At 70.2% G+C, this 57671-nt stretch carries 49 protein-coding genes and 1 pseudogene (1 of these 50 running past the window's edge); 24 read left to right on the top strand and 26 right to left on the bottom strand.

Annotated features, from left to right (window positions below; all coding sequences use genetic code 11):
- On the bottom strand, positions 1 to 366 hold the start of the coding sequence (locus tag JKJ07_RS33635; protein WP_202995929.1) for an acyltransferase family protein. It extends 876 nt beyond the left edge of the window; only the first 366 of its 1242 coding nucleotides appear in the window; the start codon lies at positions 364 to 366; the stop codon falls past the left edge of the window.
- Between the two features lie 292 nt (positions 367 to 658).
- On the opposite strand from JKJ07_RS33635, the gene JKJ07_RS33630 reads away from it, so the two are divergent.
- Together JKJ07_RS33630 and JKJ07_RS33625 are read left to right on the top strand one after the other, a co-directional pair.
- A complete protein-coding gene (locus JKJ07_RS33630) occupies positions 659 to 1627 on the top strand; it encodes a CAP domain-containing protein (RefSeq protein WP_202995928.1) in 969 nt (322 codons plus the stop codon).
- 173 nt (positions 1628 to 1800) lie between these two features.
- Positions 1801 to 2289, top strand: coding sequence for a hypothetical protein (locus JKJ07_RS33625; RefSeq protein WP_202995927.1), 489 nt, complete (start codon positions 1801 to 1803; stop codon positions 2287 to 2289).
- A 17-nt stretch (positions 2290 to 2306) separates the two neighbouring features.
- Here JKJ07_RS33625 and JKJ07_RS33620 read toward each other — a convergent pair whose 3' ends face one another.
- Both JKJ07_RS33620 and JKJ07_RS33615 read right to left on the bottom strand, forming a co-directional pair.
- Entirely contained in the window at positions 2307 to 2651 is a 345-nt protein-coding gene (locus tag JKJ07_RS33620) for a hypothetical protein (protein ID WP_202995926.1), read from the bottom strand.
- Positions 2648 to 2923, bottom strand: coding sequence for a hypothetical protein (locus JKJ07_RS33615; protein WP_202995925.1), 276 nt, complete (start codon positions 2921 to 2923; stop codon positions 2648 to 2650). Before JKJ07_RS33615 ends, JKJ07_RS33620 begins: the two co-directional genes overlap by 4 nt.
- 167 nt (positions 2924 to 3090) lie before the next feature.
- Between JKJ07_RS33615 and JKJ07_RS33610 the strand changes: the two genes are divergently transcribed.
- From JKJ07_RS33610 to JKJ07_RS33585, 6 genes and pseudogenes are all read left to right on the top strand, one after another.
- Positions 3091 to 3822: a L,D-transpeptidase family protein gene (locus tag JKJ07_RS33610; RefSeq protein WP_438871456.1), complete on the top strand. Its 732-nt coding sequence runs from the start codon at positions 3091 to 3093 to the stop codon at positions 3820 to 3822.
- 47 nt (positions 3823 to 3869) lie between these two features.
- Positions 3870 to 5258 (top strand): efflux RND transporter periplasmic adaptor subunit, encoded by a 1389-nt coding sequence (locus tag JKJ07_RS33605; protein ID WP_438871453.1) that lies wholly within the window; start codon positions 3870 to 3872, stop codon positions 5256 to 5258.
- A pseudogene (locus JKJ07_RS33600) lies at positions 5255 to 5923 on the top strand (ABC transporter ATP-binding protein); the annotation flags it as partial. The gene JKJ07_RS33605 and the pseudogene JKJ07_RS33600, both read left to right, overlap by 4 nt.
- A 2-nt stretch (positions 5924 to 5925) precedes the next feature.
- Complete coding sequence (locus JKJ07_RS33595; protein ID WP_202995922.1) at positions 5926 to 7110, top strand: ABC transporter permease; 1185 nt, start codon at positions 5926 to 5928, stop codon at positions 7108 to 7110.
- Complete coding sequence (locus tag JKJ07_RS33590) at positions 7107 to 7958, top strand: EamA family transporter (RefSeq protein ID WP_307834538.1); 852 nt, start codon at positions 7107 to 7109, stop codon at positions 7956 to 7958. Before JKJ07_RS33595 ends, JKJ07_RS33590 begins: the two co-directional genes overlap by 4 nt.
- A gap of 143 nt (positions 7959 to 8101) precedes the next feature.
- The gene (locus tag JKJ07_RS33585; RefSeq protein WP_202995921.1) at positions 8102 to 9133 is read left to right on the top strand and encodes a GGDEF domain-containing protein; all 1032 of its coding nucleotides are present in this window, start codon (positions 8102 to 8104) and stop codon (positions 9131 to 9133) included.
- Here the strand turns inward: JKJ07_RS33585 and JKJ07_RS33580 are convergent.
- Positions 9117 to 15296 carry a hypothetical protein gene (locus JKJ07_RS33580; RefSeq protein ID WP_202996007.1) on the bottom strand — a complete coding sequence of 2060 codons (6180 nt, stop codon included), beginning with the start codon at positions 15294 to 15296 and terminating at the stop codon, positions 9117 to 9119. The two genes, JKJ07_RS33585 and JKJ07_RS33580, sit on opposite strands and share 17 nt — an antisense overlap.
- A 672-nt stretch (positions 15297 to 15968) precedes the next feature.
- On the opposite strand from JKJ07_RS33580, the gene JKJ07_RS33575 reads away from it, so the two are divergent.
- Both JKJ07_RS33575 and JKJ07_RS33570 read left to right on the top strand, forming a co-directional pair.
- Positions 15969 to 16922, top strand: a complete 954-nt coding sequence (locus tag JKJ07_RS33575; RefSeq protein ID WP_307834537.1) for a pirin family protein — start codon at positions 15969 to 15971, stop codon at positions 16920 to 16922.
- A gap of 129 nt (positions 16923 to 17051) precedes the next feature.
- Complete coding sequence (locus JKJ07_RS33570) at positions 17052 to 17489, top strand: hypothetical protein (RefSeq protein ID WP_202995920.1); 438 nt, start codon at positions 17052 to 17054, stop codon at positions 17487 to 17489.
- A gap of 1 nt (position 17490) precedes the next feature.
- Here the strand turns inward: JKJ07_RS33570 and JKJ07_RS33565 are convergent, their stop codons facing one another.
- From JKJ07_RS33565 to JKJ07_RS33555, 3 genes are all read right to left on the bottom strand, one after another.
- Positions 17491 to 17895, bottom strand: coding sequence for a pyridoxamine 5'-phosphate oxidase family protein (locus JKJ07_RS33565; RefSeq protein WP_202995919.1), 405 nt, complete (start codon positions 17893 to 17895; stop codon positions 17491 to 17493).
- A gap of 616 nt (positions 17896 to 18511) precedes the next feature.
- Positions 18512 to 19666, bottom strand: a complete 1155-nt coding sequence (locus JKJ07_RS33560; RefSeq protein ID WP_202995918.1) for an MFS transporter — start codon at positions 19664 to 19666, stop codon at positions 18512 to 18514.
- 37 nt (positions 19667 to 19703) lie between these two features.
- Entirely contained in the window at positions 19704 to 20747 is a 1044-nt protein-coding gene (locus JKJ07_RS33555; RefSeq protein WP_202995917.1) for an ROK family protein, read from the bottom strand.
- Between the two features lie 115 nt (positions 20748 to 20862).
- Here JKJ07_RS33555 and JKJ07_RS33550 point away from each other — a divergent pair, with 115 nt between their 5' ends.
- The 3 genes from JKJ07_RS33550 to JKJ07_RS33540 all read left to right on the top strand — a co-directional run bounded on the left by JKJ07_RS33550 (position 20863) and on the right by JKJ07_RS33540 (position 25108).
- A complete protein-coding gene (locus tag JKJ07_RS33550; RefSeq protein ID WP_202995916.1) occupies positions 20863 to 22377 on the top strand; it encodes a DUF1800 domain-containing protein in 1515 nt (504 codons plus the stop codon).
- Entirely contained in the window at positions 22374 to 23612 is a 1239-nt protein-coding gene (locus JKJ07_RS33545; protein WP_307834536.1) for a DUF1501 domain-containing protein, read from the top strand. Before JKJ07_RS33550 ends, JKJ07_RS33545 begins: the two co-directional genes overlap by 4 nt.
- Before the next feature lie 83 nt (positions 23613 to 23695).
- Entirely contained in the window at positions 23696 to 25108 is a 1413-nt protein-coding gene (locus tag JKJ07_RS33540; RefSeq protein WP_202995915.1) for a DUF2252 domain-containing protein, read from the top strand.
- Between the two features lie 272 nt (positions 25109 to 25380).
- Here the strand turns inward: JKJ07_RS33540 and JKJ07_RS33535 are convergent, their stop codons facing one another.
- The gene (locus JKJ07_RS33535; RefSeq protein WP_202995914.1) at positions 25381 to 25815 is read right to left on the bottom strand and encodes a hypothetical protein; all 435 of its coding nucleotides are present in this window, start codon (positions 25813 to 25815) and stop codon (positions 25381 to 25383) included.
- Between the two features lie 15 nt (positions 25816 to 25830).
- A complete protein-coding gene (locus JKJ07_RS33530; RefSeq protein ID WP_202995913.1) occupies positions 25831 to 26349 on the bottom strand; it encodes a hypothetical protein in 519 nt (172 codons plus the stop codon).
- A gap of 1448 nt (positions 26350 to 27797) precedes the next feature.
- Between JKJ07_RS33530 and JKJ07_RS33525 the strand changes: the two genes are divergently transcribed.
- On the top strand, positions 27798 to 29759 hold the full coding sequence (locus JKJ07_RS33525) for a PPC domain-containing protein (RefSeq protein WP_202995912.1): 1962 nt from the start codon (positions 27798 to 27800) through the stop codon (positions 29757 to 29759).
- A gap of 149 nt (positions 29760 to 29908) precedes the next feature.
- Here JKJ07_RS33525 and JKJ07_RS33520 read toward each other — a convergent pair whose 3' ends face one another.
- A complete protein-coding gene (locus JKJ07_RS33520; RefSeq protein WP_438871452.1) occupies positions 29909 to 30271 on the bottom strand; it encodes an STAS domain-containing protein in 363 nt (120 codons plus the stop codon).
- A 70-nt stretch (positions 30272 to 30341) separates the two neighbouring features.
- Between JKJ07_RS33520 and JKJ07_RS33515 the strand changes: the two genes are divergently transcribed.
- Entirely contained in the window at positions 30342 to 30812 is a 471-nt protein-coding gene (locus tag JKJ07_RS33515) for a peroxiredoxin (RefSeq protein ID WP_307834535.1), read from the top strand.
- On the opposite strand, the gene zwf is transcribed toward JKJ07_RS33515, so the two are convergent.
- The gene (gene zwf / locus JKJ07_RS33510; protein WP_202995911.1) at positions 30809 to 32302 is read right to left on the bottom strand and encodes a glucose-6-phosphate dehydrogenase; all 1494 of its coding nucleotides are present in this window, start codon (positions 32300 to 32302) and stop codon (positions 30809 to 30811) included. The genes JKJ07_RS33515 and zwf overlap by 4 nt on opposite strands.
- Positions 32303 to 32455: 153 nt before the next feature.
- Between zwf and JKJ07_RS33505 the strand changes: the two genes are divergently transcribed.
- On the top strand, positions 32456 to 33394 hold the full coding sequence (locus JKJ07_RS33505; RefSeq protein WP_202995910.1) for a DHH family phosphoesterase: 939 nt from the start codon (positions 32456 to 32458) through the stop codon (positions 33392 to 33394).
- A 149-nt stretch (positions 33395 to 33543) separates the two neighbouring features.
- Here the strand turns inward: JKJ07_RS33505 and JKJ07_RS33500 are convergent, their stop codons facing one another.
- Complete coding sequence (locus tag JKJ07_RS33500; protein WP_202995909.1) at positions 33544 to 34371, bottom strand: DUF1775 domain-containing protein; 828 nt, start codon at positions 34369 to 34371, stop codon at positions 33544 to 33546.
- A 70-nt stretch (positions 34372 to 34441) separates the two neighbouring features.
- Between JKJ07_RS33500 and JKJ07_RS33495 the strand changes: the two genes are divergently transcribed.
- From JKJ07_RS33495 to JKJ07_RS33480, 4 genes are all read left to right on the top strand, one after another.
- A complete protein-coding gene (locus JKJ07_RS33495; RefSeq protein WP_236030292.1) occupies positions 34442 to 34654 on the top strand; it encodes an RNA-binding S4 domain-containing protein in 213 nt (70 codons plus the stop codon).
- Positions 34655 to 34814: 160 nt separating this feature from the next.
- Positions 34815 to 36185, top strand: coding sequence for an ABC transporter substrate-binding protein (locus JKJ07_RS33490; RefSeq protein WP_202995908.1), 1371 nt, complete (start codon positions 34815 to 34817; stop codon positions 36183 to 36185).
- Positions 36182 to 37138: a carbohydrate ABC transporter permease gene (locus tag JKJ07_RS33485; RefSeq protein ID WP_202995907.1), complete on the top strand. Its 957-nt coding sequence runs from the start codon at positions 36182 to 36184 to the stop codon at positions 37136 to 37138. The genes JKJ07_RS33490 and JKJ07_RS33485 overlap by 4 nt, the downstream gene beginning before the upstream one ends.
- The gene (locus JKJ07_RS33480; RefSeq protein WP_202995906.1) at positions 37135 to 37986 is read left to right on the top strand and encodes a carbohydrate ABC transporter permease; all 852 of its coding nucleotides are present in this window, start codon (positions 37135 to 37137) and stop codon (positions 37984 to 37986) included. Before JKJ07_RS33485 ends, JKJ07_RS33480 begins: the two co-directional genes overlap by 4 nt.
- Before the next feature lie 67 nt (positions 37987 to 38053).
- Here the strand turns inward: JKJ07_RS33480 and JKJ07_RS33475 are convergent, their stop codons facing one another.
- From JKJ07_RS33475 to JKJ07_RS33450, 6 genes are all read right to left on the bottom strand, one after another.
- Positions 38054 to 39121 (bottom strand): trypsin-like peptidase domain-containing protein, encoded by a 1068-nt coding sequence (locus JKJ07_RS33475; protein WP_202995905.1) that lies wholly within the window; start codon positions 39119 to 39121, stop codon positions 38054 to 38056.
- A 13-nt stretch (positions 39122 to 39134) separates the two neighbouring features.
- Positions 39135 to 42542: a S1 family peptidase gene (locus JKJ07_RS33470; protein ID WP_202995904.1), complete on the bottom strand. Its 3408-nt coding sequence runs from the start codon at positions 42540 to 42542 to the stop codon at positions 39135 to 39137.
- Positions 42543 to 42592: 50 nt separating this feature from the next.
- Positions 42593 to 43666 carry a Cdc6/Cdc18 family protein gene (locus tag JKJ07_RS33465; protein WP_202995903.1) on the bottom strand — a complete coding sequence of 358 codons (1074 nt, stop codon included), beginning with the start codon at positions 43664 to 43666 and terminating at the stop codon, positions 42593 to 42595.
- Positions 43663 to 44250 carry a hypothetical protein gene (locus JKJ07_RS33460; protein WP_202995902.1) on the bottom strand — a complete coding sequence of 196 codons (588 nt, stop codon included), beginning with the start codon at positions 44248 to 44250 and terminating at the stop codon, positions 43663 to 43665. The genes JKJ07_RS33465 and JKJ07_RS33460 overlap by 4 nt, the downstream gene beginning before the upstream one ends.
- On the bottom strand, positions 44247 to 44582 hold the full coding sequence (locus JKJ07_RS33455; RefSeq protein ID WP_202995901.1) for a hypothetical protein: 336 nt from the start codon (positions 44580 to 44582) through the stop codon (positions 44247 to 44249). The genes JKJ07_RS33460 and JKJ07_RS33455 overlap by 4 nt, the downstream gene beginning before the upstream one ends.
- A gap of 87 nt (positions 44583 to 44669) precedes the next feature.
- Entirely contained in the window at positions 44670 to 45527 is an 858-nt protein-coding gene (locus JKJ07_RS33450; protein WP_202995900.1) for a UbiA prenyltransferase family protein, read from the bottom strand.
- 83 nt (positions 45528 to 45610) lie between these two features.
- On the opposite strand from JKJ07_RS33450, the gene JKJ07_RS33445 reads away from it, so the two are divergent.
- Positions 45611 to 46105 (top strand): GNAT family N-acetyltransferase, encoded by a 495-nt coding sequence (locus tag JKJ07_RS33445; protein ID WP_202995997.1) that lies wholly within the window; start codon positions 45611 to 45613, stop codon positions 46103 to 46105.
- A gap of 987 nt (positions 46106 to 47092) precedes the next feature.
- Here JKJ07_RS33445 and JKJ07_RS33440 read toward each other — a convergent pair.
- A complete protein-coding gene (locus tag JKJ07_RS33440) occupies positions 47093 to 48001 on the bottom strand; it encodes an AraC family transcriptional regulator (protein WP_202995899.1) in 909 nt (302 codons plus the stop codon).
- 59 nt (positions 48002 to 48060) lie between these two features.
- Here JKJ07_RS33440 and JKJ07_RS33435 point away from each other — a divergent pair, with 59 nt between their 5' ends.
- Positions 48061 to 48924, top strand: a complete 864-nt coding sequence (locus JKJ07_RS33435; protein WP_202995898.1) for an SDR family NAD(P)-dependent oxidoreductase — start codon at positions 48061 to 48063, stop codon at positions 48922 to 48924.
- Here JKJ07_RS33435 and JKJ07_RS33430 read toward each other — a convergent pair.
- On the bottom strand, positions 48911 to 50527 hold the full coding sequence (locus tag JKJ07_RS33430) for a glycoside hydrolase family 10-like protein (RefSeq protein WP_202995897.1): 1617 nt from the start codon (positions 50525 to 50527) through the stop codon (positions 48911 to 48913). The genes JKJ07_RS33435 and JKJ07_RS33430 overlap by 14 nt on opposite strands.
- Before the next feature lie 21 nt (positions 50528 to 50548).
- A complete protein-coding gene (gene glgA, locus JKJ07_RS33425) occupies positions 50549 to 51748 on the bottom strand; it encodes a glycogen synthase (protein ID WP_307834534.1) in 1200 nt (399 codons plus the stop codon).
- A 133-nt stretch (positions 51749 to 51881) separates the two neighbouring features.
- Here glgA and glgC point away from each other — a divergent pair, with 133 nt between their 5' ends.
- Positions 51882 to 53114 carry a glucose-1-phosphate adenylyltransferase gene (glgC, locus tag JKJ07_RS33420; RefSeq protein ID WP_202995896.1) on the top strand — a complete coding sequence of 411 codons (1233 nt, stop codon included), beginning with the start codon at positions 51882 to 51884 and terminating at the stop codon, positions 53112 to 53114.
- Position 53115: 1 nt separating this feature from the next.
- On the opposite strand, the gene JKJ07_RS33415 is transcribed toward glgC, so the two are convergent.
- The 5 genes from JKJ07_RS33415 to JKJ07_RS33395 form a co-directional block, all read right to left on the bottom strand.
- On the bottom strand, positions 53116 to 54114 hold the full coding sequence (locus JKJ07_RS33415; RefSeq protein WP_202995895.1) for an AraC family transcriptional regulator: 999 nt from the start codon (positions 54112 to 54114) through the stop codon (positions 53116 to 53118).
- A 37-nt stretch (positions 54115 to 54151) separates the two neighbouring features.
- Positions 54152 to 54502, bottom strand: a complete 351-nt coding sequence (locus tag JKJ07_RS33410) for a phospholipase (RefSeq protein ID WP_202995894.1) — start codon at positions 54500 to 54502, stop codon at positions 54152 to 54154.
- Entirely contained in the window at positions 54499 to 55893 is a 1395-nt protein-coding gene (locus JKJ07_RS33405) for a DUF4331 domain-containing protein (RefSeq protein ID WP_202995893.1), read from the bottom strand. The genes JKJ07_RS33410 and JKJ07_RS33405 overlap by 4 nt, the downstream gene beginning before the upstream one ends.
- Before the next feature lie 14 nt (positions 55894 to 55907).
- On the bottom strand, positions 55908 to 56147 hold the full coding sequence (locus tag JKJ07_RS33400) for a hypothetical protein (RefSeq protein WP_239092504.1): 240 nt from the start codon (positions 56145 to 56147) through the stop codon (positions 55908 to 55910).
- 121 nt (positions 56148 to 56268) lie between these two features.
- Positions 56269 to 57171, bottom strand: coding sequence for a lytic polysaccharide monooxygenase auxiliary activity family 9 protein (locus JKJ07_RS33395; protein ID WP_307834533.1), 903 nt, complete (start codon positions 57169 to 57171; stop codon positions 56269 to 56271).
- Positions 57172 to 57277: 106 nt separating this feature from the next.
- Between JKJ07_RS33395 and JKJ07_RS33390 the strand changes: the two genes are divergently transcribed.
- Positions 57278 to 57646: an FKBP-type peptidyl-prolyl cis-trans isomerase gene (locus JKJ07_RS33390; RefSeq protein WP_202995892.1), complete on the top strand. Its 369-nt coding sequence runs from the start codon at positions 57278 to 57280 to the stop codon at positions 57644 to 57646.
- The last annotated feature ends 25 nt before the right edge of the window (positions 57647 to 57671 follow it).

Raw genomic sequence — 57671 nt, 5'->3', positions numbered from 1 at the left:
CTCCCACGCGTCGATCGCCTGGTCGCTGCCGGGCGGGTCGCCGATCGGCAGCAGCCAGAACAGCAGGCTCGGCACGCTGAACGGGTGCTCGCCGTCGCTCTCCCGCATCCAGCCGGCGACCAGCATGACCGGCACGACGACCAGGCCGAGCAGCCACAGCGGCGGCAGCAGGCGGCGCAGCCGGGAGGTGACAACCTTGCTCGCCTCCCGCTTCTCGAGCGAGGCCGCGGTCAACGAGCCGGCCAGGGCGAACATGACACCCATGGCGGGCAGCACGATCGAGAGCCAGGGCCATCCGAAGAGGTGGTAGACGATCACCCGGACGATCGCGGCGGCACGGAGCAGATCCAGGTAGCGATTGCGCACCGCGACGAGGTTGCCAGTCCGGCCCGCGCTTTCGGGACCACCGGGCGGACAGCGAAGACAACACACCGGACTTACCCCGTACGAATGAACTGTCCGGTTTGTCTGTGCGGGTGTGCGACGTCTGTGCTGCCGAGTTGCCTGGTCGCACGGTGTTTGGCAGCGACGGCGGCCGTTGTGGCGCGGTTACGGGCGTCCAGCGGGAAGTGACCTTGGCCGGACTGTGACGTTGACCCCCGACGTAGGCGGACCGGAACGGCCGGGCGCCACGAACAGCGATGGGATTTACGGGGTTATGCGGAAACCACTCGTGGTGGTCTGTGCGGCGGCTTCGGCGCTCTTGCTCGCGGGCGGCGTCGTGGCGACGTCGGCCGGCGCCGACGAGCGGCCGGACTCTGGCTGGGGCACGTTCTGGTGGCCGAGCCTGTTCGGATCGGACGCGTCGGATCAGGACACGGCGGGCGACTCCTGGGAGGATCCGTTCACGGACCGGGGGGTGCACGAGCGGCCCACCCTCGACGACGGCGGCGCGGACTCGTGGCACGGCCGTTCCCGCTCGGATCAGGACGAGGCCCCCGTACGCCCCCACGCCGCAGCCGCGGCACCTGACGCCGCTGCTCCTGCCCGTCCCGCTGCTCCTGCCCGTCCCGCTGCTCCAGCCGACGCTGCCCCTCACGCGGCCCGGCCTGATTCCGGTGCCCAGCGTGACTCCGCTGACCGGCGTGGTTCCGCGGACCGGTTGCGTCCCGCCCAGCCCGGTTTCGCGGCCCAGCAGCGCCCCCGCGTGACGGCCCACCGCCAGGCCCCGGCCGCCGACGTGATAGCCGGCGCCCGCCGCGCGGTGACCTCCCGCGACGTCTCGGCCAGCCCCGCGGCCCCCGTGCAGCAGCGCGTCCTCTCCCTGATCAACCACAACCGCCGCCGCAGCGGCTGCGGTTCACTCACGCTGGACCGCCGCCTGATCGAAGCGGCCAACGACCACGCCGCCGACATGGCCCGCCGCCGCTACTTCGCCCACGAATCCCCCAACGGCGACAGCGCCGGCGACCGGGTGACAGACACCGGCTACCGCTGGAAGCGCTACGGCGAAAACATCGCCCGCGGCGCCGACAGCGCCTGGGAGGTGGTCAACGGCTGGATGAACAGCCGAGTCCACCGCGAGAACATCCTCGACTGCCGCCTCCACCAGATGGGCATCGGCCTGGCAATCTCCCGCGATCGCACCCCGTACTGGGTCCAGGACTTCGCCACCCCCGACCGCTGACCATCCCGCCCGAATGCCCGTCGCGCTCGCGGCGGGCATTCGCTTCACTTTCTTCTGCACTTCGAGAATCGAGTGCCACCGCGACCAACCGCTCCCACCGACGAACGGCCGGGGCCGAGCCGCAAGACCGGACCCTAAGATTCGCCGGTGGACCTGACTCGAGGGGTGGCAGCGTGAGTGTCTCGTTCATCCGGTTGATCCCCACCGACCCGGAATGGCAGCCCACGGCCGACGCCGCCGCGGGTGCGGTTCGGTATGTTGCCGGGCTGTTCGCTGGGCCGGGTGATCGGGTCGAGGCGGTCGAGCCGGTGTTCTATGACCGGGTCGCCCTGATCGACGGCGGCGAGTACATGGCGGAGGTCTTCTGTCGCCGATGTGGCGCCGCGCTCGGGCTGGATTGGTTCTGGGAGCTGCTGCTCGCGCGGCACCCCGGGCTGGCCGACGGAGACCCGAGGATCGGAAACCTCGAGGTCACGGTTCCCTGCTGCGGTGCCGCGCTCAGCCTGCCCGAGTTGCGTTACGAGGATCCGATCGGGTTCGCCCGATTCGAGGTGAGCGCCCGCGACTGGACTCGCGCGGAGTGGGAGCTCAGCGATGAGGAGCTTGCCGAGGTGGGGCGGCTCCTGGGTCATCCGGTCACCCAGGTGCAGACCCGCTATTGAGGGGCGGGCGCAGGGCGTCAGGCGACGTGGCGGGCTGGGCGCAGGAGGGTGAGGGCGCGGAGGGCTTCGGCTCGGGAGATGGGCTGGTCGTCGTCGGCCTGGACGGCCAGGGCCATTTCTATCGCCTGGCGGATCCAGGCTGTTTTGGGGACTCCGCCGGCCTGGGCGGCGGAGGCCACGGCCTGGTCGAGCTCGATCGGCAGGCGCAGGGAGCGCACCACCATGACCGAGGAGCCGGCTGCGGGCAGTGAGTCGAGCAGGGCCTGCTCGTCCTGCGGCGCCGGGGGCGGGGCGAAGGTGAGCCCCTCCATGAAGGCGGCGAGCTGGTCGGGCGTCTGCGGTGTCGCGTCGTCGTGGCTCATCGGGTCTCCTCCCACCTGCTGAACTCGGCCAGCTCCGCATCCGTCAGGTCGCGCGCACCAATAATCTTCCACGTGTGACCGGCGGTGTGGTAGACCGCCACGATCAGTGGCCGGCCCGCCGCCGTGCGGCTCCAGACGGTGAGAACGGGCACTCCGGTGTCGCTGAGCGCTTGCCGCGGCCATCGCCGGCGAGCTTCCAGCGCCTGCCGCACTTCGCGGGGCTCGATGCCGAGCAGGGCGGCCAGCGCCCACTCTTCCCATTCGTACGGCACCCTGCCAGCGTACTACGCACGTAATACGCCCCGGAAACCCTCAACCGGCCGTGCCGAGCGTCGATGTGGCCTACCGGTTTCGCGCCACGCTCCATCCGCAGGAGTTGTGCGTCGCTTCGCTGTGCTTCTATGTGCGGACAAGTTTCCTGGGGAGGAACACAGTGAGAGTGAGACGGGTTGGCGCCCGCCTCACCGGGGTCGTCCTGGCGACCCTGGTCGGCGGCGGTCTGGGTGCCGTGGCGCTGTCGCCGGCGGTGGCAGGCGCAACGGTCAAGACGACGACGGTGAGCAAGGCCGCGGCCGCGGGGTGCGCGACCGGCAAATATCAGAAGCAGGTCGAGTGGTGGCTCCACAAGCTCGGCGGCTTCGGCAAGACGACGGTCGACGGTAAGCAGTCTCCTGCCGACTGTGCGGCCATCAAGAAGTTCCAGCAGCGCTACGGCATCCAGCCCGCGCAGGGTCTGGCCGGCCCGACCACGTACGACGTGGCCGCCCGGCTCGGCCGCACCAAGGTCGAGGCCTGCAAGGCGAAGAAGTCGGGCACCACGTTCTGCGTGAACCTGACCGAGCAGACCGCCTGGATCATGAAGAACGGCAAGCGGCTCACGAACCCGACTGTCGTCCGCACGGGCATGAAGGGCTACCGCACGCCGGCCGGCACCTTCAGCATCAACAAGCGGACGAAGAAGGAGTGGTCCGACCCGTACGAGGTGTGGCTGCCCTACTGGCAGCGTTTCAAGGGCGGGATGGGCTTCCACCAGACCACGACCTACATCCACGACAAGTGGCGCGGTTCGCACGGCTGCGTGAACCTGCTCAAGCAGGACGCCCAGACGTACTACAGCGTCGGCAAGATCGGCATGACGGTCAAGGTCATCGGGCGTCGTCCGGGCACGTAGAGGTTCTCTCGAAAAGGCGGGTCGCTGAGCAGCGGCCCGCCTTTCGCGTGTGTGGTGCGGTGCGGACGGTTCATCCGGCAGGTCGGCATAGAGTGGCGTGCGTGTCTGCCAAACCCCCGCGCACCCTGGTCCTCGCCGCGGCCGGCCTGTTTCTGGTCTCGTCGACGGCCGCCTCCTGCAACGACGAGCAGACCGACGTACGCCTCGGTGAGGCCGCCCGCGGCACCGTGTCCGAGATCGTCGAGGCGCCCGGCTCGGTGACGGCTCGGGCCGCGGCCACGGTCAGCGCGCCCGCCGCGGGCACCCTCGACGACCTGCGCGTCGAATCGGGGCAGCGGGTCGGCAAGGGCCAGGTGCTCGCCGTGATCGACGCCCCCGACCTGGAGGCGCGGCGCCGCTCCGCCGAACGAGCGCTCGACCAGGCCTCCCGCGGCGGGAGCAGCTCCATCGGCGGCACGTCCGGCTTCACCGCCGTCCGGAGGAAGACCGACAAGCAGGCCGCGGACGCCTTCAAGGAGGCCCGCGACGCCGCCGCCAAGATCACCGACCCGGCCCTGCGCGAGGTGTTGCTCAAGCAGGTCGACGCGGCACGGCAGCAGTACGACGCCGCGTCCGCCGCCGCCGGGGCCGCCCTGCGCTCGGTGCAGCAGGGGGTGGCGTCGCTGGGTGAAGCGGTCAGCTCGCTCTCGGCCGCGCAGCGGTTGCAGGCCCAGCAGGCGTACGAGCTGGCCGACGCGGCCGTCGAGGCGCTCACCCTGCGTGCGCCGGTGGCCGGGGTGGTGCAGCTGGGCGGCACGTCGAGCGCGAGCACGCCGGCGCTGAGCGACCTGCTGGCCCAGGGCCCGTTGGCGGCCTCGGGCCCCGGTTCGGCACTGCCCGGCGTCGACGAGTCGGTGCCGCGCGGTGGCTATGTGGCGGCCGGCACCCCGATCCTGACCGTGGTCGACGTCAGCAAGCTCGGGCTGACCGCCGAGGTCGACGAGACCGACGTCCTACTGGTCAAGGCCGGGGTCAAGGCGACCGTCGAGCTCGACGCGGCCACGGGCGCGAGCTACCAGGCCACCGTACGGGCCATTGATCTGCTCCCGACGACGTCGAGCCGCGGCGGGGTGTCGTACAAGGTGCGCCTCGATCTGGCCGCCGGGAAGGACGCGGACGGCGAGGCGGCTCCCACGCCGCGGCCGGGGATGAGTGCCGTCGTGCGGCTGCAGGTGCGCGAGGCCGACAACGCGGTCACCGTGCCCGCGTCGGCGATCATCAACGTCGACGGCAAGGACACGGTCTGGACCGTACGCGGTGACAGCTACGAGCGCGTGCCGGTGACGCTCGGGGTGCAGGGCGAGGACGTCGTGCAGGTGACGGACGGGCTCGACGCGGGGCAGCGGATCGCGGTCGCGGGCGCCGACGAGATCCGTCCCGGCGACAAGACCTCATGACCGCGCCCGCCATCGTCGCCACCGACATCAGCCGCACCTACGACCTCGACGGCGTCTCCGTGCCCGCGCTGCGCGGCGTGTCGCTGACCATCGAGCCGTCCGACTACGTGGCGATCGTGGGCACCTCCGGCTCGGGCAAGTCGACCCTGATGCACCTGCTCGGCGGGCTCGACCGGCCCTCCGGCGGCACGCTGCTGATCGGCGGCCGCGACGTGTCGACGCTCAACCCGGCCGAGATGGCCAAGCTGCGCAACGAGACGATCGGGTTCGTCTTCCAGTCGTTCCACCTGCTGGCCCGTACGACGGCCCGCGACAACGTGGCCCTCCCGCTGGTCTATCGCGGGGCCGGGCGCCGCGAGCGCCGCGACCGCGCCACGGCGATGCTCGAACGGGTCGGCCTGGCCCATCGCCTCGACCACCGGCCCAACCAGATGTCCGGCGGCGAGCAGCAGCGCGTCGCGATCGCCCGCGCCCTGGTCACCGACCCGTCGGTGCTGCTGGCCGACGAGCCCACCGGCAACCTGGACTCCACGACCGGCCAGTCGGTGCTCGCCCTGCTCGAATCGCTCAACAGCGACGGCGTCGCCGTCGTGCTGGTCACCCACGACCGGGATGTCGCGGCCCGCGCGCAGCGCCAGATCGTGATGCGCGACGGCGTGATCGTGCCATGAGGCTGGCCGAGGCCTGGCGCGTCGCCCTGGACGCCCTGCGCGCCAACCGCCTGCGCAGCGTGCTGACCATGCTCGGCGTCGTCATCGGGGTCGCCGCCGTGGTCGCGCTGGTCGGCATCGGCACGGGCACCAAGCAGCAGATCGAGCAGCAGGTCGAGGGGCTCGGCTCCAACCTGTTGCTGGTCGTGCCGGGCCGGCTCGAGGCGGGGTCGGCGCCGGCCGCGTCGACGATGAACATGGACGACGCCGACGCGGTCGCCCGCGTGGTGGGCGACCGTGACCGGGTGGCCGTCACGATCGCGTCGGGCGAGACGGTGCGCGCGGGCTCCCGGTCGGCGTTCGCGAGCATGCAGGGGGTGCTCGAGACGACGCCGACGGTCTTCGTGCGCGCCCTCGACCGCGGCACCTATTTGACCCGTACGGACGTGACCACCGGCCGCCGCGTCGCCGTGCTGGGCGCGGGCACGGCCGCCACGCTGTTCGGCGACCGCGACCCGATCGGCCGGCAGATCACGATCGGCGGCGTCCGGTTCCGGGTCATCGGCACGTTCGAGCGGCTCGGGCAGAGCCTCGGCGTCGACCGCGACAGCGAGGTGCACGTGCCGGTCACGGCCGCGCAACGCCTGCTCGGCACAGACCGCATCGACGGCCTGGCCATCCGCGCGCCCGACCGCGAGCGGATCGGCGAACTGTCCACGGCTGTCGTCCAGACCCTGAGCGACCGGCACCCGGACACCGACTTCAGCGCGGTCACCCAGGAGCAGATCCTGGGCGTGCTGGGCGACATTTTGGGCGTGCTGACCGGGGTGCTGGCCGCGATCGCCGGGATCAGCCTGCTCGTGGGCGGGGTCGGCGTCTCCAACATCATGCTCGTCTCGGTGCGCGAACGAACCAAGGAGATCGGTCTGCGCAAGGCGGTCGGGGCGCGTCCGCGCGACATCGGCGTGCAGTTCCTGCTCGAAGCCGTGCTGCTGACCACGATCGGCGGGGTGCTCGGCATGGCCCTCGGCGTCACCGCGGCCCTGCTGGTCGACCGCTTCTCGCCGGTCCCGGCCGCGATCACCTGGTGGTCGCTGGTGCTGGCGTTCGGCGTGTCGGCCTTCGTCGGCATCGTCTTCGGTGTCGTGCCCGCCCAGCGCGCGGGCCGGCTCGACCCCGTCGTCGCGTTGCGCACCGAGTGAGGACGCCGCCCGCGCCCCTGCTGGTGCTCACCGCCATCGCGTCCGTGCAGGTCGGCAGCTCGATCGCGCGCGGCCTGTTCGACGACCTGGGCGCGAGCGGTGTCACGTTCCTGCGCCTTTTCTTCGCCGCGCTGATCCTGGCCGTCATAACCCGCCCCGCCGTACGTCATTGGTCCGCCGCCGCCTGGCGCTCGGCGGCCCTGCTCGGGGTCGCCATGGCGGGCATGAACCTGATCTTCTATCTGTCCCTGCGGACGGTGCCGCTGGGCATGGCCGTCACCGTCGAGTTCCTCGGCCCGCTGCTGCTGGCCCTCGTGCAGACCCGCCGCCTGACCGACCTGCTGTGGGCCGGGCTGGCCGCGGCCGGGGTGCTGCTGCTGGGCTTCGACAGCGGCGGCTCGGCCCCGCTGAGCGGGCTGCTGCTGGCCTTCATCGCCGGGCTGTTCTGGGCCTCGTACATCGTGCTCAGCGCCCGGCTCGGCGCGCTCGCGCCCGGCACCGGCGGCCTGGCCGTGTCGCTGTCGGTGGCCGCGGTGCTGGTGCTGCCGTTCGGCACGGCCGGCGTCACCGGCGTGGTCGCCCACCCGGCGCTGCTCGTCGGCGTCGTCGCGGTGGCCGTGCTGTCGTCGGTGCTCTCGTACGGGCTCGAGATGCACGCCCTGCGCCGCATCCCCACCCGCGTCTTCGGCATCCTGATGAGCCTCGAACCAGCCGCGGCCGCCGTGGCCGGGCTGCTCATCCTGCACCAGCGGCTGGGCCCGGCCGAGATCGTCGCGCTGGTGCTGGTCACGCTGGCCAGCGCCGGGGTCACGCTGGGCCGGCGGGAGCCGGTCGTCTCTTCTGCGTAACCACCGGCAACATCCCGTGCGGGCGCTACGGCCGTACGCACCGACCAGGTCGCCGGCACGCCCGGTTCCGCCCCGTTGCGTCCGGTGAGGTGACGACGCGTACGGGTACTCAGGTTTTTCTTGGAAGCGTCGAACGGGTAGAAGTGCGCTATCGGCTCCGCGACGAGCAGGGGGCAACCCGCAGCGTCGCGTACCTGATGCTGGCCGCGGCGCCGGTCGTGTTCCTCACCGGCATCGTGCTGCCCGACACGCACCCGGTCGCCTGGGTCGTGGCGATCTCGCTGACCGTCGCCTTCATGGCCGTCGGCGGGCTGTTCGCATGGCGGCGCCCGCAAGCCGTCCCGCGCCTGTTCTGGCTGCTCGTGCCGTTCGTCGCCGTGATCACCATCGCCGGGCTCAACCGGGCCTCGCTCGACGCCGGCGCGGGCTCCCAGCTGTTCTACCTGTGGCCGGTGCTCTACACGGCCAACTTCCTCAGTCACCGGGTGACCGCGGCGATCCTGACGCTGGTCTCGGCCGGGCACGCGGCGGTCGCGTTCGAGGTGCGCGGGCTCGCGGCGGGGCTCTCCGACTGGGTGTCGGTGACCGTCGCGCTCAGCCTGACCGCGATCGTCGTGGCCTCGCTGCGCAACCGCAACGACCGCCTGCGTGAGGTGCTCGAATCGCAGGCGCTGGCCGACCCGCTGACCGGCGTGGCCAACCGGCGCTCCTTCGACGTCGAACTGGACCGCGCGGTCGCATCCGGGGCGGCGCTGGCCCTGATGACGATCGACATCGACCACTTCAAGAACGTCAACGACACGTGGGGTCACGGGGTGGGGGACCGCGCTATTCAGACGGTGGCTTCCTGCCTCCGTACGGTGGCCCGGCGCGACTCGGACGTGGTGGCCCGCCTCGGCGGGGACGAATTCGCCCTGCTCCAGCGGACCGACCGGCTGAGCGCCCGGCGGACCGCCGACGAGGTGCGCGCGGCCGTCGAAGCCGTCGACGACCTGCCGTGCGGCACCCTCGGGCTCAGCATCGGCATCGCGCTGGCGCCCGACCACGCCGGGACGGCCGACGAGCTGCGGGCCGCGTCGGACGCCGCACTCTACGAGGCCAAACAGGGCGGCCGGGGACGTACGGCGATGGCACACCCGCCGACACCCCGGCACGCGGTCAGCGCGGCTGGATGATCGGCTGCTCGGCGGTGCTCTCGTCGATTCCCAGGATCTCCTCGCGCGTCCGCGGGTAGGGGCCCCAGCCGTCGCGCAGCACGTGGATGTAGACGGCCTCCAGGCACACCCCGACCCGGGCGGCCAGATCGGCGTCCTCCGTGTTGCCCAGCCGGACGGCCCGGGCGAAGTGATCGAGGGCCTCCATGTGCCGGCCCTGGTCGAAGCAGCACCGCCCGGCGTTCTCGTGCACCACGCTGCGCAGCGTCTCGGGCACGCCGGAACCGGTCGCCTTCGCGAACAGGCGGTCGGCCTCCATGAAGTCGCCCCGCAGCCGCAAGATGTGCGCCAGCTCGGCCTGCGCGATCACCTCGGACTGCAAGTCGCGGGCCGCCTCGGCGTGGGCCAGGGCCAGCCGGCTGGCCGCGGCGGCCATTCCCAGCTCGCCGAGCAGGCGGTAGACCTCGGCGCGGACGCTCAGCAGGCCCGCCTTGGCTACGTTGTCGACCTCGTCGGCTAGCGGGCCGTCGAGGCGTTCACCCAGCTCGCGGAGGGCGTCACGGTCGTCGACGACCTCGCGCAGGGTGCCGCCGTCGAGCCGCCAGCGGATGGCCTCCAGGTCGGCTGCGGAGAGGGCGGGGCGCTCCGGGGGTTGGTGCTCCTTCTGCGCTTGCGGCTTGTACGCGGCCATGTGCTCGTCGATCGTGGCCCGTACGGCGGTGGGGTCGACCTGCTCCGCCACCTTCATGCCCTGGAACAGGTCCGTGACGTCAAGATCGATGACTACGCCGTCGCTGGGCGGGTCGTCGGTCTTTCCCTCGCCTTGGCCGGTTCGACCCTCGCCTGTCGCGTCCTGGCCTGTCGCGTCCTGGCCTGTCGCGTCCTGGCCTGTCGCGTCCTGGCCTGTCGCGTCCTGGCCTGTCGCGTCCTGGCCTGTCGCGTCTCCGCCTGTCGTGTCTTGGCTTGTCTCGCGCTGTTCTGGTTCGGTCTGACGTGGCTCGCCCTGGCCTGGTTCGCCCTGGTTTGATCCGCCGGCCCTGGAGCCGAACCACATGCCGCCGAACTCGGTGTCCGCCGGCCGGTTCGGAGCGTCCGCGCCGGATACGGCGAGCCGCCCGATCGGCCGGACGTTGTGCAACGTGCCATCCGGATCCATGTACGGCGCGGCGTGGGCCCCGAGCTTGTTGGGGTCGCCGTCGGTCCGCTCGGACATGTCGTCATCAGGGCCCGCGTGCCGGGACCTCGCGGCCTGCGGCTCGTCCGCCGGGGGCCGCTGAGCCGGAACGCCGGCCGCGGCCGGGGCCTGGGCCTGCTGCGGCGCGGCCAACGGCTGCGTGGGCTGGGCCGTCATCCCGTCGGCCGGACTGACCTGCCTGGGGACAGCGTGGCTCTGGGGCTGAGCCGGGTTTTGCGGTTGAGCGTGACCCTGCTGAGCCGGACTCTGCGGCTGCACTTGCGGCCGGTAGGCGGCCGGCGAACTGACCGGCGCCGTAGCCAGCGACGTAGGCCGCCCACCCTCCCGAGGCGGCGCCCACGGCGACTGCTCCTCGGCCGGACTGTGCGGCGCGGCTGGACTCTGCGGCGCCCACGCCGGCTGCTCCCCGGCCGGACTCTCCGGCGCGGCTGGACTCTGCGGCGCCCACGCCGGCTGCTCCCCGGCCTGACCCTGCGGCACGGCCGGACTCTGCGGCGCGAAAACCGCCTTGTCGCGCCGCTGCTCGGGGCCGTGCTGCTGCGGAATGGCGTCGCGCTGCTGGGGGCCGTGCTGCCCTGCAATGGCGTCGCGTTGCTCGGGACCACGCTGCTGCGAACTGGGCTCGCGCTGCTGCTCGGCCGCGTGCTGGTCGCGGTACACGTCGCGCTGTTGGGCGCCGGCTTGGCTCGGGATCGCGTCGCGCTGCTGCTCGGGTGTGGGCTGGCTGGGGATCGCGTCGCGGCGAGGCTGTCCCTGCGAACCCGAACCCTGCTGGCCCGGGGCCGGTTGACCACCCGGCCGCTGACCCGGCGTGAACTGGCTCAGCCCCCGCCGCTCACCCTGCCGCCCGGCCTCGTGCTGCCCCGGCTCGTGCTGCCCGGGCGCGTGGTGCGCGACAGTGTGCTGGTCAGGCGTGTGCGATTCCGGAGCCTGCTGGCCCGCAATCGGCTGCCCGTGAGCAGGCTGGCCGTCGTAACCGCCCGCAGGCTGACCCCCGGCCCGTTCCCAACCGTCCTGGATGGACGCCTGCTGATCGGGCGTGCGTGTTCCTTGGTGCTGCGAACCCGGGGTGTGCCGCTCCAAGAGCTGCTCGACGGCCGCGCGCTCCTGCGGGCCACGCCGTCCACCGTCGTGCCCCTCGGGCCGCTGATCGTCCGGGAACTGCTGGTTGGGCGCGCCCAGTCGAGAGCCGTGCTCGCGCTGGTCCGCCGACGGCTCGCCATACGCGCGCTGGTCCCAGGCCTGCCGCTCGGGCAGGCGCGGTCCGGACTCCTGCTGCGTGGGCGTCTGTGGCTCCGGCCCCCGCTGCGTGGGCGTGCGCGGCTCCGACCCCTGTTGCGCGGTCGTGTGCGGCTCCGACCCCTGTTGCGCGGTCGTGTGCGGCTGCGGCCCCTGTTGCGTGGGCGTGCGTGGCTCCGGCCTCGGCAAGCCGGGCGTGCGCGATTCCGGACTCTGCGAGCCGGGCGTCTGCCGTTCCGGACTCTGCGGGGTGGGCGTCTGCCGTTCCGCGAACTGCTCACCCGCCGGCTCGTTCGAGAACCGGGAGCCGTCGGGCCGGCCCGGGAACTGCTGGTCGGGCGTGCGTCGCTGCGGGCCCTGTTCCCAGGCCTGCTGCTCGGACGCCTGCGAACCGGGCGCGCGCTCCACCAGGAACTGCTCGCCGGTCGCCTGCTCGCTCGCGAACCGTGGATCGTGTTCTTGCTGGCCCGGGTGCTCCTGTTCCGGCGTGCGCCGCTCCGGGTGCTGCGGGCCGGGGCCGTGCTGGCCCGGTGTCTGCCCGTCGGCAGGGCGCTGGTCCCAGAGTTCCGCTCCGCGCGGTTCCGGCGCGTGCCGATCGTGCTGCTGCCGATCGGATGCGTCCTGCTCGAAGAACTGCCGCGCCCGCTCGTCCTGGGTCTGCCGCCCCGGCGCCTGCTCGGCCGGGAACTGTTGGCCAGGAGTGAACTGCCCCGGCGCCTGCCGTTCATCGGCGTACGAGCCGGGGGACGGGGGCCGGCTCGGGGTCTGCTGCCGCGACTCGGGCTGGGCCGGCTCGTGCTTGTCGGAACCGTGGCCGAACAGCTTGTCGACCGCTCGCCGGAAGAAGTCGCCGCCGGGCTTGTGCGGGGCGGTGTGCTCCTCGGGGGCGGGCTGGCTGGGCGCGGAGCGGTCGGGGCCGGGTTGCACCGGCACGGACGGAGCGGCCGCCTGCTGCTGGTCGGGCCACTGTTGCCGCTGGTCGGGGCCAGGCGCCGGGCGGGCCGCACGCGGATCCGGCCCGGCCGGGGGCTGTTCCGGACGGGGCTGTGGCATGCCAGCCCGAGCCTGCGCCGGGTCGTCCGGCCAGCCCTGGAATTCGGCGGACCGGCCCTGACCTGGTGCCGGCGACGAACGAGGTTCGGGCACGACCGGGCTGTGCTGCACCGGCGGCTGCGGTACGTCGCGCGGTGCCGCCGGGGTGACCGGGGCCGAGGCCGGCGAGACCGGTGCGACCCGCGGGGTTGGGAACTGCTGTGCGGCAGGCTGCTGCGGAGCCCCACGGTCGGGCCCGGGCGGCACCTGGGTGTGGGCGGCGGGAACGTGTCCCGGCGGCAGGGGAGCGCCCTGCCGCGGCGGCGCCGGAACACCCGGAACCGGACCGGCCGCGGGCGGAACCGAGGCGGGTGGCCGCGGGGCGACACCCGGCGGTGGGCCGACGGGCTGAACAGGGGCGGCACCGTGAGCGGCGGGCGGCACGGCGCCCGGATACGGAGGCGCGGCCGGCGACACCGGGCGGCCGAAACCGCTGCTCGGCAGTGCGGCGGGCGGCGCCTCGTCCGCGATCATCGCCCACGGGTCGTCGCCCTCGGAGAGGAACACGTGGGCCGTCCGCGGGCTGCGCCGCGAGCGCGGCATCTCGAGCCGCGGATCGGTCTCGACCAGCGACGGATCACCGGCCCCCTGCGACCGCTGCCCGGGCACCTGCGGCGGAACCGCCCCACGCCCCGGCGGCACAACCCCACGCCCGTCAGCCGGAACCGGACCACGCCCGTCAGCCGGCTCGGGACGACGCCCGTCAGCCGGCTCGGGACGACGCCCGTCAGCCGGGCCGGGACGACGCCCGTCAGCCGGAACGGGACCACGCCCGTCGCCTGGCTCGGAACGGCGCCCATCGGCCGGAACAGGACCACGTCCATCGGCCGGAACGGGACCACGCCCATCGGCCGGAACGCCACCGCGACTGTCAACCGGCACTTGACCGCGACCGTCGGACGCGACAGGACCGCGGCTGTCAGCCTGGCCGGGCCCACGACCCTGAGCAGGCTGGACGGGCGCAGGCGGCACCGGCCCACGGCCCGGCTCGGCCACGGGCCCGCGAGCGGCGGCCTGACCGGGAACTCCCTGCTGGGGGCGCTGCGGCGGAACAGGCGGCACGGCAGCGGCAGCGCGAGCGGCCGGAGCCTGAGGCGGCGGCGTCTGCGCGGCGGCCGGAGCCGGAGCGGCCGGGGCCTGCGGCGGAACGGCCGGCGGCTGGCTGACCGGAGTGGCGGGCGCCGGGGGAGGGCTGACCACCCGGGCGGCCGGGGTCGGCGCATGCGTGCCGACGACCCTAGGCGGCGCCGGGGGTTCCGCCTTCTTGACCACGCGCGGCGCGGGCGGCGGCTCCTCCTTGCCGATGACGCGGGGTGCGGCGGGTGGAGTGGCCTTGCTGACCACGCGCGGGCCGTCCTCCACGGGAGGCGCGGCGGGCGGGGCCTCGAGCGAAGCGGCCGGCGCCTCCTCGACCCAGCCCTGCTCGTCCTCCTCCGTGGTCCAGCCCTGACCGCCGACCGGCACGTTGACGTTGCGGGCGGCCGGGCGGCGACGGTCGTCGACGATCTCGCCCTCGATGGTGCGCGGCGGGCGCTCCTCGAGGATCTCGCCCTCGATCGTGAGCGGCGCCTCCTCGCGGGGCGGAGCCCAGCCCCGGCGGTCGTCGGCCTCGGCGGGCCACTGGCGGCGCTCGTCGTAGTCGCGCTCGCGGCGCGGCTCGGGCCGCTCCGCGTAGTCGCGGTGACGACGGCGCTCGTCGTACTCGTAGTCGCGGCGCTCGTCGTAGTCACGGCGCGAGTCGGGCCGCCGCCGATCGCGGACGTCGGACGCGTCGACGGGCTGCTCGTCCCAGATCATCGCGGCCCGCTCGCCCCGGCGCACGCCCTCGTCGGGGTGCGGACGGCGGCGGCGCTCGTCGTACTCGTACGCGTCGTCGCGCCGGCGCGGGCCGTCGGGACGACGGTAAAGATCGTCCTGCGGGCGCGCCTCGGGCACCCGGGCCCGCCCGGCGGAGGCGGCGGGACGCTCCTCCTCGGGCCGGCGAGGCCGCTGCGACGGCTGCGAGCGCGGCGACTGCGAGCGCGGCGACTGCGAGCGCGAGGGCTGACCGGGCTGCGAGCGCGACGGCTGGGCCGGCTGAGAGCGTGACGGCTGACCGGGCTGCGAGCGCGACGGCTGGGCCGGCTGGGAGCGCCGCCACCGGCCGGCCGGCCGCTCCTCGTCGTCGCTGCGGCTGACGGTCTTCACGCCAGGGTTCGGACCATGCCCGTACGCCTCGAGGTCGCGGTGGTCGTACGGCTCGTCGATGTCGTCGTGCACGTCGTAGCGGTCGTCGCGCCGCGCGTACGTCGTGTCGGGCGCGTCGAAGTCGGCCCCGAGCTCGGGCCGGTTGAAGTCGACCTCGTCGAAGTCGTCGCCGGCGAGGTTGGGCTGGGACGTGTCGATCGGCACGAAGTCGGGGTCGTCGAGCCAGCTCGGCCGCTGCGAGTCGAACGCGGCCTGCGGCTTGTGCTGCCCGGCGGAGTTGCCGGTGGCCCGGCGCTGACGGCGTGCGGCCAGCTCGTCGACCTGGCCGCCGGACCCGCCGCGACGGGTCGGGATGACCGCGTCGGGGGTGTCACGACGCTCGTACTGACGCTCTTGCACGACCGCCGCGTTGGGGACGATGGAATACTCGGAGTACTCCTCTTCCCAGTATTCGTCGTCCTCGAAGCTCATGCCGCGGCTCCCGAAGCGTGGGTACGACGGCAGGGGAGGTGCCCTTCACCCCAGCGCCGCATGCCTCGCCCCCCGTTCGTCACGCGTGCCCGGTTGATCCCCTCCCACGCGGTGGATGTGGAAGGTTAACCACGGATTTGCGAGCCGCGCCACCACCCCCGGGAGCGCTTCCCGCGGCGTCGCCGCCGGGTCGGGACCGCGCGGCGGCCCCGGCTCGTCACTCCGCCGGGCTTGTTTCCTCGCCGGAGAGTACGCGGGGCTGCGGTGAACGGTTCAAACACTGTCGGCTGATCTACAGATCGTTCGATCCCCGGGACAAGCCGTCACCGTCGATCCGGGCCCGAACTTAAGCAAGTCTTAAACTCGTTCTGACGATACGGACGAGTAATAAGGGCACCCGGCAGTGGCGAAGCACACGCTCCCCAGAAACGGATCAAGGTGCTATCGAATGTCACGGTAGAGAGGTACCGCCGAGTAATACAGACCTTCAACTCCCCGGCCGGCGGCCGCCGCCCCCCGTTTCAGTCGGCTGCCACCGCGCACACTCAACGCGAACGCTCACATCGTCCTGCCCCCCATGCCGGTGTGAGGTCGTGCCTGCGCGGCAAGGCCGGGACGAGACGGCGGCGGGGTAGCCCCCCGCCGCCGTTTCCGGGCGGTAGCTTTTGTGGCGTGAGTAGCTTCGAAGCAGACCCCGAGGTCGGGCTCACCGCGCCGGCCGCCATGGAGTTGCTCGAGGGCGCCCCGGTCGCGCTGGGCGGCCCCCGCGGCTTCGCCGTCACCCGCACACTGCCCAACCGCCAGCGCCGCATGGTCGGCGCGTGGTGCTTCCTGGATGCGTACGGGCCGCATGATCTTGATCTGTCCGACGGCATGCGCGTGGGTCCGCACCCGCACACCGGGCTGCAGACGGTCACGTGGCTGCTCGCCGGCGAGGTGCTGCACCGCGACAGCCTGGGCAGCCTGCAGCTGATCCGGCCGGGCCAGCTCAACATCATGACCGCCGGCCGCGGCATCTCCCACTCGGAGGAGACGCCCGCCGAGCACACGCCCGTCCTGCACGGCGTCCAGCTCTGGGTCGCGCTGCCGCACGCCGCGCGTGACCTGCCCCCGGCCTTCGCGCACCACGCCGACCTGCCCGTGATCACCGAGGGCGGGCTCACCACCACCGTCCTGATCGGCAGCTTCGCCGGCGCCACGTCCCCCGCGCGCAGCCACACACCGCTGGTCGGGGCCGAGCTCGCCCTCACCCAGGGCGCCGAGTCCACGTTGTCATTGAGACCCGATTTCGAGTACGCATTACTGGCGCTGGACGGCGCGGCCACGGTCGACGACGCGACGTTGAAACCCGGCCCACTGCTCTACCTCGGCTCCGGCCGCGAGACGGTCCGCGTCGCCACCGAGTCCCCGTCCCGCCTGCTGCTGCTCGGCGGCGAGCCGTTCGAGGAGCGCATCGTCATGTGGTGGAACTTCGTGGCACGCGACCACGACGAGATCGTCCAGATGCGAGCCGACTGGTCCGACGGCACCCCGCGCTTCGGCGAGGTCCACGGTTACGACGGCCCGCCCCTGCCCGCGCCCCCGATGCCGATCACCCGCCTGGTTCCCCGAGGCCGCATTCGCTAGATAGTGGTGCCGGGTTTTGCGTACGGCGCACGCGCTGTGCGTCGAGCGGCCCAATCGGGTTGACGGTGGTTCCCCGCGAGCGGATGGTCGAGTGGTACGGCCATGTCGTGCCGTTCGCAGGGAGCAACAGTGGACTTCTGGGACGCAGCGAAGCTCGCCCTCATCGTGGCCACGCCGACTCTGCTCGGCGCGCTCGTGATCTATGCGCCGAAGTGGTGCGGCGCCATCGCCGACCGCTGGGAGGCGGCCAGACCGAAACCGCCGGAGCCGTACGGGCCTCCGATCGAACAACTCGCCGCCGACCTGCGCCGCCTGCTGCGGCTGCACAGCGAGCTGACCGTGTCGGCCCACCTGGCCATGCGGGCCCACAGGCTCTGGGCGGTCGAGGCCGCCATCGGCACCCGCGCCGTCGAGGCCGCCCGCGCGCTCGGCGTGCCCCACCCCGAGCCCGGCCCGCACGACACCCTGACTCGCCGCCAGCTGCACGACCTGCTGATGCACCTGGCCGGCGCCGGCCTGGCCCTGCCGGCCAAGGTAGGCCCCTTCACCTCCGACGGCCGCATCTGACTCAGGAAACGAACCGGCTCGATCCCAGGATCTTGGTGACTGTCACCTCGATGGCCACCCGCGCCGGGTTGGGCCGCGGCTGCCGGTAGCGGGCCGCGTACCGCTTCTCGGCCTCGGCCACCGACTCCGGATCGTCCCGCACGACGGCGAGCCCCTCCACGGTCGTCCAGCGGGGGCCGTCAACCTGGCAGATCGCCACCCGGCCCTGCCCGTTACGCACATGCCGTACGTGCGCCGACGTGGCCGACGAGATCACCCGGGCCAACCCGTTCGCCGGATCGAGCGTCGCCCCGACCGCCACCACGTGCGGCGACCCGTCGGCTCGCAACGTCGTGAACGTACAGAGGTGCCTCTCGGTCCAGAACTCCGACAAGTCGGCGTTGGCGATATCGACCCGACCGCTCATCGCCCAACCACCCATGACGCACTCATCAGCCCATCATCCGCGCCGTGATCATCCCCACCTGACCCGGGTCCGACTTGGTAGTGAGTACTCACATCGGCCCTCGTGAGCGGGGCTCACCCATCTCGTCGTGCTGGTCACCACCCGCCGGCCGCGCTCAAGCGCACACAACCGGTTTCGTAAGTGAGTACTCACTTCCTACCGTTGGACCGGAGCGGAACTCGGCCCCGCTCGGTCCTGCTGTAAGTGAGTACTCACATCCGTCGGTCGGACATGGGCTTGGTCTCGTTGTAAGTAAGCACTCACATCCCATCGGCGCAGTCGAACCTCTCCGCTCGTAAGTGAGTACTCACAAACCATGGGCCGACTGCTGTCCTTAGTTTTCGAGTACTCACTTACCAAGGGGGACTGGCCCGTGCGTCCCTGCGGTGGGGTTCGGCGAGCGGGTGCCGGTGGGGATTGGCGCGGCCCCGTGCAGGCGAGGTGGCAGCGGCGCCTGTCAGCGGTTGGGCGGTGGGTGGCGGCGGTGTCCCGCGGGCGCACACAGGCGGGTCGAACGGTCAGGTTGTGACGAGCAGGTGCCAGCTGCCGCCGTAGATGTGGGTCGGGCTGGCGAGGGTCAGTTCGGGACGGTGAGTGGGTGGCTGGACGCTGCCGTAGGCAGGTGCCGCAAAGCGCGGACCACCGGCAAAGTCAGCAACAGCCCCAAAACAGGCACCAGGAACGCCCACCGCAACCCGATCGGCTCGGACAGCGCCCCGATCACCACGGCCCCCAGCAGCGCCCCGGCGTAGTTGAACAGGTTGACCCGGGCCAGCACAGCATCGCTGCGACCAGGGGTGGCCTCGCCCGCCGCGCTGAAGGCCAAGGGAATGAGCAGGCCTACACCGAGCCCCGTGAGGGCGAAGCCGGTGATGGCCGCCGCGATCGTCGGGACTGCCGTGACCAGGGCGCAGCCGAGGGCGCAGACCAGCAGGGCCCCGGTCGCCGCGGCCGTGCGGCCGATGCGGGGGACCAGGTGGTCGCCGGTCAGGCGGGAGAGCAGCACCGTGGCCTGATACGCGGCGTAGCCGAGGGGGACCACGGCGGCGGGTGCGACCAACGAGTCCAGGTAGATCGAGCTCCACGTGCTGACCGCGGAGTCGGCCAGGAATCCGGTGAGGACGAACGCGCCGCAGATCCAGATGATGTGGCGGGTGCCGGCCGAAGGCGAGTCAGCCGGGACGGCCAGGGTGCGCGCGGGCTCCAGGAAACGCCAGGCCGACACCACGTACAGGAAAGCGAAGAGGGCGGCCACCCCGACCGCGACCGACGCCCCGGCCCCGCCGGCCGCGAACGCGGACATCAGCAGGGCCGCGAGGATGGCGGCGGCCGTGTACGCCGCGAACAGGCGGTTCATCACGCTGCGGCCCAGCCGGGTCTGCACTAGTACGCCCTGCATGTTGAGGCTGGCGTCGACCGCGCCCAGCCCCACCCCGTACAGGATCAGCACCGCTGTAAACATAAAAAGCGGAGTGCGTACGGTGGTCAGGCCCAGCCCCACCGCGACCGTGAGCAGACCGCCGGCCAGGGCGTAACGGCTGCCCAGGCGGGCCGCCACCCGGTCGGCCAGCATCGAGCCGCCGGCCGCGGCCACGCAGACCAGCAGCAGGATCACCGAGACGAACGTGTCGTCGACGCCTTGGCGCTCCTTGAGCTGCGGCAACGCGGTCACCAGGGCGGCGTAGCCGAGGCCCTGAGCCGCGTACCCACCGGCGATGAAGAACGCGGTCACTGGGACAGGATGGTGTACCCGGCCCGCCGCGGCAAGATCAGGCGGGCTGTACGGCTTCCAGCGCGGCCACGGCGGCACCGCGGGCGCCCGCCATGTCGAGGTCGGCGACCAGGGCGAACGTGGCCGCGGCGGACTGTTCGGCGCGCAGCTGGGTGTTTTCGCGGACCGTGTTGAGGAACCACTGGCGGAACTTGGGCGCGGCCTCGACGACCCCGCCGCCCAGCAGGTACGCGTCGGGGTCGGTGAAGTTGGCGGCGATGGTGAACAGCTTGCCGATCGCCTTCGCCTGCTGCTCGAAGACCGCCAGGGCCAGCGGGTCCTCCTTCTCCGCGTACGAGCGAAGTTGCTTGGCCGCCTGCGGCAGGGGCAGGGCCGCCAGCGGGTGATCGGGGAAGCGGGTCAGCCAGTAGGGCAGCAGGTTCTTCTTGATGCCGGTGAGCGAGGCGATGCTCTCGACGTCGCCGGTGAAGCCGCAGTTGCACTCGGGGACGGGCTGGCCCACCTCGAGCACGCCGTGCAGCGGGATCTGCACGTGACCGAGCTCGCCCGCCATGCCCGCGGCGCCGCTGACCACCCGGCCGTCGACGACCACGCCGCCGCCCAGGCCGGTGCCGACGATCGCGGCGGCCGACGACTTGGTCATCGCCTCGGCGCCGAAGAGCCGGTGGTGCGCGTACAGGGCGGCGGCGTTGGCGTCGTTCAGATAGAAGACGGGCAGGCCGATCCTCGCCTCGAGCGCGCTGCGGATGTCGAAGCCGTGCCATGAGGTCATGCTGAAGTTCGTCGCGCCCTTCGACGAGATGACGCCCTTGGCGCTGGCCGGGCCGGGGGTGTCGAGCCCGACCGCCCGCACGAGGGTCAGCGGCGTGCTGGTCAGGTCGAGGATGTTGTGGAAGGCCGCGGCGAGCTGCTCGATCGCCGACTCGGGGCCGTCGGTCACCAGGCTCGGATTCTCGACCAGGTTGTCGACGAGATATCGACCGGTCGCGTCCAGCACGGTGGCGTTGTTGCAGGTGCCGCCGTTGTCGAGCCCGACGACGACCCAGGAGGCGGGGGTGCGTACCGATTCAGCCTGATCCACAGGCTTGAGCGTACGTCCGACTTCGTCCCCGCGGTACGGGTGCGGGCGGATTGCGGCTGCGTTAGTCATGGTTGCAGGAGCACATACGGACGCCGTACGGGCCGAAGGGTCGGGCATGACGACCCGACGCACGCTCCTCGCCGCCGGTGCCGCCACTGTCGCCGCCATGGCTGTCGCGGCTCCGGCCGAGGCTGCCACCGCCCCGATCGCCGCAACCTCCCTGGTCAGCGACGACCCGATCGCGCACCTCGTCCGCCGGGCCACCTTCGGCCCCACCCCGGAGCTGCTGGCCGAGGCCCGTACGCTCGGCGCCGCCGCCTGGCTGGACCGCCAGCTCGACCCCGCGAAGATCAGCGACCCGGTCTGCGACGAGCTGATGAGCCGCCTGCCGCTGGCCGGTGCGAGCATTCCCACCGTACGGGCCAAGGTCGCCAAGAACTCGTACGACGGTTTCAAGCAGCTGGGCCGGGCCGCCGTCGCCCGCGCCGCGTGGAGCAACCGGCAGCTGTTCGAGATGACCGTCGCGTTCTTCGCCAACCACCTGCACGTGGCCGCGCCGTCGAGCCAGACGTGGGACAGCCGTTCCGACTACGACGCCCAGGTCATCCGCAAGCACGCGTTCGGGCGGTTCGCCGACATGCTCAAGGCCTCGATGAAGCACCCGGCGATGCTCAGCTACCTCGACAACCGCTCGTCGACCAAGTCGCGCCCCAACGAGAACTACGCGCGCGAACTGATGGAGCTGCACACCGTCGGCCTGGTCTACTCCGAGGCCGACGTCTACGCCGGTGCGCGCCTGCTCACCGGTCTCACCGTCAACAAGACCAACGGCACTTTCCTGTACGACCCCAAGCTGCACATGACGGGCGAGGTGTCGATCCTCGGCTTCAAGCACGCCAACGCCACCGCCGCAGTGGGGGAGTCGGCCGCCATGGCGTTCGCCGACCACCTGGCCATGCACCCGGCGACCGCGCAGCGCCTGGCGACCAAGCTGTGCCAGCGCTTCGTGGCCGACGTCGCGCCCGCCTCGCTGGTCACCAAGCTCGCGAAGGTCTACCTCGACAACCAGACCGCGATCAAGCCGGTGCTCAAGGCCCTGTTCACGTCGCCCGAGTTCGCCGCCGCGATCGGGCAGAAGACCCGTACGCCGATGGAGGACCTGACCGCCACGATCCGGACGCTCGGGCTGGGACCGGAGAAGTCGGGCCTGCAGCTGCTCGACGCGCTCTACAACGGCCTGGTCTACGCGGGCAACGCGCCGTTCCGGTGGTCCCCGCCGAACGGCTACCCCGACGTGGCCGCGGCCTGGGCGTCGCCGTCCGGTTTCCTGATGCGCTGCAACAACCACCTCAACCTGGCCGCGGGCTGGTATCCGAGCTGGTTCACGCGCCCCGCCGACATGTTGAAGTCCCTGGTTCCGACCCTGCCGGGCAGCTACGGCGCGCTCGTCGACGCTTTGGCCGTACGGCTGATCGGCGCGAAGTTGCCGGCCCAGCACACGGCCGCCGTGCTCAGCGTCGCGGGCAAGCTGCCGACCAGTCCTCTGACCGCATCCGACAAGACGCTCGCCGGCCACGCGCCGTACCTGATCGCGCTGGTCCTCGACGCGCCCTCGTTCCAGGTGAGGTGAGCACGATTTTTGACTGCGGAGAGGCGACGTTGTCGCGCCGGGGCCTGCTCGGCGCGGCCACCCTGGCCGGGCTGGCCGGGGCCGGGGTGTCGACCCAGCTCGCGTACGCGGATCCGGGCTACACCGGCGACACGCTGGTCGTGCTGTCGTTGCACGGCGGCTTCGACGGCCTGTCGGCGCTGGCCCCGATCGGCGACCCCGACTACTACAAGGCGCGCCCCAACATCGGCGTGCCCAAGGCGCAGGTCATCGCCGGGGACGGCACGTTCGGCCTGCACCCGGCCCTGGCCCCGCTGCTGCCGCTGTGGAAGAGCGGGCAGCTCGCCGGCGTGCACGCGGTCGGCCAGCCCAACCCGACCCGCTCGCATTTCGCGGCCATGGAGGCGATGGAGAACGCGGCCCCCGGCACCTCGATCCGCAGCGGCTGGCTCGAGCGCATGCTCGGCGCGTCCGGGGCGACGGGCGCCCTGGCCGGGGTGTCGGTCGGCCACGCCATGCCCGACCGGCTGTTCGCCGGCCCCACGCCGTCGGTCTCGATGGCCTCGGTCGACAAGTTCACGCTGGCCGGCGACTCGGCCAAGCGTCCCGTGGCGGCCGCGCTGCGGGCTATGTACGCCGACGCCCCCCAGCTGCTGGCCGGACCGGCGCTCGCGGCCGACGGTGCACTGATCGCAACCGCCGCCGTACGGGGGACGGCCTACACGCCCGGTGCGACCTACCCGGCCACCGAGCTCGGCACCGCGCTGCGCGACGTGGCCCGCCTGATCAAGGCCAACGTCGGCCTGGCCACGGCCGCGGTCGACTGCGGCGACTGGGACATGCACGAGGGCCTCGGCACGACGGCCAAGGGCCAGCGCATGCACGACAACCTGACCGACCTGGCCCTGGCGCTGGCGGCGTTCGCGGCCGACCTCGGCCCCGAGGGCATGAAGTCGGTGACGCTGCTGACGATCAGCGAGTTCGGCCGGCGGGTGCAGGAGAACGGCTCCCGCGGCGCCGACCACGGCCACGGCAACGCGATGCTGCTGCTCGGCGGCGGGGTCAAAGGCGGCCAGGTGTACGCCAAGTGGCCCGGCCTGGCCCCCGCCGCGCTGGTAGCGGGCGACCTCGCGGCGACCACCGACTACCGGTCCGTGATCGGCGAGATCCTGCAGAAGCGCTGCGGTTTCGGATCGTTGTCGCAGGTCTTCCCGTCGATCACGCCATCGACGTTCGGCCTCGTGTCGGCCCGCTGACACCCATCGTTGAGCGAACGTTAACCCGGCCGCGGGGTACTTGACATCAGTACGCTCCCGCTTCTGCCTTTATGGTGGCCCTGATGGAACCAGCAACCGGGCATGTCGTCCTCGACAGCGCCATTGACGAGGGCTTCGCCTCACTGCGGATGCGGGCCCGCCCCCGCGCCGCGCGCTACGAGATGGGCCGGTCGCTGCGCGAACGCGCGCACCGCTCCGAGATGGCGAACTGGTCGGCCCCGCACGACCGCGTCGACCCGGTCACCCAGATCATGCACGCCAACCTGGGCCGCCAGGCCTGGCTCGTGCCCGTGCGCGTCGGCCGGATGATCCAATCCCCGTACGCTTTCCTGCGCGGCTCGGCCAACGTCATGGCCGACGACTTCGCCACGCTGCCCGCCACCGGCATCACCCCGGTCATCTGCGGCGACGCCCACCTGGGCAACTTCGGCTTCTACGCCTCACCCGAACGCGAACTGGTCTTCGACCTCAACGACTTCGACGAGGCCCACCCCGGCGCCTGGGAATGGGACCTGCGACGGCTCGTGACCAGCGTCTACGTCGCCGGTCGGCAGAACGGCTTCAAGGAGAGCGCCTGCGGCGAGGCGGTGCAACACTGCGTCGAGGAATATCAGGACCAGATCGGGCACCTGGCCGAACTGCCGCTGCTGGCCCGCTCGTTCGACCAGATGGACGTGGACAGGCTGCGCTCGGCGGCCTCCCGGGCCAGCTTCCGCGCCGAGATCGACCGCGCCGCCCGCCGCGCCCGCCGCCGCACCAGCGACCGCGCGCTGCCAAGATTCACCGAACGCCGCGACGGCACCGCCCGCCTCGTCGAGGAGCCACCGCTGATCACGCGGCCCAGCGACCTGGAAGCCGACCAGCTGGCCGAGGCCCTGGACGGCTATCTGAACACGCTGCCGCCACACTGGGCCCGCATCCTGGCCGGCTATCGCATCGTCGACATCGCGCACAAGGTAGTCGGCGTGGGATCGGTGGGGTTGCGGGCGTATGTGGCGCTGTGCGAAGGCAGCAGCCCCTCCGATGTCGTGTTCCTGCAGCTCAAACAGGCCCGCCGCTCGGTGATCGCCCACCACCAGCACGGCGACGCGGCCTGGCACCGGCACCAGGGGCAGCGGGTCGTCGAATACCAGCAGGCCCTGCAGACGGTCTCGGACCCGCTGCTCGGCTGGGCCACAGTGGGGGACCAGCAGTTCTACGTGCGGCAGTTCCGCGACATGAAAGGCGCGATCGTCGTCGAGGACATCGACGCCGGGGCGCTGGCCGACTACGCGGGCATCTGCGGCTTCCTTCTGGCCAAGTCGCACGCACGAACCAGCGGGGCTTCGATGATCTCGGGCTACATCGGCAGCAGCGACAAGATGGCTGTCGCGTTGTGCCGCTTCGCTCGCACCTACGCCGACCAAGTGGAAAGTGATCACGCGGCTCTGGTCGCGGCAGTCCGGCAGGGCATCCTCCCGGCCGAACTCGCCTGACGGCCGGGCCGCCTGATCGCGCCTGCCGGCCGGGCCGTCTGATCGCGCCTGCCGGCCGGGCCGCCTGACCGCGCCCGTCGGCTGAGGCCGCTGCCTGCCGACGCCACCGGTCGCTCGACCGTCCCTCTCGTGCTAGCCGCCGCCGCTCGTGGCCGTGCCGCCAGCCGCCGGTCGTTGCCGCCAGCCGCTCGCGGCCGCCCGCCGGCCGTTGCTACCCGCGGCCGGCCTTCCACCGCGGGGGCTGATGTTTTGACCCCGACCGCCGGTGACCGTCACGTCGGCGACCACGCGCCGATCGGAATGGTCTGGCACCGCGCGCCGCGGCAGGCCCAGACCGCGGCGACGTCCTCGACGGCCACGGCCATCGGGCCACGGTGCCGGGGGCACCGTGGCCACTCGACGAACTCGTACCCGGCAAGGTGGGTCTGAACGCCCTCGGCGACCAGTGCGACGACACCCGCATCGCTCCCGCTCAGGTCGACCCCGAACCCGAACGCGAACTTCCGGCCGTCGCCGAGCCCGACCACCCACGCTGCCGGAGCGCCGCCGCTCAGGAGCGCGGATTTGCCCGCCCACCACGTGTCGCCGGACGCGGCGACGACTCCCGCCGCTGCCAGGTCGCTTCCGACCAGATCGCACGCGTGCGCCAGGGCGGGCGGGACGCTCTCGGGAGCGATCCCACCCACCGGCCAGCTCACCTGCTCCACGGACTCAGATCGTACTTACCGGTCGTAGTCGATCGAGAGCTCCGAGGTGTAGGCCCCCGCCGAATCGTCGCTCCGCTGAACCCGCGGACAATTCGGTGTGCAGCCCAGACCGCGGTCGCTGATCTCGTAGTTGAATTGGAATCGCACCGTCGCCGTTCCGCGCGGATTGATGCGGAACTGGCAGAGACCGGTCATGGCACGATCCTGATTCCACGGCTCATTGGCGATGGACGAGTGCCAGGTATAGTCGAACGGAACCAGATGCTGATCGAAATAACCGGTCGGCTGCAGATTCGCGTCATACCCGCGGGCGACGCAGGTCATGCTCGACGCGGCCACCGCCCGCAGCGCCGGGCTCAGGTTGAATCCCCAGGCCAGCGTGTGCCCCGGATTGAAGATCGAGACATTAGCGCTGAACGTGCCGTTCTCGTCGGTCCAATCGAAACTGGTGGACTCGAACGAGAAGTATTTCTCGAACCGCGCAGCAGCGGAAGCCGGCGCGGATGCGGTGAAAATCATGGTCAGCGCGGCCATAAGACCGAGGGTCGCACGCACGAAAGTCTTTTGCACAATCTCTCCCCGTGATCGATCGATGTCGATACCCTATCGATCGAACGGTTCCCCCGCAAGGCGATTAGCACCCGCCCTCAGCAAGTCGACGTGGTCTCGCGCGGGATGGCGGTTCCTGCCGTAGCGGCGCCGTCCGGAGCATCCTCGTGCTCGCCGGTGCGCTCTCGGCAAACCCGAACCGCCGGTGGAGCGCACGCCCCGGCGCGTCGGCGACCAAGTTCATGTACGCCGCGGCCCGATCAACTTTCACAACTCGTCAGAGACAACCCAGGCCTTGCCTACGACGACCGAACGAGCACCCTGGATCGAATACCACTGGTTGTTTCGACACTGTCCCGTCGATGCCGCTTTTCAAACTGGCTGGGTGGGGGCTCATCGTTTCGCGGAACTGCCCCACAGGGGTTGATCGTGAACAAGATTGATCCCGCGGAGCGGCCCGAAATTGGATCGATCTGAGCGCTACCACCGAATGACGAGTTGCAGCTAGCCGTAGGTCAAGTGATCGCCGCAAGTGGTCGCCGCGACCGGAGTCCTCGTGTGACCAGAGTAATCATTAAGCCCACCAAGCGAATGGCTCGCCGCTGAAGCGTGACCGATTAAACCCAGTGGGCGCGTGCGAGTAACCACGAGGAGCCGATGTGGGATCCCGATTTGCTCACCCGTGGTGACTTTCATGCGCCCACCGGATTGAAGTGGTCACCCCTGGGCGGTCCTCTCGCTCTGGGTGGGTTGATGAAGTTACTTTGGTTGCGGTAGGACTTTGGTAACGGTGACCACTCGCGGCCGGATGTTGGCTTGCGCTAGCTGCAACTCATCATTCGGTGGTTGCGGTTAGAACGGGGTGGATTCGGGCCGCTCCGCGGGATCAATTTTGTTCAGGGTCAAGGTCTGTGGGGCCGTTCCCTCGGATGATGAGTTCTCGTACAGGCAGTTTGAAAAGCGGCATCGACGAGACAGTGTCGAAACAACCAGCGGTATTTAATCCAGGGCGCTCGTTCGGCCGAAGTGGCGGCGAGTGGTTTGGGTGGCGTTGAGCGGTTCTCGGTGATGTCGAGCGGCTTTCATGGGCGCCGAGCGGCCGAGTGGCTTTCGAGGGGTCGAGCGGCTTTCGACGGCGTCGGGCGGCGTCGCGCGGCTTTCGGCGGCGTCGCGCGTTTTCCATGGCGTCGGGCGGGTTTTCGTGGCATCCGGCGGCGTTCGGCGACCTCAAGCGGCCAACCCCAAGCCGTCGCAAGTCGGGTTCGCCTGCCTGGTCGGCTCGGTCTCCCGGGCGGCCGTGGCCGGCCCGCGGCCTGGCCTGTAAAGAGTCGTTACATCTTATAGACACATGTAGATATTGACGATCTTCTTCAGTAGGTTCGGGGGTGCCGACCGCGGCCGGGGGGCCGTCGATGGGCTGAAGGGGGAATTTGATGCGAAGAAGCATCGCGACCGTCTCTGTGGCCGTTCTGGGCCTTGCGCTGATCACGCCGGGGGCCGCTCAAGCCGAACCGAAGCCGGCGCCCACCGAGCTGAGCCCGGCCGATCAGGCCTCGCTCGCCGCCGGGGTCGGTGTCGCGCCCAAGGCTCCGTACGGGGCGAAGCCCAAGGGGCCGAACCCGTTCCTGGCCGAGGTGGCCGACCCGGCGAAGGTCGACTATTCGGGCTGGGCCAACTACATGAAGACCCAGTCCAAGGCCAAGGCCGCGACCAGGACGAAGGCGAAGGCCGCGAAGGCCGCCGCCACCCCGGCCGTCGTTGTTGACGAGGATGAGCTGCCCGGCACCTCCGGCGGCAACGACATCCCGGTCAACGCGCAGCGGATCACCGGCTACGGCACGGGTTCGGGGCAGTTCTCGAAGATTCGTATTCTGGGCAGCCTGGACAATGAGGCCGTGGCGACGCCGACGGTCGCGCCGGCGCCCGAGGACGACGGGTCGATCACCCTGGCCGGGGACACCGGGATCGGCACCGGCACGCGGCGCGGCGCCGTGATCAGTTCGCAGATCGGGGACGGGCCGCACGGGCGGCAGACCGGTGACGGCAGCAACGACTTCGACTTCTTCAAAATCACCGCGCAGGCCGGCAAGGTGCTGACGATTCAGACCGCGACGCCGACCGGGCCGCTCGACACTGTCCTGCAGTTGTTCGCGCCGGACGGCACGCTGCTCGCCGTCAACGACGACTTCGGCGGGTTCGACAGCAAGATCACGTATCAGGTGACGACCGCGGGCGACTACTACGCGGCCGTCGCGGCGTACGGTGGCCTGCCCGCCGACCCGTTCGACTCGGGCAGCGGGGGTGGCATCGGCGACCCGACCCCGCCCACCGAGGGGCCGTATACGCTGACCACCACCGTGGGCGGCATCGACCAGGACTTCTTCGCCGTCAAGCTCAAGGCGGGCGACGTGCTCGGCGCCTCGGTGGCCGGCTCGGCGACATACCTGACCGTCTACGACACCGTGCCGCGTGAGGCGCACGGTTCGCGGCAGGACGCGTCCTACATCTACCCGACGGACTCGCCGCTGCCCGCGGGTGGCAACGCGGTCACCGACTACGTGGCGACCAAGGCCGGGTGGCACTACGTCGGCGTCGCCACGGGCTCCGGGGCGTACGACATCACGGTTGAGGCTTATCGCCCGGTGCTGCAGGGGGCCAAGCCCGTGCAGACGCTCTACCTGGACTTCGACGGCGCCCGGGTGAACACCGGCGTGTTCGGCGGCGCGGGCAACCGCGATCTGAGCCCGCTCGCGGCGTTCCTCACCAGCTGGGGCCTGACCCGCGCCGACGAGGACGCACTGATCGACGCCGTCGTGGCCGGGGTCACCGAGAACATCAAGCGGGACCTCGAGGAGAGCGGCCTCAACTCGAAGTTCAAGATCAAGATTGCGAACAGCAAGGACAACGCCGACCAGTGGGGCAAGGCGAACGTCAGCCGGGTCGTCGTGGGCGGCACGATCGACGAGTCGGGTGTCGACACGATCGGCATCGCCCAGAGCATCGACCCGGGCAACTTCGAGACCGAGGAGACCGCCCTGGTGCTCCTGGACGTGCTGAGCTCGCCGGCCGACTCGACGCCGGCCTCGCTCAACACGTACATCGGGCCGGAGAGCAACCGCCTGGCGTTCGTGGCCCAGGGCCTGAGCAACGTGATCGCGCACGAGGCCGGGCACTTCTTCGGCAACTTCCACACCGACAACCAGGACGAGCTGCCCAACCTGATGGACGCGGGCGGCACGGGCTTCGGCACGCTGTTCGGTGTCGGGCCGGACGGCATCGGCGGCACGGCGGATGACATCGACGTCGACTTCGGCGACAGCACATTCCTGCCGGCCGAGGGCTTCGTCGGCACCGAGGACACGCTGGGCCGCGTCGTGTTCGGCGTGACCAGCTAGAAACCGTACCCGCGAGGAGCGCGTTGCCGCGCGGGTGAGTTCGGTCGGCGGACGACCTCGGCGAAGCCGCGTCGTCCGCCGGCCGAACTCGGCCGCCTGTAGCGGCGCACGCGCGATCGAGCGCATAGGCTCAGCACGGCTCTTGAGGGTTAGTCCTTGAGAGCCGTTTCCACGTCGGGGAACAGGGCCAGGTAGTCAGTGAGGCCCAGCGTGTCGAAGAGGCGGCGCAGGAAGCCCGAGGGCGCGGCCAGGCGCACCCAGCCGTCGCGTTCGGTGGCGCGGCCGTGCGCGGTCACCAGGACCCCGACGCCCATCGAGTCGCAGAAATCCAGCCCGGAGACGTCGACGACGACCCGGGGGGACGGGCGGTCGACGAGCCGGGCCAGGTTCGCCTTGAGAACGGGCGCGGTGTCGATGTCGAGTGACCCGCGCAGCACCAGCACGGCCGTGTTCGGCGGGTGGTGCGCGACCGAGACCTGCATGGTGATGTCGCCTTCGTACTTCGGAGCCAAGGGGTGAGTCTCAGCCTAGGGGAGGGGAGCCCTGATGGCCGAATCGGCTACTGGGGAGTAAGTTCCTGCTGTGAGCATTAATGCTGGTGACGTCGTCGAAGATTTCGAACTGGAAGATCAGGACGGCGTGCCGCGCCGGCTGAGCGCGCTGCTCGCCGGGGGCCCGGTGGTGCTGTTCTTCTATCCGGCCGCGCTGAGCACCGGCTGCACCGCCGAGGCGTGCAACTTCCGCGATCTGGGGGCCGAGTTCACCGAGGCGGGCGCGCAGCGGGTCGGCATCAGCCGCGACAAGCCGGAGAAGCAGAAGCAGTTCTCCGACAAGCACTCCTTCGACTACCCGCTGCTCAGCGACCCGGACGGCGCCGTCGCGGCAAAGATGGGCGTCAAACGCAAGCTGCCCCTGGGCCCGCTCAGCACGAAGCGGATGACCTTCGTGATCGACACCGACCGGCGCGTGCTCGAGGTCATCCACTCCGAGACGAACATGAACGACCACGCCGCGAGGGCGCTGGAAGCCCTCGCGGCCAGGAAGTCCGCTTAGATACTGTTCCGCCAGGCCCGGCCCGAGCGCCCGATCAGGCGTTCGGCGTCGGCCGGCCCCCACGAGGCCGCCTCGTAGGTCGGGATCGGCGAGTGGTCCGACGCCCAGTGCTCGATGATCGGGTCGACCACGCGCCAGGACTGCTCGACCTCGTCGCTGCGGATGAACAGCGTCGGGTCGCCCAGCAGCGCGTCGAGCAGCAGCCGCTCGTACGCCTCGGGGGACTCCTCGGCGAACGTCTGCTCGTACGAGAAATCCATGGAAGCCGTGCGCACACGGAACGAGTGGCCCGGCACCTTGGCCCCGAACCGCAGCGAGATGCCCTCGTTGGGCTGGATGCGCAGGATCAGCGCGTCGGCCTCGAGCCCGGTCAGCTGGTCCTGCGGGATCGGCAGGTGCGGCGGCCGCTGGAACTGCAGGGCCACCTCGGTCACGCGGGCGGGCAACCTCTTCCCCGTACGCACGTAGAACGGCACCCCGGCCCAGCGCCAGTTGTCGACGTTGAGCCGCATGGCCGCGTACGTCTCCGTACGGGAGAGGGGGTCGACACCCACCTCCTCGCGGTAACCGGCCATCAGGTCCTCGCGGGTGCCACCGCGCGTGTACTGCCCGCGGACGGCCAGGTCGGCGATGTCGCGGTTGGTGGGCAGCCGGATCGCCTGGAGCAGCTTCACCTTCTCGTTGCGCAGGCCCTCGGCCTCGAACGACGCCGGCGGCTCCATGAGGGCGAGCGCGAGCACCTGGAGCACGTGGTTCTGCACGATGTCACGCATGGCGCCGGCGTGCTCGTAGAAGCCGCCGCGGGTGCCGACGCCCAGGGTCTCGGCCACGGTGATCTGCACGTGGTCGACCCAGGAGCGGTCCCAGATCGGCTGGAAGATCGAGTTGGCGAAGCGCAGCGCCAGCACGTTCTGCACCGTGTCTTTGCCCAGGTAGTGGTCGATGCGGAAGACCTGGGGCTCGTCGAACGAGCCGTGCACGACGGCGTCGAGCTCGCGGGCGCTCGGCAAATCCCGCCCGTACGGCTTCTCGATGACCAGCCGCGAGAAGGAGCCCTCGCGCGCGTGGTTGAGCCCGGCGCCGGCCAGCCCGTTGATCACCGGCTCGAAGGCCTCGGCCGGGGTGGAGAGGTAGAACAGGCGGTTGCCGGAGGTGCCGCGTTCGGCGTCGAGCCCGTCGAGGGTTTCGGCCAGCCGCTTGTAGGTGTCCGGGTCGTCGTAGCCGCCCGAAACGTACCGGATTCCGCCTTGAAGCTGTGGTTTGTCGAGCAGGCTGCGGTCACCAAGCGCGCTGTCCGCGAACTGCTCGTCGCCCATCGGCGTGCGGGCCACGCCGACCAGGGCGAACTGGCTGGGCAGGCGATTGTGCCGGGCGAGGCTCTCCACGGCCGGGAGCAGCTTGCGGCGGGTGAGGTCACCCGAGGCGCCGAAGATCACCAGCGTGGCGGGCGGCGCGCTGCGCTCCTGGATGAGCTGAGGGGCGTTGTCCATGGTTTTTACGTGTCCTCCGACCGTTGGGACCGTCCGGGAAAACTCTACGCAGCGTGGAGCCGGAAAGGTTCACATCCATCCCCCGATGCGACCCGGAATACAGCGACAAAAGTGGCAAACTGGGGTGTACCCATGCGTCAAGAGGGGGACTCAGTGAAGTACCGGCTAGTAACACGCAGCGACTTCGACGGTTTGGTCTGCGCGGTGCTGCTGCGCCACCTCGACATGATTGACGACATCAAGTTCGTACATCCCAAGGATGTGCAGGACGGGGAGGTCGAGGTAACCGAGAACGACATCCTCACCAACCTCCCGTACGCGCCCGGCGCGCACATGGTGTTCGACCACCACCACTCGGAGACGCTGCGCAACGAGGGCAACCTCAGCAATCACATCATCGACGCCGACGCGCCCTCGGCGGCTCGAGTGATCTACGAGTACTACGGCGGCCGCGAGCGCTTCCCCGACGTCTCCAACGGGCTCATGTACGCGGTCGATCAGGCCGACTCGGCTGACTACGCCCTCGGGGACATCCTCGAGCCCGAGGGCTGGACGCTGCTGAACTTCCTCATGGACAGCCGGACCGGGCTGGGCCGTTTCCGCGAGTTCAGGATCTCCAACTACGACCTGATGATGCAGCTCATCGACGCCTGCATCCAGCACAACGACGTACGCGAGATCCTGGCCCTGCCCGACGTGGCCGAGCGGGCCGACCTCTATCGGGCGCAGCACGACCTCTTCGTGGCGCAGCTCAAGCGGGTCAGTCACCTCGAGGGCGACGTCGTCGTGGTCGACCTGCGGGAGGAGGAGGTGATCCACGCGGGCAACCGGTTCATGGTGTACGCCCTGTTCCCCGAGTCGCGCGTGTCGGTGCACATCATCTGGGGCCGGCAGAAGCTCAACACCGTCTTCGCCTGCGGCAAGTCGATCCTCGACCGGACGTCGCCGGTGGACGTGGGCGAGGTCATGCTGCGCTACGGCGGGGGCGGGCACATCGCTGCGGGCACGTGCCAGGTGCCGCACGAGGACTCCGAGCGGGTCGAGCGCGAGATCGTCGAGGCGCTGAACTCCCCGCGTACGGTCTCGGTCTGAAGATACTCGGGGGGCGGAAGAAAACTCCCGCCCCCCGTTCGCGGATCGTGGATCATGCCCATTGACCCCACCCGCCGGTCGTGCGCCGCGCCCCACGCGCGTCAACACGACTTTCGTCCCGCGTCCACCAGCGCGGGAGCGTCTTTACGTCAGCCCTTGTAGGCCCACTTGCTGGTGCCGCTGCCGGCCGTGACCGGCTCCTTCTCCTCGTCGGCCGCGGGCTCCTCGTCGGGCGTGGAGTCCTCGGGCTCCTCCTCGGCGCGGTGCCGGCTCCGCCACATCACAAAGGCGCCGCCGAGCAGGGCCAGGCCGGCCACGACCCAGCCGCCGATCGACCAGATCGACGGGCCGCGGTCGGCCTCCTCGATCGCGGCCTTGAACAGCTCGGCCTCCTGGGCCGCCTGCTCACCGGCCGTCGTGCCGGACCCGCCGTTGACACTGTGCGCGTGGGCGGCCTTGGCGCCGGTCGGGTCCGGAGTCAGCTTCAGCGTGGGCGAGGTCAGCGCCGGGCCGGGCTTGCCGTCGGCCAGCGTCGAGGCCACGTCGAGCTGGATCGAGCTGAGCGTGGGCAGCGGCCCGACCGCGACATACAGTTCGGTGCTCTTGCCGGGCTGCAGGTCCTTGCCGGGCATCGCGAGCCAGGTGATCGAGGCGGCGACGTCGGTCGTCTTCGTGTCGCCGTGCACGGTGGGCAGGGCCGTCGAGATCTTGCGCATCGTGATCTTCGGCGCCCACTCCGGGACCGAGAGCGGATAGGCCTCGGCTAGCGGGGTGTCCTCGCGGAACTTCAGCGTGATCGTATGGATCGGTTTGGCGCCGTCGTTGGTGACGAGGAGGGTCAGGTTCTGTCCGCTTCCCTGGTACGCGGTCGTCGGCGACACCGTCACATCGGCCAGGGCCGGGGTGGCGATGAACGCGCCGATGGCGGCGGCGGCGACCGGGACGCCCGCGCGGCGGGCCAGCTGGGAGTACCTCACGAGGGGTAGTTCGGATCACAGCGCCCAAAGGTTCAACGCCCGCGAAAAAGTTTTGCCGGATGATGTCGGGATGCGCGACGTGGTGATCGACGGCGACATGATCAGACTCGGACAGTTTCTCAAGCTGGCCGACCTCATCGACACCGGCGGGGAGGGCAAGATCCTCATCGCCTCGGGCGACGTGTCGGTGAACGGCGAGGTGGACACCCGCCGGGGCCGCCAGCTGCACCCGGGCGACGTCGTCGAGGTCTTCGGCAACCAGGCCCGGGTGGTCTCCACATAGGACTTTCGGAGGAATCGGGGGTGCCCGAAAGCCTCAACGTAGCGTGACGAATGGTTGACATCCTGTCGATCTCAGGCATCTACTGATCCCGGTGTGTTACGGGCGTCACACCTTCGGGTAGGTGACGCCGAAACCGATCAAGCCTCGCCGGGGAGGCCGGATGTCACGCAGGCACACACGCGCCCTGCTCGCCGCCGCCGCTACGGTCGTGCTCACCCTCAGCGGGTGCGCCGGCTGGGGCGGCGGGCCAGGCGGCGGAGGGCCCGACAGCATCAACGTCCTGATGGTGAACAACCCGCAGATGATCGATCTGCAGCGGCTCACCGCGGACAACTTCACCAAGGAAACCGGCATCAACGTGAACTTCACGGTGCTGCCCGAGAACGACGTCCGTGACAAGATCAGCCAAGAGTTCTCGAGCCAGGCCGGGCAGTACGACGTGGCCTCGCTGAGCAACTTCGAGATCCCGATCTACGCGAAGTCGAAGTGGATCGCCCCGCTCGACGAGTACGTCCAGGCCGACACCGAGTTCGACCAGGACGACATCCTCAAGCCGATGACGCAGTCGCTGACCGCGGACGACGGCAAGCTGTACGGCGAGCCGTTCTACGGCGAGTCCTCGTTCCTGATGTATCGCAAGGACGTGCTCGAGTCGGCCGGCGTGCAGATGCCGCAGAAGCCGACCTGGCAGCAGGTGGCCGACATCGCCGCCCAGGTCGACAACAAGCAACCCGGCATGCGCGGCATCTGCCTGCGTGGTCAGCCCGGCTGGGGGCAGATCTTCGCGCCGCTCACCACCGTGGTCAACACCTTCGGCGGCACCTGGTTCGAGAAGGACTGGACGCCGAAGGTCGACGGACCCGAGTTCACCGAGGCGACCAAGTTCTACGTGGACCTCGTACGGGCTCATGGCGAGAACGGCGCCCCGCAGGCCGGCTTCACCGAGTGCCTGAACAACCTGATCCAGGGCAACGTGGCGATGTGGTACGACGCCACCAGCGCCGCCGGCTCCCTCGAGGCCGACGACTCGCCGGTCAAGGGCAAGATCGGGTACGCCCCGGCGCCGGTCGTCAAGACCGACAGCTCGGGCTGGCTGTACGCCTGGTCGTGGAGCATCCAGCAGGCCAGCGAGAAGAAGGACAACGCCTGGAAGTTCATCTCGTGGGCGTCCAGCAAGCGGTACGAGGAACTGGTCGGCCAGCAGGTGGGCTGGTCCAGCGTGCCCGCCGGCAAGCGCGCCTCGACGTACGAGAACCAGGACTACCTGGGCGTGGCGGCGTCGTTCGCCGAGCCCACCAAGGCCGCGATCGAGTCCGCCGACCCGCGCAACCCCGGGGTGCAGGAGCGTCCCGCGATCGGCATCCAGTTCATCGACATCCCCGAGTTCACCGACCTCGGCACCCAGGTGTCGCAGTACGTGAGCTCGGCGATCGCCGGTCAGATGAGCGTCGACGACGCGCTCGACCGGGGCCAGCGCCTCGCCGAGGACGTCGCCGAGCGCTACAAGTCCCGCGAGGAGGGGTCCGGATGACGTCCGTAGCCGAGAAGCCAGCGACCGGCACCGCGGAGGCCCCTCCACCTGGCGTCGCCCGCCGGGCCTCCGCGTGGGCCCGCCGCGCGCCGCTGCTGCCCGCGCTCGTGTTCATGATCATCGTGACCCAGCTGCCGTTCGTGGCCACCCTGGTCATCTCGTTCATGGACTGGAACGCGTACTACCCCGACGAGGTCGGCTTCGCCGGGTTCGACAACTTCGCCCGCGTCTTCACCGACGTCAACATGCGCGACGCGGTCTGGACCACGATCCTGCTCACCGCGGGCGTCGTGCTGATCAGCCTGCTGCTCGGCCTGGGCATCGCGCTGCTGCTCGACCGCAAGTTCCGAGGCCGAGGCGCCGTACGCACCATGATGATCGCGCCGTTCCTGGTGGTGCCCGTGGCCGCGGCGCTGATCTGGAAGCACGCGCTCTACAACCCCGAGTACGGCCTGTTCAACGGCGCGCTGACCTGGATCTGGGGCCTGTTCGGCTCGGACAACCCGCCGCAGCCGGACTGGATCAGCAACATGCCGCTGTGGGCGGTCATCTTCGCCCTGGTCTGGCAGTGGACCCCGTTCATGATGCTGATCCTGCTGGCCGGCCTGCAGGGACGCCCGCTCGACGTGATCGAGGCGGCCCGCATCGACGGCGCCAACAACTGGCAGATCTTCCGCAGCATGACGCTCCCGCATCTGCGGCAATACCTGGAGCTGGGCGCGCTGCTGGGCTCGATCTACATCGTGCAGAACTTCGACGCGGTCTTCACGATCACGTCCGGCGGCCTGGGCACGGCCAACCTGCCGTACACGATCTACCAGATCTTCTACCAGGCCCACGACTACGGCCGGGCGTCCGCCGCCGCGGTCATCGTCGTGATCGGCACCATCATCATCGCGACGTTCGCCCTGCGTACGGTCTCGTCGCTCTTCAAGGAGGAGGGTCGCCGATGACCACAGTCGCCGCTCCACTTAATAAAAAGAAAGAAGGCCGCGGCGGGGCCTGGCTCTCGCTGCTGGCGTGGGTGATCGGCATCCTGTTCGTGCTGCCGGTGCTGTGGATGGTGCTGACCTCGTTCCACTCCGAGGCCAACGCCGCCCAGAACCCGCCGGCGGTCTTCGCCCCGCTCACCCTCGAGGGCTACCGCGAGTTCTTCTCCGGCGGCGCGTCCCCGTGGCCGCCGCTGCTCAACTCGCTCACCGCCAGCGTCGTCTCGACGGCCGTGGTGCTGCTGCTGGCGATCCCCGCGGCGTACGCGCTCAGCATCAAGCCGGTCAAGAAGTGGAGCGACGTGCTCTTCTTCTTCCTGTCCACCAAGATGCTGCCCGTGGTGGCCGGCCTGCTGCCGCTGTATCTGTTCGCCCAGAACGCCGGCCTGCTCGACAACATCTGGCTGCTCATCATCTTCTACACGTCGATGAACCTGCCGATCGCGGTCTGGATGATGCGCTCGTTCCTCTCCGAAGTGCCGGTCGAAATGCTCGAAGCGGCCGCCGTCGACGGCGCCGGCCTGACCAAGACGCTGCGCTCGGTCATCGCCCCCGTCGTCATGCCCGGCATCGCCGCCACCGCGCTGATCTGCTTCATCTTCAGCTGGAACGAACTGCTGTTCGCCCGCGTCCTGACAGCCACCGTGGCCGAGACCGCGCCGGTCTTCCTGACGTCCTTCGTCACCAGCCAGGGCCTCTTCCTGGCCCAATTGTGCGCGGCCGCCTTCGTGGTCTCGCTGCCGGTGCTCGTGGCCGGCTTCGCCGCCCAGGACAAACTCGTGCAGGGCTTGTCGCTGGGCTCGGTCAAGTAAGCATCCACTCCGCCCCCGTGTAAGGGTGGCCGGCCCGCATTTGCCGGCGGACCGGCCACCGCTCTGTCTACGGCTGCACTCCGGCGGCGGCCAGCCCGGCCACGATGCGGGGGATGCGGATACCCTCGTTCTTCTTGGTCGGGGCCAGGCCCAAGACCTCCTGGGGACGCCCGCCCGCGTGGTGGACGGCGATCAGCGCGCCCGCGGCGTCGAACACCGGAGAGCCGGACGAACCGGTCACTGTGTCCGTCAAATAATGCACAACCCGATCATCGACGTACGAGATCTGGTTGCGCACATAGCCGAGGCGCTTACGCAGGCCACCCGGGTGCTGAACGATGTACGCCGGTGTACGCGGCTCAGGCTCGGCCGCGGTCGACAAAGCGATGACCGGCCAGCTCTCGTGCAGAGGGTCGGTCGCGCGGATCACGGCCCAGTCGTCCGGCTCGTCGCTGACAATGGTGGCGACGTCGCAGCCGATCCTGGTGGCCGTGCGGGGCGAGCCGTCGGGGTCGTCCTCGAAGCCGAACTCGGCCCAGGCGGCGGTGGCCCGGATACCGGTCTTCTCGTCATGCAGGACGTGCCAGTTCGTCAGCAGCAGCTCGAGGCCGATCCGGAAGGCGGTGCCCTCCTGCTGCTCGCCGCCGATGCTCACGGTCAGCTTGCAGACGGCGGGGGCGAGCTCGACCAGACGGTTCAGGGTCGTGACGAGGGCGGGCACCCGACCGATCTGCATGGTGAGGTCGTCGCGGTAGAGGCGGGCCTCGTTCTCCATGATCTGGTCGTCGTCATGCAAGAAACGAGGAGCCCCGTACGATCCCCGCGGCTCACCCTCGGTACGAACCGGACGGTCGTCCAGCAGGTCGTGCAGAAACCCGGCGTACGGGCTGGTCTTGGGCAACTGGTCGAGGGCGGTCGCAACCAGCTCACGGGTCAGCCCGGTGCGGCCGGTGTAGTCGAGAACCTCCCACCAGACCCGCGCGATCGCCTGCTCGACGTTGACCTGCGTGGTATCAACCCCGGCCGCCGCGGCCACGGTGCTGAGCTGCGCCCGGCTGGGAAAGAGCTGGGTCAGCGTGGTGTGCAGTTGCTGCGCCCACTTCTCAGCCCACGGATAGGGAAACGTCTCCAGCACGTACTGACTCCCGTCACAGTTGGTCGTTGAGGGGCAGGCCGGCCGTCAGACGGAAAAGCATCGTCAGCGGGTCGGGGCCGAGAATGTAGAGAAGCACCGAGCGCAGGTTGGGCCGGTCGACGTCGCCGACTCGGAAGACACCGGTTTGCGGGTCGTACACGTTCGCGTGACGCGACCGGAACAGCAGGCCCCGGGCCAGTTCCGCCCGGCCGGCCTCCCTTGCGCGCAGGGTGGGCCCGATGCGCGACAGCAGACTGTCGAGGATCTCGTCGACGCCCTCGTATGTATGCGAGCCGTGGTGGAAGACCAGCGGCTGCGAGCGAAGCGCGGCGACGGTGGCCCCGATCGAAGCGCTCAAAGCGTCGAACTCGTGGTTTTGTCTGACCGCCTCGCGCATGGCACCGCTTGCCGACTCATCGCGGGTGGCCAAGGCCCAGCGTCGGCTGCCCAGCACGGCGAGATCAAGGCCCTTAGCCGCAATTCGTGGACTGATCGGCGTTCGAGGCCGCAGTTTCGGCAGACCCCCGAGGTCGGAGGCGCTCCAGGGGCCGCTGGGGTCGGACCAGCGCTGGGCCCGCCACACGGCCGCTTGCCCCGCCTCAAGGTCGCGTTGGCGAGCTGTGAAGCTCCAGATTCTGAGCGGAAACTCCACCACGAGAGAGGTCGGGCCAATCAACTCGGACAATTCTCTCAAGACCGCGTGTTGCGGCAGCAAGTAATCGCGGGTCGCCTCCCCGAATTCCCGCTTCTGCTGGGAATCCAGCTCGGAGAGCAGCTGGCTCTCGGTCCGCAGGTCGACCGTCAAGCGCATCCGGGCGGCCCAGACCAGGAGCGGCAGGGCCGTCTCATCAGGGAGCTCGCCCCACAGCTCTGCCGTTTCGAGGCCGGCCAGGAGCCGGTCCGCATCGGCCCGAAGCCCCCACATCGCGGCGAGCCAAGCCTGCAGCACGGCCCGATCCCGGGCCACGTAAACATCGTCGGCTCGTGCGTTGTCGAGCAGATCCCAGGCCGCGGTGACCTGACCATGCTCGGCCATCATCCAGGCGTCGTAGAAGATCAGCGCGCTGTCCCGGGTTCGCTCGGCCCGGTCCCGCAGGATCTCCGGCACGACATCGACGAGACCCCGGGAGAGCGCGGCGATGATGCGATCTACCGCCCGGGCCTCCCAGGAAGCGAGACTCTCCGGAAGGACGACCCGGTTGACGAGCCAGGTGCCGGCCGAAGCCGGAATCTCCTCCTCGGCGTGCCGCAGCAGGGGAGCCACGTCGTCGTTCCAAGCGGCGGCGGCGCCGGCCCGATCATCCAGGCGGAGGCGGTGGTAGACCAGCTCGGCCCGGTTGGCGGTCACGGCCAGGTCCTGCCGGGCGTACCAGGCGGCGGCCCGCTCGTCGACGGCCCGCACCCGGCCGGCGTCGTCGAGCTCCAGCAGCGACAGCGTGGCGACCCGCACTTCGGGACGCAGCGTCAACTCGCCCGGCGGGCCCTCGACGGCCACCGACAATTGCTCGGCGTGCTCGGTGACCAAGGCCAGCTCGTACGCGAGCCGCTCGAACACCTCGGCCGCGCTCAGCCCTTCGGGCAGCCGGTCGTGCAGCACCCCGTCGAGGATTTCGACCGTCAACCGGCGCAGCACCAGAGCGTCCCAGGCGATCGACGTGAGCGCCGGATCCATCACCCGCTCCAGGATCCGGGTGTAGAGCAGCCCCTCGACCAGCGCCTTGGGCAACGTCTCGGGCAGATCGGCCGCCGTCCCGCCACTGTCGACGTAGCGAACGGCCAGCCGCAGCGCCAACGGGATGCCGTGTGCGAGGTCGAGCACCCGCTCGAGCACGCCCGGCTCGGTGACGCCGTGTTCCCGCAGCCAAGCCTCCGAATCGGCTCGGGCCAGCCCTTCGAGCGGCAGCACCTCGGCCTCGACGCCGCGCAGGGACAGCCCCGGAACACCGGCCCGCCCGCTCACCACGACCCGTACGGAAGGGGCCTGTTCGAGGACGGCTTCGAGCAAGGGCCAGATCTCGCCGTGCTCGCGGACGTGCTGCGCGACCTCGAAACCATCCAGCACGAGCAGCGGGGCGGCCCGCGCGGCCAGGATGGATCCGAGCGCCCGGGCCCGTTCCGGCCAGGGCTGATCCATGGGCGGCACGAATCCGTCGATCTGGACTGCCATCTGATCGGTCAGCAGCGACAACACCGAGTCCGCGTCGTCGGGGGCCAAGTCGGCCCGGTCGAAGTCGAGCCAGCACAGCAGGGTCTGCTCGGGCAACCGCGCGGCGAACCGGGCCACGAGGGCGGACTTGCCAATCCCGCCGATCCCAGTCACCACCATCGGACCGGCCTCAGCCCGGTTGTACCAGGACTTGAGCCAGCTCAACTCCTCGTCGCGGCCTCGGAACCCGGGGCCGGCCACCACTGTGAGGCGGCTGCGCAGGCGACGGCGTTCGAGCTGCCGGTTCACCTCGGCCGGGGTCGGCAACTCGGGTTCCACCGAGGCGAACCAGCGCACTGCCTGCAACCAGTAGGGGAGCGCCTCCTCGGCCACCGCATCGAGGTCGTACGGTGGCCCGTTCAGAATCTGGTCGATCACGGCCTGCCGCGAATTGGTGATCGGATCGGTGCCGCGTGCCGCCAGGAGCGACTGCCTCGAACCCGCCGCGTTGATGAGCCGCTCCCGCTCGGCCGATCGCAGTGTCCACGCCGATGCGGTGTTGTCGGCGACGAGCGGCGCCAGTTGTTCGAGCTCGGCTGGTGTGAGGGTGACGGGATTAACGGTCCAACGCACAGCCGCGAACGTGAGATCACGATCGAACCCCCGCGCGACGCCTCCGATCCGGCGGGTCATCGCGGGCAGGTCGATCAGACGGTGATGCAGCTGGATCTCCTGCCACATCGGCGTCAGGCGCAGCGTCTCCAGCATCGCGGCAACCGTCGGACCTGCCCGATGACGGTTCAGGGTCCGCTGCGTGGTCATGCTCAGTACCGCTCCGGCGCTGGTGAGAACCGGCCCCCCGCTCGACCCGGGGCCGGTCGGCGCACTGTGCTGCAGCAGCGGTGGTTCGACGTTGGTCAGCCGGCCGAAAGTGACCTGTTGCCGGGGCGTCCCGAGGGGGTGGTGCAGGACAAGGATCAGGGTGCCTTCGGGAGGCATCTTCTGGGCCAACGGTAGTGAATCCGTACCGGGAAGGGAAACGCGCAGGCGGAGCAGAGCGACATCGGCGTCGTCCGGCCGCTCGGGCACGAAGACGACGTCGGCCGGGGCGGCGTGGTTGTCCGAATGTTCGCAGACGATTTCGCCGCCGATGCCCGTGACCACCTGGGCGGGCACGACGGCCAGCGTCTGCGTGATCAACCATCCGCTGGCCAGGCTGTCGCCGACACGGATGCGCAGGACCCCGCGCGATGCCCGTTCCAGGATCTGCGTCAACCGGACAACGTCGAAGCTGTCCTTATCTTCTTGAACGGCGTTGTCGCCGTTCACCGCGCCGGCCCCGGGCTGGACTCGAGGATCTCGTAGACGCTGTCGTGGATCCGCCGCAGGCGGTCGTCGTCGGACAGTTTGCCGGAGCGTGCCACGATGTCGGCCGCCAGCGTGTCGATCTCTTCCTCGACGACCGTTTGGCCGTGCCGCTGATACCAGGCTCGCAACTCCTCGGCGACGTGTTCGGACCGCACGTCATCGGCGCTGGTACGGTCCTCGGTCCACATCTCTCGGCGCCACTTGCTGGGCACTTTGCCGTCCGGGTAGTGGATCAGCATCAGGCGGAACCAGTCCCGGTACGGCGGATTGACGAACTGAAGTACGAGCTGGTCGAAGAACTGCCGGATCTCGCCCTCCAGCAGCGGCCCGCCATCGGGGGCGTTGCCCAGATCGTCGATGGCAATCCAAAGTGCACGCTTCTCCCGGTCTGCGATCTCGCGCAGCCGTAGCCAGACCCGCTTGTGGAAGGCGCTGCTGGTGGTGTCGCCTGCGGCGGGGATCTCGCTGGTCGCCTTCAACGCCCCGAACAGTTCGTGCAGCACCTCATCCAGGTTGGCCACGATGTCGGCGCACAGATATACGGGCTGGGCATTCTGTCCGCGGGCGGCCTGCTCGAATAGGTATCGGCCGTGGCTCTTGCCGCTGCCCGGGTCGCCGCGCACCACCAGAACCTTGAGAGCGGCCGAGCCGGGCGTCAGGCGCTGGATCTGCTGCCGCAGATTCGTGCGGTCCAGCACGATCGGGCCCGGTTCGGCGGGTGGCTGGTCGGCCTCCGGCCGCGCCGATCTGACCTGCTCGAACGCAGCCCGGGCCTCGGCGGCGAGCGTCCGAGCGAGGAAGAGGTCGCAGAGGCGTTCCAGCGCGCCGGCCGCGGCGAGGTTGTTCAGCGCCTCGATCCACATCAGGTCGGCCCGCGACGGGGTCAGCCGGGTGAGGCCCTTGGCGCAGCGGAGATAGAGATTCTCGATCTCCGCCTTGTCGCTGGCCACGACAGTCAGCACCGACAGCAGGCGCTGGGCGTCGGCCCGCCACCACGGGAATTCGACGCCGCCGAAATAGGGGTGGTTCATCCGGCCGGGCAATCGGTCACCGGGATCACCTCGGTCGCGTCGACCAGGCTGCGATCGCCGATTGACAGTTTGTCGTCCTTGCCGGTCAGCGGGCCGCACATCGCCGCGTTGTCGAAGCGTACGAGAAATTTGGGGTCGCTCGGCGCGGACGGCGCCCACAGCACCAGAACCGATCCGGCCAGCACGAGCCCGGCGGTGGTCAGGGCGAAGAACCGGCCGCGGCCGACATTCTTGCGGGCGTCGTCGACCAGGCCGATCTCGCGTTCCATCAGCTGTTTGCCGTTGGGGAACTGCAGGTCGGTGATGCGCAGCCCGCCGGCGGCCCGGGCCAAGAACCACAGCGCGAGCACGGCTGCCACGGCGGCGAGCGTGGTCGTGCCCTTGACGATGGGGGCGTACGGGGAAGGAAGGTTGTCGACGGTGTTGAGCCCGCCGGCGAAGGTGACCGTGCCGAAGACGCCCAGGAAACCGGCCATCAGCGCGGACCACTTGCCCGCCGCGGCCTGCACAGCCTTGAGCTGGCCGCGGCGCAAGGTGTCGTTCTTGGCCTCGTAGTGAGCCAGTTCGTCCGGGTAGGAGGTCATGCGACCGGCGCCGGCACATAAATGTAGGCGCCTCGGCCGGCCCCGCAACCGCGCGAACCCTGGGTGTGGCCGGGTTCGCAGCTGCACTCCGCGAGGATCTCGATCATTCTGCCGGTCTCGGTCACCGCGTCGGTGGCGATCACGTTGCTCACCAGCGACGACATGTAGTCGCGGCATCGTGGACAGTCGCCGTGCAGGTCCCAGCGGATCTTGTCACGACGGGTCCACCGTAGTCGTGGCTCGTTCTCGTCGGTCTCGTTCATCGCTGTGCGCACCTGCTCCTGCCACAAATCCGGCGACGGAACAGGGCCCAAGGTGTTCTCAGCCGACATCGACCCTCCGTAGTCCCGACCCCACACGGTAGGCGTTGCGCCGTCGCAAGGGGAGTGGCCGGAACGGTGAACCATTCCAGGTGCCGGTCAGGTGATGGCGAGCGCGAAACCGGCCGTCGGGATGGCGAAGAAGATCGACAGGATGGCCATGCGCGGGATGGTCGGGCGCCAGGTCAGGATCGCGTACGCGGCTACCAGCAGCGGGACGGTCACCAGCTGGGGCACGAGGGTCGAGCGGGGCACCACAGTGTCGGCCGCCGCGCAGATCAAGGCGACGATCAAAGCCGACACCCAAAGACCCAGACCCAGCCCGTACGCCGTACGGGCTCCGAAGCGTACGGCGAAGGTGGTGTCTCCGGCCCCGGCGTCGGAGGGCAGGTCGGTGACCGTGGTCGGCACATAGACGGCGGCCGCGAAGAGCAGGCCGATCACGCCGAACTGCCACGGGAAGCCGGCCGGGTCGCGGGTGATGGCCCAGCCCGCGGCCGGGGACACCACGCCGACGACCAGGGCGTTGACCGTCACGTCCCAACCCGGGCGGGTCTTGAGGCGTCGTGGGGGAGCGCTGTAGGCCCAGCCCAGCACCAGCACCCCGGCCACGCCCAGCACGAACAGCGGGCCGACGAAGAGGGCCGTGACGAGGGCGGCGGCCGCGATCCAGCGATACCAGCGCCGCAGCGTGGCGGGGTCGACCTCGCCGGTGACCAGGGGCGCGGTGGCCTTGCGCGGGTTGACCCGGTCGCTGGGCAGGTCGTGCAGGTCGTTCTGGGCCAGCACGGCGCCCCACACCAGCGGGCCCAGCACCAGCAGGGCGAGCAGGCTGCGGGGCAGGTCGGCCGGGGTGAGCTGCCGGTCGGCGAGCACCAGGCCGAGATAGGCGGGCACCCACGAGACGGGCCAGAACCACGGCCGCGACACCGCGACGACCAGGGTGGCTGCTGTCATGCCCGGATCGTGCCCGGGGCGGGCTGACAGGGGCCTGAGAAAACTACCCACCGCGACGGAGAAGACTGGGTATCGTGCGCATCGTGTTGATCCGGCAGTTCACCGAGTCCGACTGGCCGCAGGTGTGGGAGATCGTGCGGTCGGTGGTCCGCGCCGCCGACACGTTCACCTACGACCCCGCGATGACCGAGCAGCAGGCCCGCGCGATCTGGCTCGAGGCGCCCCCGGGTGAGACGGTGGTCGCGGTCGCCGGCGACGAGGTGCTGGGCACGGCCAAGGTCGGCACCAACCGGCCCGGCCCCGGCTCGCATGTGGCCACCGCGAGCTTCATGGTCGCCCCGATCAGCCGCGGCCAGGGCGTGGGCACGGCGCTGTGCCGGTTCGCGCTCGAGTGGGCCAAGCAGCACGGGTACGCGGGCATGCAGTTCAACGCCGTGGCCGAGTCCAACAAGCCGGCCGTCGCCATCTACGAGCGCCTCGGCTTCACCATCATCGGCACAGTCCCCGGCGCCTTCGCCCACCCGGTCGAGGGCCGCGTCGGCCTGCACGTCATGTACGCAGACCTGTCGACGGGGTAAGACGCACGTCTGCCCTGCTCGCGACCGCAGTCATCGCCGCCGTGCCGGTGTTGCCGACGGCTCTCGCCGCTCCCGGTCTCGCCGTTCCCGCTCCCGGTCTCGCCGTTCCCGCTCCCGGTCTCGCCGTTGCCGTTCCCGGTCTCGCCGTTGCCGTTCCCGGTCTCGCCGTTGCCGTTCCCGGTCTCGCCGTTGCCGTTCCCGGTCTCGCCGTTGCCGCTGCCGCCGTTCCCGCTGCCGCCGTTCCCGCTCCTGCTTTCGCCGCTCCTGCTTTCGCCGCTTCTGCTTTCGCCGCTCCTGCTCTCGCGCTCCAGTTGCCGCTCTCGCCCCCGCCACTCCCGCCGCTCCACCTCTCCGCTCCAGCTGCCGCTCTCTCCCCCCGCCACAGCCGCCGAGCCGGCCGACCTGTCGGTCGCGTCCGATCCGAGTCCCGCCGTGCAACGCCGGCGACCTGAGTGAGTACTCACAAACACGGAGTCCTGCTGAGTGAGTACTTACATACATCGGCCGGGCAGGGGTGCGCCGGCTGGTGGCGGCTTTTTGTTGAGTGAGTACTCACTTACAGGTCAGGCAAGACTGGTGCCCGCCGATGTCAGGGCGTTGTTGAGTGAGTACTTACAAACGTTGGGCGGGTGGGGGTGCGCTGGCTGGTGGCGGTTTTCTGTTGAGTGAGTACTCACTTACAGGTCAGGCGAGACTGGTGCTCGCTGACGTCGGGGCGTTGTTGAGTGAGTACTTACAAACGTTGGGCGGGTGGGGGTGCGCTGGCTGGTGGCGGTTTTCTGTTGAGTGAGTACTCACTTACAGGTCAGGCGAGACTGGTGCTCGCTGACGTCGGGGCGTTGTTGAGTGAGTACTTACAAACGTTGGGCGGGTGGGGGTGCGCTGGCTGGTGGCGGTTTTCTGTTGAGTGAGTACTCACTTACAGGTCAGGCGAGACTGGTGCTCGCCGACGTCGGGGCTTTGTTGAACGGCTGCCGAGCGGGCGGCTCAAGAGCGATCAGCGCGCGAAGAACGATAAGCCCGCGGCGACATCCCGGTCACCCGCTTGAAGGCGTTACTCAAGGCGCTCTCCGACCCGTACCCCACCGACCGCGCGATAGCCGCCACCGTGCCGTCGTCGCGCCGCAGCCGCCCCGCCGCCAGTTCGATCCGCCAGCGGGTCAGATAGTCGAGCGGCCCCTGCCCCACGACCCGGCGAAATCGGGCGGCCAGCGTCGACCGTGACACCGCCACCTGAGACGCCAGTTCGGCCACGGTCCACGCGTACGCGGGCCGTCCGTGCATCAGCCGCAGCGCGGGACCCACCACCGGGTCGCCCAGCCCGGCCAGCCACCCCGTCGCCGGCGGTGCGGCCGTCAGGCGCCACCGCAGCACGTGGATCAGCATGACCAGCGCCAGATGCTCGGCCACCAGCGTCGCCGCGAGTGGGCGGTCGCGCAGTTCGGCCTCGATCTGGTCGAGCGCCCACCGCACCGCGCCCGCCGCCGCGCTGGGCACGTGCACCACCGGCGGCAGCGCGTCGAGCAGCAGTTCCTGGGCCCGCTCGCCGAAGTCGAACCGGCCGCCGAGCAGGAACACGTCGTCGCCCGCACCGGCTCGGGCGAGGTCGGCGCCGGCGAAGATGACCCCGGCCGGAATCGTGGGCAGGCTGAGATCGCTGGCCAGCGTGAACGGCACCGGACGGGTCAGCAGGAAGCAATCGCCCGGGCTCAGCTCGACGACCGTGTCCTCGACGAGCAGAAGGCAACTTCCCCGCCGTACGGCGTTGAACTTCACCGCCGCGGCCGGGGCGAACGAGACCGCCCAGTCGCCGCCCGCGACCAGCCCGGCCGAGAAACTGCTGCTCGCCCCGACCAGGGCCAGCACGTCTTCGAGGGGATCGGCGTGGACGCTCACGCAACTATCTTGGATCCTGAGCCATTCAGAGTCCAGCAATGGTGACGCATTCTCGAGTCATGACGATCCGAACCCCGTTCACCACCAATTCCACCGCCGCCGAGGTGCTGGCCGGCCTCGACCTCACCGGCAAGCGCATCCTGATCACCGGCGGCACGTCCGGGCTGGGCCTGGCGGCCGCGACGGCACTGCGCGACCGCGGCGCCGAGGTCCTCACCCCCGTACGGGCGGAACTTGACCTTGCTGATCTGGACTCGGTCGAGGCGTATGCACCCGGCGAGCTCGACGTGATCATCGCCAACGCCGGTGTCATGGCCGTCCCCGAGCGCCGCCTCACCAAGATCGGCTGGGAGTCGCAGCTGGCCACCAACTTCCTCGGCCACTTCCACCTGATCACCAGGGCCGGCCTGACAAAAAATGCCCGGATCGTCATGGTCAGCTCCGGGGCCCAGCTGCGCGCCGGCGTCGACTTCGACGATCCTCACTTCGACCGCCGCCCGTACGACCCCTGGGTCGCCTACAGCCAGTCGAAGGCGGCCGAGGTGCTGCTCGCGGTGGCGCTCGGCCGCCGCCGTCCCGGTGTCGCGGCCAACGCCATGGCGCCCGGCCGCATCCACACCAACCTGCAGCGCCACCTCGGCCCCGCGACCATGCGGGCGCTGGGCGCGATGGACGACGACGGCAACCTGATCCACGCCGAGGGCTACAAGACGGCCGAGCAGGGCGCCGCGGGCGAGGTCCTGCTGGCCGTGTCCCCGCTGCTCGAGGGCGTCACCGGCCGCTATTTCGACGAGGACAACCAGGAGGCCGAGGTCGTGCCGGGCGGCCCCGAGCCGATGACCGGCGTCGCCGAGTGGTCGGTCGACCCGGCCGCCGCCGACCGGTTGTGGGAACTGGCCGAAGAGGCGATCAGGACGCGGTGAGCGGCGTGCTGATCGGCCCCTCGTTGCCGGAGCGGTCAAGGCCGCTGAGGCAGTACGTCAAGGGGCCGGCGGGCGGCGCGGGATCGACCACCTCGGTGCCGGCCCGCCCGGTGGCCACCAGCGCGGCCGAGTCGCCCGCCACCCGATACAGGGCCCAGCTGGTCGCCTTGTCGGTGGTGGCCTGCAACCGGATGCCCTTGTCGAAGCGGGCGGCCCCGGTGAGCCGCGGCGCGGGCGGCGCCTCGACCGGCAGCCGGGCCATCCGGGGCAGCAGCGCCGGCGAGGCGTAGTGCTTGTCGCGATAGCGGGTGACCGCCCCGAGCCGGTCGGCCCGGATCTGCTTGGCGCTGAAGTGCACCTGGCCCTGCACGCCGAACTGGTCGTTCAGGACCATCTGCCGGTCGAGCATGGCCGGGTCGCTCCAGTCGCCCTCCTCGCCGACGCGGTAGTCGGCCATGCCGATGTAGAGCTGTACGTTCGTGCCCTTGGTGAGCTTGGTCCACCAGGGCAGCAGCTTGGCGTAGTCGGCCTTGTCGAAGCCGATCGTCCAGTAGAGCTGGGGCACGATGTAGTCGAGCCAGCCCTGCTGCACCCACTTGCGGGTGTCGGCGAAGATCGCGTCGTACGCCTCCAGGCCCTTGCTCTGCGAACCGTCGGGGTCGGTGGCGTAGTTGCGCCAGATGCCGAACGGGCTGATCCCGAACTTGACCCACGGCTTGAGCGCCTTGATCCGCTCGTCCATCTCGCGGACCAGCGTGTCCACGTTGTCGCGGCGCCACTGCGCGCGGGGCTTGCCGCCGCCGTATTTCGCGTAGCTGGCGTCGTCGGGGAACTCGCCGCCGGCCGGATACGGATAGAAGAAGTCGTCGAAGTGCACGCCGTCGACGTCGTACTTCTGCACCGCCTCGAGCATCGAGTCCTCGACGAACTTGCGCGCGGCCGGGATGCCCGGGTCGAAATAGAGCCGGGCCGTGCTCTGGCCCGCGGGGTGCGCGATCGCCCAGTCGCGGTGCTTGAGCAGCGGGTGGTTAGGGGCCAGCTTGGCGAAGTCGGCGCCGGGACCGACCGGGCCCGGCTGGGTGCCCCGATACGGGTTGAACCAGGCGTGGAACTCCAGGTTGCGGGCGTGCGCTTCCTTGATCATGTAGTCCATCGGGTCCCAGCCGGGCGACTTGCCGTCGCGCTTGCCGGTCAGCCACTCCGACCAGGGCGCGTACGCCGAGGGCCAGAACGCGTCGCCGCTCGGCCGGACGTGCACGAAGATCGCGTTGTGCCGCTGGGCCACGGCCAGGTCGAGCCAGCGCTGATATTCGGCCTTGACCTGCGCCTGCGACAGCCCCCGCCGGCTCGGGAAGTCGATGTTGTTGACCGTGGTCAGCCACATGCCCCGCAGCTCGCGGGCCGCCTTCACCGGCACCGTGCCGCACTTGCCGGGCGTGCCCGGGGCGGGCGCCGACGTGCCCGACGGCCAGGGCGCGCCGGCCGCCGCGGTCGGCTTGTAGGTGGCCGCTCGCAGCAGCCCGACGCCGAGGACCGCCGTCGCGAACAGCACCGAGGCGAGGGCGAGGGTCAGCTTCACGGGTGGGCGGGGGAGGCGGAGCATGGGGACCAGTGTGCCCTGTTGTCAGAGAATGGTCCGATACACGGCCAGGGTCTCCTCGGCGATCCGGGCCCAGCTGAACTTCTCGACCGCGCGGCGGCGCCCGGCCAGCCCCAGCTCACGGGCGCGGGCCGGGTCGCTGACGAGCTCGGTCATCGCGGCGGCCAGGTCGGCCACGAACTTGTCGGGGTCGACCGGGGTGCCCGTGCCGTCCTGAACCTGCTCGATCGGCACGAGGAGGCCGGTCTCGCCGTCGGCCACCACCTCGGGGATGCCGCCGGTCGCTGTGGCCACGACGGCCGTCTCGCAGGCCATCGCCTCGAGGTTGACGATGCCCATCGGCTCGTAGATCGACGGGCAGACGAACACGGTCGCGTGCGTGAGCACCTGCACGACCTCGTGCTTGGGCAGCATCTCCTGCACCCAGATCACGCCCTGCGGGTCGCGCGCCGCGCGCAGCTCGTCGGCCAGGCCCTCGACCTCGGCCGCGATCTCCTTGGTGTCGGGCGCGCCGGCCAGCAGCACGATCTGCGTCTCGGGCGGCAGCGAGCGGCAGGCCCGCAGCAGGTAGGGCAGGCCCTTCTGCCGGGTGATCCGGCCGACGAAGACGACGCTGGGCCGGTTGAGGTCGATGCCGAGGCGCTCGACGACGCCGGTGCCGGTGTCGGGCGCGTAGATCGTGGTGTCGATGCCGTTGTAGACGACCTTGATCTTGTCGGGGTCGACCGACGGGTACGCCGTGATGACGTCCCGCTTCATGCCGCCGGAGACGGCGATGACCGCGTCGGCGTGCTCGATGGCCACCCGCTCGCAGAACGACGACAGCGCGTAGCCCCCGCCCAGCTGCTCGGCCTTCCACGGGCGCAGCGGCTCGAGGCTGTGCGTGGTGACGACGTGCGGCACGCCGTGCAGCAGCTTGGCCGTGTGCCCGGCGAAGTTCGCATACCAGGTGTGGCTGTGCACGATGTCGGTGCCCTCGGCGCCCGCGGCGATCTCGAGGTCGACCCCCATGGTGCGCAGCGCGGCGTTCGCCCCGGCCAGCTCGGCCGGCTCCGGATACGCCGTCACGCCGGGCTCGTCGCGGGGCCCGCCGAAGCAGTGCACCCGGACGTCGGCCAGGTTGCGCAGATCGCGGGTCAGGTATTCGAGATGGACGCCGGCGCCGCCGTACACCTCCGGCGGATATTCGCGGGAAATGAGGTCTACGCGCAATCTCTCGGCCACGACCGCAGCCTAATCCCTGATCCGAAGTCTCGCGCTCGGGGACCAAGATCAGTTACCCTGTCCGTCGCCGGGAACCGCGGCGAGTTCCCTTCTTCGGCTGGCGCTCCGGCTGGCGGAAAGTTAGCGTCCTTCCATGGCTGTCAAGGTGCTTGCGATCGTTCTGGCCGGTGGTGAAGGTAAGCGCCTGATGCCCCTGACGGCGGACCGGGCTAAGCCCGGCGTCCCGTTCGGCGGCATCTACCGCATGATCGACTTCGTGCTGTCGAATCTGGCCAACGGCGGTTACCTCAAGATGGTGGTGCTGACGCAGTACAAGTCGCACTCGCTGGACCGGCACATCTCCAAGACGTGGCGCATGTCGACCCTGCTCGGCAACTACGTCACCCCCGTCCCCGCCCAGCAGCGGCTCGGCCCGCGCTGGTTCGCCGGCTCGGCCGACGCCATCTGGCAGAGCCTCAACCTGATCAACGACGAGAAGCCGGACTACGTCATCGTGTTCGGCGCCGACCACATCTACCGCATGGACCCGAAGCAGATGGTCAACGACCACATCGCCTCGGGGGCCGCGGTCACGGTGGCCGGCATCCGGCAGCCCAAGTCGATGTCCGACCAGTTCGGCGTCATCGACGTGGCCGAGGACGGCAAGCGCATCCGGGCCTTCCGCGAGAAGCCCAAGGAGGTCGACGGCCTGCCCGGCTCGCCCGACGAGATCTACGCGTCGATGGGCAACTACATCTTCACGACCCGGGCGCTGATCGACGCCGTCTCGCAGGACGCGCAGGATCCCGACAGCAAGCACGACATGGGCGGCAACATCATTCCCATGCTGGTCGAGCGGGGCGAGGCCAACGTCTACGACTTCCGCGACAACGAGGTGCCGGGCAGCCACGACCGCGACCGCGGCTACTGGCGCGACGTGGGCACGCTCGACTCGTTCTACGAGGCGCACATGGACCTCATCGCGACCGAGCCGGTCTTCAACCTCTACAACCACGACTGGCCGATCTTCACGAACTACGGCTCGTGGCCGCCGGCGAAGTTCGTGCACGGGTACGACGACCGGCAGGGCCGCGCGATCGAGTCGATGATCTCGCCCGGGGTCGTGGTGTCGGGCTCGCTCGTCGAGCGGTCGGTCATCTCGCCCAACGTGCGGGTCAACTCGTGGGCCCACGTCGAGGGCTCGGTGCTGATGGAGGGCGTGTCGGTCGGCCGGCGCGCGGTCATCCGCAACGCGATCATCGACAAGAACGTGGTCATCCCCGAGGGCGCGCAGATCGGCGTTGACCTCGACCGCGACCGCAAGCTCTACACCGTCTCGGACGGCGGAGTCGTCGTGATCGGCAAAGGACAGAGGGTGGAGCTGTAGTTTATTTGCGGTCTCTCAACGTCTGCGACGGGGAGACGCCGTACCGGTCCCGATAGGCCCCGGCGAAGCGTCCGAGGTGCGTGAACCCCCAGCGGTACGCCACCTCGGACACGTTCACCTGCCACGGGTCGGAGCGGGAGAGCTCGTCGTGCACCCCGTCGAGGCGTAATCGGCGCAGATAGGTCAGCGGCGACATGCCGACGTGCTGCCGGAACGACTCCTGCAGCACGCGCACGCCCACCCCGGCGATCGAGGCCAGGTCGGTGGCGGTGAACGGGCGCCACGGCTCGGCGTGCATCGCGTCCAGAGTGCGTTTCACCGTACGCGGGCGGTTCGGCCCCTGCATGCCGGCCGGCTCCTCGCCGTACGGGTGCTCGACCGTCAAGGCCAGGCCGCTGACCACCATGTCGCGCCACCGGGTGGCCATCCGCGGCTGCGCCGAGAGGCCGTCACCGCGGCGCAGCTCGCCGAAGAGCAGCCGCACCAGCGAGACCCACGTACGGCCCGGGGCGTCGATCACGTTGAAGCTGTCGCCCAGCAGCAGCGGCGTGACCACCTGCTGATCGAGGGCGGCGTCGAGCTCGCGTTCGAGGGCGCCCCGCTCGACCTTGACGCTGAGCAGCCGGCAGTCGCCCGGCCAGTCCAGGTCGATGTCGCCGACGGGGCGATAGACCGCGGCCCGGGTCGCGTCGGCCAGCACCGTGGTGCCCCGATGCCGCGACCGCAGCATGCCGCTGAGCGGCGCGAGCACGTGATACGACGTCTCGAGGTCGGCGATCGCGACGTGGATGTCGCAGCCGTAACTGATCTCGCCCACCGTGATCGGGCCCAGCGACACGACGTCCCCCCGGAAGGCGAACCCGGACCGGTCACCGACCGGGTTCACCTCGAGGGGACCGTAGAACATGCGACGGCAGAACGCCCTGGCCTCGTCGACATCCGTTGTGGCGAGCGAGAAGTGGGCGGACACGTCCGGTCGGGTCTGCAGGCCGCCAGCCATGGCGTCCAGACTAGACCCGAACGGGCGCGGGCACCGTCTAGGCGACGGTGGCAGCCACCGGCCAGGTGAAATCGGCGACGCCGCCGCTGGGCACGTCGACCTCGCCGAGCGGCGTGACCGGGTTGTCCCAGACCGTGTAGCGGCCCTCGGGCAGGCTGTCGAGCACGACGCTGTAGCAGACGCCGCCCCACACGTAGCGGGCGCGGACGGCCGCGTGCGTGCGCCGGGCCGGGTCGTCGACCGGGCTGACCTCGATCTCGCGGCCGTGCATCCGGCCCGGCGTGTTGATGATCAGCGCGCCGATGCCGTTGCCGATGTTGAGCATCACCGTGCCCTGACCGCTCGGGGTCATGCTGTGCCAGCTGTGCTCGTTGTGCTCGTGGCTCATGAGGGGTTACCGAATCCGTCGAAGGGGGTGCCGAGATACGGGAACTTCTTGAGCAGGCCGGCGCTCGCGTCCTTGATGCTGAGGCCCTGCTCGACCAGCGCGGCCGCGGCGTCCGGCTCGAAGTCCTTCTCGACCAGCGGCAGGGTCACACCCGCGATGGCCCGGATCGAGATCGACACCACGTCGTCGGCGATGCGCCGCCCGTTCGGGAAGCCGGCCAGGTCGCCGCCGACCACACCGAACTTGTTGGGCTCCTTGGCCGGCGGGATCGCGGTGTTGAGCCGCAGCATGTCGGCCTGCACCTCGCCCGTGTTGTTCTGGAAGTTCTCGATGATGCCGTCCGGGATGCCGGTGAGCAGGATCGCGACCAGGTCGGCGCGGGCCTTGCCGGTCTTGTCGCGGGCGGCCAGCTTGTCGAACAGGCCCGGATAGAGCACCGGCAGCAGCGTCTGCAACTCGGGCTTCTCGACGAACTGGGCGAAGCGCTTGTCCTCGGCCGGGGACAGGCTGTTCCACTTGTCCTTCTCGGCCATCGGCACGATGACCTCGTTGAACAGCGGGTTGCCGAGCCGGGAGACCTGCACCTGCGGGCCGACCACGACGTCGTCGTTCTTCTTGTCGCCGTTGCGCACCTGCACCTGGCGGCGGCTGGCGGACGTCCACACGCCGATCACGGCCTCGGGGTCGCGCCCGCGCACCTTCTTCTTGCCGTCGCGGCGTACGGCGCTGAGGGGCACCTGGATCGCGATGCTGTGCACGTTGAGCTTGTCGGTGGCGTTGACGGCCTTGCCCGCGTAGTTGAACAGCGTCTGCCCGACCAGGTGCTTGTCCTGGAAGGGGCGCAGCGTGCCCAGGTCGAAGATGGCGCCCAGGTCGACGAAGAACGCGTCGGCGCGCTGGCCGGCGAAGACCTTCTCACCGGTCTTGAGCTTGGCCACGGCGTCGGCGGCCAGGCCGTCGTAATCCGGGATCGACAGCTTGCCGACGTTGCACGGCGGGCAGGGCAGCTTCTTGGCCAGCACGGTGCTTTTCCCGTACGAATCGACCTTGGTCACCGAGAAGAACTGGCGACGATTCCAGTTCTCGCTGTCGAGCGCGTCGATCGGGCCGGTGTTGTAGAGGAACGTCTTGTCGTTGCGCAGCTCGGTGCGGAACCGGAACTGATACGTCAGGTCGGGGCGCGCGTCCCCGTTCGAGTCGATGTGGATCTCGTAGAGCACGTCGTCGCCGAACTCGAAGAAATTCGGGCCGCTCGCGGGGAGCTGCAGCGGGACGTAGTTCGCGATGATCGTCACGGTGTCCGGAGCGTCCGGGCTGACGAACGCGTACAGGTCGGAGCTGTCGGCGACCGGATCCTTGCTGATCTCGGGGGCCTCGCGGTGTGATGACACGGTGTTGTCTCCCCTCAGGCCTTGGCCGACTTGAGCAGCTTGGCGGCGAGCTTCTTGTCGGTGAGCGTGCTCTTGGAGCCGCCGACGAACACGTCGAACGTGCCCTTCTCGGCATCGCGCAGCGACAGGACCAGCGGGCCGGCGCCCTTCGGCGTCTCGTCGTTCTCGCCGGCCAGGCTCAGCCCGGCCACGCCGGCCACGGAGACGCCCACACCGGCGGTGGCGGCGATCGCCAGGACACGGCGGCGGTTCACGCCTCGCTGACCGTAACGAACTCGGCTCATCTCGGCCTTTCCTGAAACCTTTGGGGGGAGGCTGGGAAGTTGCTGTGTGCGATGTCGACGCCCATCAGTACGAGGGGTCAGCCGTTGGGGTTCAACGGTTTTCGCGTCTTCTGCGGAGAATTGCTCCGGCGCTGGCCCAGGCGATGGCGGCAAAACCGACCAGTAGCGCTCCGGCGACGATCCAGTGACCCATCGTCACCTTGCTGCTGGTGTCGTCCTTCTGAATGCTCACCGGATTGAGGGCTTTTGGCGCCTCGCTAGTTCCGCTTTCTTTAGGTGCCGGCCTCGCGCTGGTCTTTCGCGGCGCTGGGCTCTCCGGGGGTTTTGTCGCTTTTGTGACGGGTGGCTGGGTCACCGTGGCGGGTGCCTTGGCCGCGGCCGGGAACACCAGATCGGAACACGAGTAATACGTGTCGGGTGTCTTGGACGTCTCCCAGACGATGTAGAGCATGTGCCGCCCGGTGCGCTCCGGCAGCTTCGCCTTGAGCCGGTACGCCCCGTCGTCGAGATCGGGGTCGGTGACCGTCGCGAGCGGCTTGGCGCCGAGGTCGTCCCAGGTCAGGCGCTTGCCCGGATCGTACGAGGGCTTGGTCAGGAAGATCCGGAACTCGCCCGCGTGCGGAATCGTGGCCCGATAGTTGATCGCGAGGTTCTCGCCCGGGGTGACCTTGGTGGCCGGGAAGTCGTCGCGCGGCAGGTCGAGGCCCTTGAACGGCGCGAGCCCGCCGCTGCAGAGCTGACCGTCCGGCACGACCTGCCGATCCTTGCCGCCCACGTCGGCGATGCGCAGGTTGTCGAAGTTGCCGAACCCGCCGCCGTTGGCCTTGCGGGCCGCCTTGCAGGCCGCGCTGCCGGTCTCCTCGCCGCCGTCGGCACAGGCCGCGGTGCGGCTGATCGGCGTCGTCGGCGCTCCGTGAGCCTGGGCCGCCGTGGGGTTCAGCGCTGTGGCGAGGGCCACCGCGAGCGCCCCGGCGGCCAGACGATCGATTCTCACGTCCCGGTAATACGGAGAACACGCCCGAGTCGTTCAGCACCTCGGCCACCTGGTGTGACCGGCCCTGTGATTGCATGGGGTGACTGTCAACGAAATGGAGTTCCCCATGGACAAGCCCGACGTCGGCCCGATCGAGGGCGCGCCCCCGGCCGACCTCGTCATCGAGGACATCACCGTCGGCGAGGGGCCCGAGGCGAAGCCCGGCCAGTACGTGAACGTCCACTACGTGGGCGTCTCGCACTCGACCGGCCGTGAGTTCGACGCCTCCTACAACCGTGGCGAGCCCTTCGCCTTCCCGCTCGGCGGCGGCCAGGTCATCGCCGGCTGGGACCAGGGGGTGACCGGCATGAAGGTCGGCGGCCGCCGCAAGCTGACCATCCCGCCCCACCTGGGCTACGGCGCCAACGGCGCGGCCGGCGTGATCAAGCCGAACGAGACGCTGATCTTCGTCGTGGACCTGCTCGGCGTTCAGTAGGACGACGCGTGGCGCCGCTCCCGGG

This window comes from Paractinoplanes lichenicola (genome assembly GCF_016785085.1).
GTDB lineage: Bacteria > Actinomycetota > Actinomycetes > Mycobacteriales > Micromonosporaceae > Actinoplanes > Actinoplanes lichenicola.
The sequence above is the reverse complement of the archived record's forward strand: the minus strand, read 5'-3'. Positions and strand labels throughout refer to the sequence as shown.

What these genes read in the sequence shown, in the direction of transcription:
- JKJ07_RS33630 (WP_202995928.1), top strand. Translation starts at nt 659, where the DNA reads ATGCGGAAACCACTCGTGGTGGTCTGTGCGGCGGCTTCGGCGCTCTTG.
- JKJ07_RS33620 (WP_202995926.1), bottom strand. Translation starts at nt 2,651, where the DNA reads ATGAGCCACGACGACGCGACACCGCAGACGCCCGACCAGCTCGCCGCC.
- JKJ07_RS33595 (WP_202995922.1), top strand. Translation starts at nt 5,926, where the DNA reads ATGAGGCTGGCCGAGGCCTGGCGCGTCGCCCTGGACGCCCTGCGCGCC.
- JKJ07_RS33580 (WP_202996007.1), bottom strand. Translation starts at nt 15,296, where the DNA reads ATGAGCTTCGAGGACGACGAATACTGGGAAGAGGAGTACTCCGAGTAT.
- JKJ07_RS33565 (WP_202995919.1), bottom strand. Translation starts at nt 17,895, where the DNA reads ATGAGCGGTCGGGTCGATATCGCCAACGCCGACTTGTCGGAGTTCTGG.
- JKJ07_RS33550 (WP_202995916.1), top strand. Translation starts at nt 20,863, where the DNA reads ATGACGACCCGACGCACGCTCCTCGCCGCCGGTGCCGCCACTGTCGCC.
- JKJ07_RS33540 (WP_202995915.1), top strand. Translation starts at nt 23,696, where the DNA reads ATGGAACCAGCAACCGGGCATGTCGTCCTCGACAGCGCCATTGACGAG.
- JKJ07_RS33530 (WP_202995913.1), bottom strand. Translation starts at nt 26,349, where the DNA reads ATGGCCGCGCTGACCATGATTTTCACCGCATCCGCGCCGGCTTCCGCT.
- JKJ07_RS33525 (WP_202995912.1), top strand. Translation starts at nt 27,798, where the DNA reads ATGCGAAGAAGCATCGCGACCGTCTCTGTGGCCGTTCTGGGCCTTGCG.
- zwf (WP_202995911.1), bottom strand. Translation starts at nt 32,302, where the DNA reads ATGGACAACGCCCCTCAGCTCATCCAGGAGCGCAGCGCGCCGCCCGCC.
- JKJ07_RS33495 (WP_236030292.1), top strand. Translation starts at nt 34,442, where the DNA reads ATGCGCGACGTGGTGATCGACGGCGACATGATCAGACTCGGACAGTTT.
- JKJ07_RS33490 (WP_202995908.1), top strand. Translation starts at nt 34,815, where the DNA reads ATGTCACGCAGGCACACACGCGCCCTGCTCGCCGCCGCCGCTACGGTC.
- JKJ07_RS33485 (WP_202995907.1), top strand. Translation starts at nt 36,182, where the DNA reads ATGACGTCCGTAGCCGAGAAGCCAGCGACCGGCACCGCGGAGGCCCCT.
- JKJ07_RS33480 (WP_202995906.1), top strand. Translation starts at nt 37,135, where the DNA reads ATGACCACAGTCGCCGCTCCACTTAATAAAAAGAAAGAAGGCCGCGGC.
- JKJ07_RS33465 (WP_202995903.1), bottom strand. Translation starts at nt 43,666, where the DNA reads ATGAACCACCCCTATTTCGGCGGCGTCGAATTCCCGTGGTGGCGGGCC.
- JKJ07_RS33460 (WP_202995902.1), bottom strand. Translation starts at nt 44,250, where the DNA reads ATGACCTCCTACCCGGACGAACTGGCTCACTACGAGGCCAAGAACGAC.
- JKJ07_RS33455 (WP_202995901.1), bottom strand. Translation starts at nt 44,582, where the DNA reads ATGTCGGCTGAGAACACCTTGGGCCCTGTTCCGTCGCCGGATTTGTGG.
- JKJ07_RS33450 (WP_202995900.1), bottom strand. Translation starts at nt 45,527, where the DNA reads ATGACAGCAGCCACCCTGGTCGTCGCGGTGTCGCGGCCGTGGTTCTGG.
- JKJ07_RS33435 (WP_202995898.1), top strand. Translation starts at nt 48,061, where the DNA reads ATGACGATCCGAACCCCGTTCACCACCAATTCCACCGCCGCCGAGGTG.
- JKJ07_RS33430 (WP_202995897.1), bottom strand. Translation starts at nt 50,527, where the DNA reads ATGCTCCGCCTCCCCCGCCCACCCGTGAAGCTGACCCTCGCCCTCGCC.
- glgC (WP_202995896.1), top strand. Translation starts at nt 51,882, where the DNA reads ATGGCTGTCAAGGTGCTTGCGATCGTTCTGGCCGGTGGTGAAGGTAAG.
- JKJ07_RS33415 (WP_202995895.1), bottom strand. Translation starts at nt 54,114, where the DNA reads ATGGCTGGCGGCCTGCAGACCCGACCGGACGTGTCCGCCCACTTCTCG.
- JKJ07_RS33410 (WP_202995894.1), bottom strand. Translation starts at nt 54,502, where the DNA reads ATGAGCCACGAGCACAACGAGCACAGCTGGCACAGCATGACCCCGAGC.
- JKJ07_RS33390 (WP_202995892.1), top strand. Translation starts at nt 57,278, where the DNA reads ATGGACAAGCCCGACGTCGGCCCGATCGAGGGCGCGCCCCCGGCCGAC.